The sequence below is a fragment of the Mycolicibacterium insubricum genome (genome assembly GCF_010731615.1).
Taxonomy (GTDB): domain Bacteria; phylum Actinomycetota; class Actinomycetes; order Mycobacteriales; family Mycobacteriaceae; genus Mycobacterium; species Mycobacterium insubricum.
In genome coordinates, this window is sequence record NZ_AP022618.1 from 1591582 (window position 1) to 1648172 (window position 56591).

Below are 56591 nucleotides of genomic sequence, written 5' to 3' on the forward strand. Positions count from 1 at the left end.
CGTGGGCCGGTGGTGCGGTGAGCCTGGCCGACAGCGCCGAGAGCTGGCTGGCGCACAACTTCGACGACGTGGTCGCCTGGCGCCGGCATATCCACGCCCACCCCGAACTCGGCCGCGCCGAAACCGCCACCACCGCGTTCGTCGCCGACAAACTCACCGAGGCGGGCCTGACGCCGCAGCTGCTGCCCGGGGGCACCGGTCTGATCTGCGATATCGGGCCGCAATTTCGGACCCGCATCGCGCTGCGCGCCGACATGGACGCGCTGCCGATGGCCGAGGACACCGGTCTGCCCTTCTCCTCGACGGTGCCCGGCGTGGCGCACGCCTGCGGCCACGACGCGCACACCGCGATCCTGCTGGGCACCGGATTGGCCCTGGCCTCGGTGCCCGACCTGCCGGTCGCGGTGCGGTTGATCTTCCAGCCGGCCGAGGAACTCATGCCCGGCGGCGCTCTGGACGTCGTCGCCTCCGGGGCGCTGGCGGGGGTGTCGCGGATCTTCGCGCTGCACTGCGACCCGCGGCTGGCCGCCGGGAAGGTGGCCATCACCGCCGGCCCGATCACCTCGGCCGCCGACTGGCTGACCGTCACCCTGACCTCGCCCGGCGGGCACACCTCCCGCCCGCACCTGACCGGTGACCTGGTCTACGGACTGGGCACCCTGATCACCGGGCTGCCCGGCGTGCTGTCGCGGCGCATCGACCCGCGCGACTCGACGGTCATGGTGTGGGGTGCGGTCAACGCCGGCCAGGCCGCCAACGCGATCCCGCAGACCGGCAGCCTGTCAGGCACGGTCCGCACCGCCAGCCCGACCGCCTGGGCACACATGGAGGAACTGGTCTCCGAGATCGTCGCCGCGCTACTGGCCCCGCTGAACCTGGAGCACCGCCTGCACTACACCCGCGGGGTGCCCCCGGTGGTCAACGACGAGATCAGCACCCGGATCTTCACCCACGCCATCGAGGCCATCGGCCCCGACGCGCTGGCCGAAACCCGGCAGTCCGGCGGTGGTGAGGACTTCTCCTGGTACCTGGAGGAGATTCCCGGCGCGATGGCCCGACTCGGCGTGTGGAGCGGGGTCGGTCCGCAGCTGGACCTGCACCAGCCGAACTTCGACATCGACGAACGGGCGCTGGGCATCGGCGTGCGGGTGCTGGCGAATCTGGTGGAGCAGTCCGCCGGGTTCGACTGAGCAGTGTAGTTCTGCGAAGTCGAGGCCCGGCGGCATCTACCGGAGCCGGGTTCTAGCTGCTCCCGGGGCCGACGTTCTTGGCGGCGCGGGTGCGAATGTCGTGCACGTAGTCCGCGGGTGCGCCGGCGACCTCGGCGGCGTCGGCCATCACCCCCAGATAGCGGGCCGACGGCAGCCCGCCCTCCCACGCGTCGACCACATACAGCCAGGCCAGCACCGGATCGGTGGTGGTGTCCGAGGACTCCCGATGCACCCGGCAGCGGATCTTCTTGTGAATCCCCAGCTCTGAGCCCTCCCAGCGGTCCAGGCTCTTCTCGTCCTCGGCGGTCACGTCGAACAGCACCACGAACACCTGGGAATTGGGATCCTGCACGACGGTGGCCAGCGCGCCCTCCCAGCCGATGTCCTCGCCGCCGAAGGTCAGCCGCCAGCCGCGCAGCCAGCCGGTACCGGCCATCGGCGAATGCGGTGCCCGCTCCCGCATCTGATCGGGGGACATGTTCGACCCGTAGGCGGCATACAGCGGCACGCTGGTGATCTTAAACGCCGGGGGGCATATCGCGTTGCCGGGCCGGGGCGGCCGATGTTGGTTAAGTTAGGCGCGTGCTTACCCGGATTGTCATCATCGGCGGTGGCCCGGCCGGCTACGAGGCCGCCTTGGTCGCCGCGGCCCGCGGGCCCGAACAGGTGCAGGTCACGGTGGTGGATTCCGACGGCATGGGCGGCGCCTGCGTGCTGTGGGACTGCGTGCCGTCCAAGGCGTTCATCGCCTCCACCGGGGTACGCACCGAACTGCGGCGCGCGGCGGGCCTGGGCTACGACATCGGCATCGAGGACGCCCCGATCACCCTGCCGCAGATCAACCGGCGGGCGTTGACCCTGGCGGTGTCGCAGTCGGTGGACATCGGCACCCAGCTGACCAACGCCGGGGTGACGATCGTGCGCGGCCGCGGCGAACTCGTCGACAGCATCCCCGGGATGGCCCATCACCGGGTGAAGGTCACCACCGCCGAGGGGCAGTCCGGGGTGCTCAAGGCCGACGTGGTGCTGATCGCCACCGGCGCAAGCCCCCGCATCCTGCCCGCCGCGTTGCCCGACGGCGACCGGATCCTGACCTGGCGCCAGCTCTACAGCCTGCGGGACCTGCCCGAGCACCTGGTGATCGTCGGGTCCGGGGTCACCGGCGCGGAATTCTGCAACGCCTACACCGAGCTCGGCGTCGACGTGACCGTGGTGGCCAGCCGTGACCTGATCCTGCCGCACGAGGACGCCGACGCCGCCGCGGCGCTCGAGCAGGTCTTCGCCGAACGCGGGGTGACCCTGGTCAAGAACGGCCGGGCCGACTCGGTGGTCCGCACCGAGTCCGGGGTGCGGGTGACGCTGTCCGACGGCCGGGTGGTCGACGGCAGCCACGCGCTGATGAGCATCGGCTCCACCCCCAACACCGCCGGGCTGGGCCTGGACCGGGTCGGCATCGAGCTGGCGGCCAGCGGACACATCCCCGTGGACCGGGTGTCGCGGACCGTCGCCGCCGGCATCTACGCCGCCGGGGACTGCACCGGGCTGCTGCCGCTGGCCTCGGTCGCCGCCATGCAGGGCCGCATCGCCATGTACCACGCGCTGGGCGAGGGGGTCAGCCCGATTCGGTTGCGCACCGTCGCCACCGCCACCTTCACCCGGCCGGAGATCGCCGCGGTCGGGATCCCGCAGCGTTCCATCGACGACGGGTCGGTGCCCGCGCGGACGATCATGCTGCCGCTGACCACCAACGCCCGCGCCAAGATGAGCCTGCTGCGGCACGGCTTCATCAAGATCTTCTGCCGCCCGGCCACCGGTGTGGTGATCGGCGGGGTGGTGGTGGCCCCGATCGCCTCCGAGTTGATCCTGCCGATCGCACTGGCTGTGCAGAACCGGATCTCGGTGGCCGACCTCGCCCAGACGCTGTCGGTGTACCCGTCGCTGTCCGGGTCGATCATCGAAGCGGCTCGGCGCCTGATGGCGCACGACGATCTGGACTAACCTGTTCGTCGTACCAACAAGTAACAAGGGGTGCGACGGTGACTGACCCGCTTCCGAGCTCGGTGCTCGACCCGGCCCAGCGCAAGCAGAACTGGGACCGGCTGACGGGTGAACAGTTCGACGTCATCGTCATCGGCGGTGGTGTGGTCGGCGCCGGTGCCGCCCTGGATGCCGCCACCCGCGGCCTCAAGGTCGCCCTGGTCGAGGCCCGCGACCTGGCCTCGGGCACCTCCAGCCGCTCCTCGAAGATGTTCCACGGCGGTCTGCGCTACCTGGAGCAACTCGAGTTCGGGCTGGTCCGCGAGGCGCTGCACGAACGCGAACTGTCGCTGACCACGCTGGCGCCGCACCTGGTCAAACCGCTGCCGTTCCTGTTCCCGCTGACCCAGCGCTGGTGGGAACGCCCGTACGTGGCCGCCGGGATCTTCCTCTACGACCAGCTCGGCGGCGCGAAGTCGGTGCCCGCACAGAAGCACCTGTTCCGCGCGGGCGCGCTGCGGCTGGCCCCCGGGCTCAAGCGCAGTTCGCTGGTCGGCGGAATCCGGTATTTCGACACCGTTGTCGACGACGCCCGGCACACCATGACGGTGGCCCGCACCGCTGCGCACTACGGAGCCGTCGTCCGCACCTCCACCCAGGTGATCGGGATGCTGCGGGAAGGCGACCGGGTGGTCGGGGTCCGGGTGCGCGACTCGGAGGACGGTGCGGTCACCGAGGCGCGCGGACACGTCGTCATCAACGCCACCGGGGTGTGGACCGACGAGATTCAGGCCCTGTCGCACCAGCGCGGGCGGTTCCGGGTGCGGGCGTCCAAGGGTGTGCACATCGTGGTGCCGCGGGACCGGATCGTCAGCGAGGTGGCGATCATCCTGCGCACCGAGAAATCCGTGCTGTTCGTCATCCCGTGGGGGACGCACTGGATCATCGGCACCACCGACACCGACTGGAATTTGGACCTGGCGCACCCGGCGGCCACCAAGGCCGATATCGACTACATCCTGGGCCACGTCAACACCGTGCTGGCCACCCCGCTGACCCACGACGACATCGACGGGGTCTACGCCGGGTTGCGGCCGCTGCTGGCCGGGGAGAGCGACGAGACCTCCAAGCTGTCCCGCGAGCATGCGGTGGCGGTGTCGGCGCCCGGCCTGGTGGCCATCGCCGGCGGCAAGTACACCACCTACCGGGTGATGGCCGCCGACGCGATCGACATGGCCGCGCAGTTCGTGCCGACCCGGGTGGCCCCGTCGATCACCGAGAAGGTGCCGCTGCTGGGCGCCGACGGGTACTTCGCCCTGATCAACCAGACCCAGCATGTGGGCGAACCGTTCGGCCTGCACCCCTACCGAGTCCGGCACCTGCTGGACCGGTACGGCGCGCTGATCTCCGATGTGCTGGAGCTGGCGGCCGGCCGCCCGGAGCTGCTGGAGCCGATCACCGAGGCGCCGGTGTACCTCAAGGTGGAGGCCGCCTACGCCGCCGCCGCCGAGGGCGCTCTGCACCTGGAGGACATCCTGGCCCGCCGGATGCGGATCGCCATCGAGTACCCGCACCGCGGAATCGATTGCGCCCGTGAGGTTGCCGAGATCGTCGCTCCGATCCTCGGCTGGACCGACGCCGACGTCGACCGGGAGGTCGCCACCTACCTGGCGCGGGTGGAGGCCGAAGTGCTGTCCCAGACCCAGCCCGACGACGAGTCGGCCGACGCGCTGCGGGTCGCCGCACCGGAGGCCCGCGCGGAGATCCTCGAGCCGGTGCCGCTGCCGAACTCGTGACGCGACGGCGCCGGGTCGCGCCGCTGCCCGACCGCGACGGGGTGTCCGCGGCGCGGGTCCGGCTGCACGGCGGATGTGTGTACGACGAGCTGACCCGACGGTTCGGCGGCGAGGCGGGCGCGAAAGTCCTTTCCGGAGAGGTGCTTTCTTCCGACGGCACGGTGATTGCGGCCGACACCGTGCTGCCGGAGGGGGAGGTCGTCTACCTGTACCGGGAGCTGCCCGACGAGGTCGAGGTGCCGTTCGACCTCCCGGTACTCCACCGCGACGCGGACATCCTGGTGGTGGACAAGCCGCACTTTCTTGCCACCATGCCGCGCGGATCGCACGTCGTGCAGACGGCTCTGGTGCGCCTGCGGCGGGAGTTGGATCTGCCCGAGCTCTCACCCGCGCACCGGCTGGACCGGTTGACCGCGGGGGTGCTGCTGTTCACCGTGCGCCCCGAGATCCGGGGGGTGTATCAGACGCTGTTCGCCCGCGGCGAGGTGCGCAAGGTGTATCTGGCCCGCGCCGGTGTGGATCCGGCGGTGGACTTTCCGCTGACCCTGCGGTCGCGGATCATCAAGGAGCGCAGCCGGTTACAAGCATTCGAAGTGCCGGGGGAGCCCAACGCCGAGACATTCGCGGAGCACCTCGGCGACGGGCTCTACCGGCTGACCCCGCGTACTGGGCAGACCCACCAGCTGCGGGTGCACATGTCCTCGCTGGGTCTGCCGATCCTCGGGGATCCGTTGTACCCGGAGGTGATCGACGTCGCCCCCGACGACTTCTCCACGCCGCTGCAACTTTTGTCGCGCACACTGGAGTTCGACGACCCGCTGACCGGTGAGCGCCGTCGGTTCGTCAGCGGGCGGGTGTTGGACGGGGCCTCGCCGACGTCCGCATAAGTGGCGCGTTCATCGAGATCGACGCCATGGCTGTCCGTGCTCACTGAGATTCACGCCTTGGTTGTTCCGCAGCGTCCCAGGAGCTCGGGCGTCAATCTCGGCGGCGATCCGGTGGACGTGCGAAGCGCCGGCGAGGTGGGCGCACGATCAAATTGAGCGCGAACTGCGCGACGGGTCTGCGGCCGGGGCTCCCTGGATCCCGAAAATCCGCGCGGCATTGCCACCGAGAAACAGGCTCTGAGTCTCCGCATCGAAGTTCATCTCGTCGAGGCGCTCAAGGCAACGGGCGGGGGCCAGCATGGGCCAGTTCGTGCCGAACAGCACCCGGGTGCGGCCACGTCCGCGCATGTACTCGACCAATGCCGTTGGCAGTCGATGCACCGCATAGGCGGAGGTGTCGACATAGAAGTTCGGATACTTGTCGGCGAGTGAAATCACCTCGTTGATCCACGGATAGCCGACGTGGCCGCCGACCACCACCAGATCGGGAAACTCGAGCAGCACGGTGTCGAGGTACGGGATCGGCCGACCAGGTTCGGAAGGACACAATGGTCCGGTGTGACCGATTTGGGTGCAGAAGGGGAGGCCCAGTTCGACGCATTCGGCGTACAGCGGGTAGTACCGCCGATCGTCAGGCGGCAGGTTCCACAGCCAGGGAACGATTCGCAGAGCAACCACGCCCAAATCGGCCGCTCGACGTAGTTCCCTCAGCGCGGCGACGGGTTGTCGTAGATCCACGGCCGCGACGCCGACAAAGCGGTCTGGATGACGGGGCCACAAGCTCTGCGACGTCGTCGTTGGTAATCAACATGCCGTGCGGGCTCGACCACGCGCACATTAAAGCCCGCTCGATGGCGGCGTCATCCATCGCCTTCAACGTGGCGTCTACGGGCAGAGCGCCCAGGCCGTCCTGGCGGGTCCAGCGCAGCAGGGTGGCCAGCCAAGGCTGGTTCATGAACATTTCGTTCGGCTGCTGCGCCCACGCGTCGATAGTCGGTGTCATCTATCGCTCTAGCCGCAGTTCGACCATCGGCAACGGGATGTCGGTGTCGCCGATTGGCTGGCCAAGTGTCTCTTCGACAACATGCCTGAACTGATCCCAGTACCTGGGATGACGTGTCCTGAACGTGTCGAGAGCGCGGTCGGCAGCCGGTTGATCCAGCACCCGGGCAACGGCTGCCGCGGGCCGGTGGCTTTTGACCCACACCCTGGCGTTCGGGTTGGCGCAGATGTTCCGGAACCACTGGGCTTTCGTACCGAATCCCGAAGCTACGACGTAGGTGTCGACGCTCGGGTGGTCGACGACTTCCAGCACCACGTAGCGCAGTTGACCCGTCGTGCGGCCGACGTGCTCGAGCATCAGCATGCGAGAGCCCAGCAGCGCTCCGGCGCGAGCTCGGAAGAGCCAGATCGGGGCGCGGACTAGGCGTCGGTTTCGCAGCAGCCGAGCGCCGAGGTCGCCGATCGCCGTCATGGGTTTCTCCTTTTCCTCTGCGGTTTATCCGCGGACATCCTCTGCGGGTTTATCCGCGGACCCGAGTCCGTCGCTATATATGGTGAATACCTCAGCGGCCCAACGTTTCATACCGTCTGTCGACAACGGGTCGAAGCCCAACACCTCGGTCAGGCGGGGCCGCAGCGTCAGCATCGCCAGGTCGTTGGCCAGCAGGACCGCGGAGCGCACCGCGGTATCCTGGCCGGGGGCGGCCACGCCGGCCTCGACCATCGCGTCCAGTCCGGACCTGCTGATCTCGAAGAGGCGGGCGAACACTGCCGAACCGACCGGGCTGCTGCCGGCCAGCAGTCGGCTCAGGTAGGCGGGCACAGGTGAATCAGACGGCAGGTGGGCGCCCAGGGCCTCAAGCAGGGCGGGCACGGCGGCCGGGCTGACGCCGTCTGGTTGCCGGGTAATCGCTGCGATCACCACTTCCAGAACCGTCACGACGTGATCGTCGACTGCCGCGACCAGGCCGTCTTTTGACCCGTAGTGCCGCACCAGCAGAGCCGGTGACACGGTGGCGGCCGCCGCGATATCACGCATCGTGACGGCGTCCGTTCCCCGTTCGGCGAACAGGCGGAGCGCTTCGTCGCGGATGCGGGCCCGTGCCGTCCGGTCGTCCCCGAGAGGTAAACGCATGTTTACCAATGTAAACATTTGTTTAGTCATCTGCAACTGTGCTGATTGGGGACGGCGCGGTGATCGCGGTGGATACCCTGTTGCCGGAGGGGAGCACGTCTTCCTGTACCGCGATCTGCCCGACGAGGTCGAGGTGCCGGGCGACATCCCGATCATCTACCGCGACGAGAAAATCCTGGTGGTGGACAAACCGCACTTTCTAGCCACCGTGCCCCGCGGATCACACGTCGTGCAGACCGCCGTGGTCCGGTTGCGCCGGGAGCTGTACCTGCCCGAGCTGTCGCCCGCGCACCGGCTGAACCGGTTGACCGCCGGGGTGCTGCTGTTCACCGTCCGCCCGGAGGTTCGCGGGGCGTATCAGACGCTGTTCGCCCGCGGCGAGGTGCGCAAGGTGTATCTGGCCCGCGCCGGGGTGGACTCCTCGCTGGTGTTTCCCTTGACGTTGCGTTCCCGGATCATCAAGGACCGCAGCCGGTTACCGGCTTTTGAAGTTTCCGGCGAGCCCAACACCGAGACGTTCGTGGAGCACCTCGGCGACGGGCTCTACCGGCTGACCCCGCGCACCGGGCGGACCCATCAGCTGCGGGTGCACATGGCGTCGCTGGGCCTGCCGATCCACGGGGATCCGTTGTACCCGGCGGTGACCGACGTGACTCCTGACGACTTCTCCACGCCGCTGCAGCTTCTGGCGCGCACACTGGAGTTTGACGATCCGCTCACCGGTAAATGCCGGCGGTTCCTGAGTCGCCGGAGCTCGGGGGAGGGAATGTCGTCAGCAGGAAAAGGTTGGTGGTCCCGGTGACGCTGGAACGCGTTCGACTGCAGCGCGAGCAGGAAACCATGCTCATGACGCTGTACTTGCATGCCCTGGATGCGCGCTCGCCGTACCCCATCCTGGGGGATCCGTACGCTGGCCCGCTGCTGGAGCGTATCGACTACGACTTCAGTCGCCTGGACAAACTGGCTGGCAACCTACCGGTGATCGTCAGCCGCGCCAAGGCCATTGACGATGTGGTGAAGTCATTTCTCGTCGCTCATCCCGACGCGGTTGTTCTGCATCTGGGCTGCGGGCTGGATAGTCGTGTGCTGCGTATCGATCCCGGGCCGGGGGTGAGGTGGTTCGAACTCGATCAGCAGCCGGTCATGGAGCTACGTCGCAGACTCGTCCCCGAGCGCGACGGCGTGAGCCTGCTGGCGGCGTCGGTGACCGACCCAGGATGGTGGTCGGCGGTGCCCGCCGGCCGTCCGACGCTGGTGGTGGGGGAAGGGCTGCTGATGTATCTGTCACCCAACGGCCTAAGGATGCTGATTGACGCCGCTCTCACGCACCGCGCCGTCGGTACCCAGATGCTCGTTTTCGATACGGTGGCGCCCTGGGTGCGGCGAATCAGTCAGTGGCAAAACAACTTCCGTGATGCAGGAACCAAATTCACTTCCACCACCAACGACCTCGACCTTGTGATCGGCCGGCATAAGGGCGTGGCGCTGGTGGACGAACAGTCTTTGGTGTCGCTGGCGCGAAACGCAACTGGCGGAGCGCTGGGCGCTGTCATCGGCGCTGTCGATGCGTTCGGCCCAGGCCGTCGTGCGATGGTGCTGCGGACCTACGCGGCACCGACCAGCACGTAGCCGGACGGCTCGGGCGTCGCCACTTTTGTCGTCATGAATGACTGATGGTCACCTGTCGGTCGGCTCGACGAACCGAGGTCGCTGGACGTCAAACTGCCGCGTTTGCACAGCTCAGACAGTTGTCGGACCTCGGTTTTATCATGGGTACATGAGTTCGAATGAAGGGTTGCCGACCCCCGAGGAGCCTCCGGGGAACCCGAAGGACGAGCGGCTGCGTGTGCTGTTCGCCCAGCTCGGCGAGCTGTGTGGGCAGCGCAATGCCCTCGACGGGCAGATTGTGGATATCGTCGCCGAGATCGACCACGACGGACTGTGGGGCTCCACCGGCGCGCGGTCGGTGGCCGGGTTGGTGGCTTGGAAAACCGGCAGCACCACCGCGAATGCCGTCGCGATCACCGCCATCGCGCATCGGGTCGATGAGTTCCCCCAGTGCACTCGGGCGCTGCGCGACGGGCAACTGTCGCTCGATCAGGTCGGGGTCATCGCCGCCCACGCCGGCAAAGGCTCTGATGCCCACTATGCCCAACTTGCCTCGGTCGCCACCGTTGCCCAGTTGCGCACCGCCGTGAGACTGGAGCCCCGTCCCGATACCGGACCCAAACCCGGCCCGGCACCGGGGATCAGCAAGATCGGTGGCGACGATGTCGATACCTGGCGGATCCGACTGCCGCATATCGAGTCCGCGAAGTTCGCCGCCGCCCTCGCCTCGCACCGCGACGCCCTGCTCGCGCAGTGGTCTCATGATCATCCGGGGCATGATCCGCACGACCACGAGGGGCATCGCCACCGCACCCCGGCTCACGGTGAACACGACGGTGATCGGCCGCCGGCCCTGCCCGACAGCCACGCACCGGTGCCGACCACCCTGGATGCGTTCCTGCGGCTGATCCAGAACAGTTGGGACGCCGAATCCACCGCCCGCCCGCATGGCCAGCACACCACCGTCGTCGTCCACCTCGACGCAGACGCCAAGATCGCCAACTTGCACTTGGGTCCGCTGCTTTCGGATGCCGATCGCCAATACCTGACCTGCGAGGCAACCTGTGAGGTGTGGTTTCACCGCGACGGCACCCTCATCGGCGCCGGACACCGCACCCGCACCGTCAACCGCCGGCTGCGCCGCGCCCTGGAACACCGCGACCGCACTTGCGTGGTGCCCGGCTGCGGCGCTACCCGGGGCCTGCACGCACATCATCTGATCCACTGGGAAAGCGGCGGCCCCACCGAACTGTGGAACCTGGTACTCGTGTGCCCCTACCACCACCGGCTGCACCACAAAGGCGTAATCACCATCACCGGCCCCGCCGACCGCCTCAAAGTCACCGACGCCGACGGCGAAGAACTACTCCCGGGATCGCTGGCCCACCCGCCCCAGAACCCGCCCCCGGCCGTCGCACACTACCCCGGGCCGACCGGCGAACGTGCTAACTGGTGGTGGTACAACCCATTCCAACCTCAGCCGCCACCGGCGGCCTGACCGAAGTGGGTTCCAAGCCAGTCCGTATCTCGGAGGTTGGCTCCAGATCTCAGGGATTGGCCCCCGTAGAACCGTCGTCCCGATGCCCCTGCATCCCATCACCATCCGATGTCAGTAAATGGCTTTCGCGGGCCACTTGGTCAGCGCGCCCAATGAAACGGAGAATGGCTTCGTCTACTTCAGGGGCGAACTCTGCGGCCACGGAATGCGACGCAGCCGGCCATATTTCGACCTCGCCGGCCATCAGGTGTTGACGCGCGCGGGTCGCTGCCCCGTGCGCGTCGTGATACCTGCTGCGCCCGCTGAGGATCACAAGTGTCGGGACAGTCACGGATTTGAGCTCGGCGTCACTTGGGCAGCTGGGTGCAGGACTCGAGCCCAGTCCCCGAAATTCGTGAGCGCCGGCCACGATCAGGTCGACGATCGCATGCATGGGGTTATCCTCCGGGGGGGTTCCCGAGTGCCCACGCCATAGCCCGGCGGGCCAGCCTCGTGGGCGTGACCGGGAGCAGCGCGACGAGGGTGAGTTTGAATTTTGTTCTGGGCCGGGCAAGTACATTCGCCGGTTCGATCAGCACACTCGTGGCGATACGTCCGGGTTTGTGAGCGCTCTGATTGAAAGCCAGCCAGCCGCCGTAGGAGCAGCCCGCGAGGTGCACGTGCCGAAGGTCGAGAGCGGTCAGGACATCATCGAGCCAGATTGCGCAGTCGTCCGGTGTCTGCAGGGGGCGTGTCTGCACGCTTGCCCCGGGTTGGCCGATCGTGTCGATGCAGTACACCGAGTGACGTGCCGCCAACTCTGCGACGTTGGGGGCCCACATCGCAGATGTCGCCCAGAATGCCGGCAGCAACACGATGGGCGCCGCGCGTTCGTGCCCGTGTTCATACACCCTGGTTGTTCCGAAACGCGTCGCTACGTCGTGGCTTCGGCGGGGAGTGGGACTCGCCGCCATCGCGGCCCGATACGCAGCGAAGTACGCCTCTTTGGATCCGGTATCGGGAAACGCGGCGATCCGCCCACGGTGCGCCACGGTATTCCCCGGCCTCGATGGGCTGCGCTACAACAGCCGGTTCGCCGGCGGCATGTGCCAAGGTGGAAGGATGAAACGGTCGTCTCGGGTCGCGTTCCTGGTTGCCGTGCTGCTTGCCGCAGTGCTGTGGCCTGCCAATATCGAATCGGCGCATGCGGCCGAGGCGGAGCCGGTCGGGGACGTCATCTCCATCGGCAGTCCGGACGCGCCGCAGCACGTCGAGCTGTATCTCGATCCGTTGTGCCCGTACAGCGGGCAGATGGTTCGCGGGCAGGGGGCGGCCATCGGTCAGCGCATTGAATCCGGCCGACTCCGGGTCGACCTACGCCTTGTCGCCTTCCTCGACAAGTACTCGGCCAGTACCGACTACGACCGGCGCGCGATCGACGCGGCCTTCACAGTCGCCGACCAATCACGCACCAGCGCCACCATCTGGGGGTTCATCGAGCAGATCTATGCCGCCGATCAGCAGCCCAAAGAGGGTGGCGCAACGGATCTGACCAATGACCAGCTCGCCACACTGGCCGATCGCGTCGGCGCACCACAGTCCGCACAGGACATGATCAGGGATGGGTCGCCGTCGTCATTCGACCCCGGCGCGATCGCCGCGCACAATCTCGATTTGCTCAAGCAGTTTCCGGAACCCGGTGTGCCGCTGGTGGTTATCGCCGGCAAGCCGCTCGACGGCAACTCCGATTGGCTGACCGGACTCGGGTGATTCAGCGCTTCAGCGCTGACAGGATCCGCACCAGAAGGCGATTCGCCGGCCGACGGTGGCGGTCAGGATCGCGGTGCCGCAGCGGCGGCACGGCAGCCCGGCGCGGCCGTACACCCACAGTTCCCGGCCGCGGTGAGTATCGCCGGTGGTGACCCGGATCGAGCGGGACAGGTTGGCCGACAACATCTGCCGGGCCCGGGCTACCAACCGTGCAAGATCGGGCACGGCCGAGACCGGGGAATCCGGGGCGATGCCGGTGACGAAACACAGCTCGTTGGCGTACACGTTGCCGATCCCGGCGAGATTGCGTTGATCGAGCAGCGCGACGGCCAGTGGCCGGTCCGGGTCGGTGAGCAGGTTGGTGACGGCGAGCTCGGCGTCCCAGTCCGCACCGAGCAGGTCCGGGCCCAGATGCGCGACGGACTCCATGTCCTGCCCGCGATCCAGCACCTCCAGCAGTCCCAGGTCGATACCGGTGGCGCGGGTGTCGGCGGTGGCCAGCACCGCCCGGATCCGGTGCGGCGCCACCCGCGCGGCGCCCAGGCGCCACGCGCCCTCCATCGACAGGTGTGAGTGGATGCTCGCGCCGCCGACCCGGATGAACAGGTGCTTGCCGCGGGCGATCACCTCCTCGACGGTGCCGCCGGTCAGGTCCACGGTCGCGAAACTCGGCACCCGGATATCGCAGCGGGTCAATGTCTTTCCGGCCAGCGCCCGATCCAGGGCGGTGGCGGTGCGCCGCACGGTGTCCCCTTCGGGCACGGTTCAGCCCCGCAGCCGCAGGCCGCGCGGGGTGCGGGCGAATCCGGCGTCGACCAGTGCCGCCGCACTCGCATCGCGGTGGGCGTCCAGCGCCGGGACACCGTCGATGCGCTCCACCAGCAGGGGACTAACCCGGCCGTCGCGCACCGACGCCACCAGTGCCTCCGCGGCGACGGTCAACGCCGCGGGTCCGGCGCCGAAACTCAGCAGCGACTTGCCGCCGCGCTCCAGGAACCACACCAGCTCCCCGTCGACGAGCACCACCAGCGCCCCGGCGCGACGGCCCGGCCGGTGGCCGGATTCCCCGTCGGCACCCGGACGGGACGGCCAGCCCAGCGCCGCGCCGTAGGCATTGGCCGGATCTGCCGCCGCCAGCACCAGCCCCACCGGCGGGTCCGCTCGGGCCTCCAGCGGATCGGCGAAGCTGCGCAGCCGGTCGACGGTGGCCGACGACGAGAACTGCGCGCCGCCGAGAGACTCCACGAAGTAACCGCGCTGGCAGCGGCCGGCCTCCTCCAGGGCCGTCAGCACCTTGTATGCCATGGCGAATCCGCCCGGAATGTCCTCGGCGGCAACCGCTCCGCGGGTCAGCACCCCGTGGCGGGCCAACAGCAGATCGGCCTGCATCGATGCGCGCACGGTGGCGTCGGCCTCCGGCTCGGGCAGCAGGGACCAGCGCCCGGCCACCGTCGGATCGACCGGACGGTTGTGCGGGCCGGCGAGCCCGAATCGGCCGGGCCGCGGCGGGCGGCGGTACCCGGCCGGTTGGCTCGCAGTGGTGCGGGGCTTGCGGCCGGGGCCGGCCAGGTGCGCGCGGACCGGGGCGAAGGTGTCCCCGGTGACCCGGCCCGACCAGATCAGCTGCCAGAGTGCTTCTTTGGTGTCCGCCGCCGTCATACCCGCGTGCAGTTGCCGGAAGAAATAGCCGCCGCCACCGGAGAGCGTCGCCAGGATCTCCCGGTGGGCCGGGCCGAGTTCGATCTCGGCGGGTGCGGCCAGGGTCACCGGCGCGGTGTCGGCCAGATGGAAGACCACCCAGCCGTCGTTGCCGGGCAGCGCACCGGCGCCCGACCACAGCACCTCCCCGGATGCCAGCAACTCGTCGAGCATGCCCGGGGTGTAGTCGGTCACCCGCGAGGCCAGGATCAGCGGCTCGACGGCCGAAGCCGGTAGCGCCACCCCGGATAGCTGCTCGATCACCGACATCAGCCCGTCGACACCCGAGGTCGCCCCCACCTGCTGCCAGGCGGGCAGGAACCGGGCGTAGGCGGCGGTGGAGACCGGTTCGATCTGGGCCCGCAGCGCGGCCAGCGAGCGCCGGCGCAGGACTCGCAGCACCCCGGCGTCGCACCACTGCTCGGCACCCGGGGAATCGGTCGGTGCATCGGTGAACTCGCCGCGCACCAGCTTGCCGTCGACGGCCAGCCGGGACAGCACGTCGGCGGCCACCCGCAGCCCGAGTCCGAACCGGGCGGCGGCCTCGGCGGTGCAGAACGGGCCGCGGGTGCGGGCGAAGCGGCCCAGCAGCTCGCCGAGCGGATCGGCGACCGGGTCGGTGAAACCGGCCGGCACACCGGGCGGGACGGCCACCCCGACGCCGTCGCGCAGCCGGCCGATGTCCTCGATCGCCGTCCACCACCGGGTACCGGCGTAGTTCACCGCCAGAATGCGCCGGGCGCTCTGCAGTTCGTCGAGCCAATCCCTGGGGTCTGTCTCGCAGCGGGCCTCGATCTCGTCGGTGGTGAGCGGGCCGAGTACCCGCAGCAGGTCCGCGACTCCCTCGGCGTCGCGGCCGGCGCGCTCCGGTGTCAGGTGCTGCAGGGCGGCGCCGGTGGCGGCGATGACGTCGGCATCGAGCAGTTCCCGTAGCTCCACCCGGCCGAGCAACTCGGCCAGCAGCGTGGTGTCCAGCGCCAGGGCCGCCGCCCGCCGTTCGGCGAGCGGACTGTCGCCCTCGTACATGAACGCCCCGACATAGCCGAACAGCAGCGCCGCGGCGAACGGCGACGGGCTTTCCGTGCCGACCTCGGCGACCCGAACGCGGCGGGTGGCGATGCCGCGCATCAGTTCGACGAGGGCGGGCACGTCGTAGACGTCCTGCAGACATTCGCGCACGGTCTCCAGCACGATGGGGAAATCCGGGTAGCGCCGTGCCACGTCGAGCAACTGCGCGGCGCGCTGGCGCTGATACCACAGCGGCGACCGCTTGCCCGGACTGCGCCGGGGCAGTAGCAGCGCGCGGGCCGCGCATTCCCGGAACCGGGCGGCGAACAGCGCCGATCCGCCGACCTCAGCGGTCACCAGGGACTCGATCTCGTCGGCATCGAAGAGGAAAAGCTCTGCGCCGGGCGGGTTTTCCTGCGCGGTGTCGGGCAGCCGGACGATGATGCCGTCGTCGGAGGCCGTCGGCTTCTCGTCGATGCCGTACTGCTCGACGATCCGTCGGCCGACGGCCAGGGCGAGCGGACCGTGCACCCCCAGGCCGTAGGGGGAGTGCAGGATGATTCGCCAGTCGCCGAGCTCGTCGCGGAACCGCTCGATTACCAGGGTGCGGTCGCCGGGCACCAGTCCGGTGGCCGCGCGCTGCTCATCGAGCAGCCGACGGAGGTTTTCGGCCGCGTAGGCGTCGAAACCCAGTGCCGCGCACCGGGCGGCGAAATCCTCGTCGTCGAGAGCGGACATCTCGGTGACGAACGCGCCGATCGCGGCACCGAGTTCGGCGGGCCGACCGACGTTGTCGCCCCGCCAGAACGGCAGCCGTGCAGGTTCCCCGGGGGCGGGTACCACCAGCACCCGGTCGTGGGTGATCTCGGTGATCCGCCAGCTGGTGGCGCCCAGCGAGATGACATCGCCGGGCCGGGACTCGTAGACCATCTCCTCATCGAGTTCGCCGACCCGGGAAGGCGTTTCACGTTCGGCCGAGGTGGCCAGGTACACCGTGAACAGGCCGCGATCGGGGATCGCGCCACCGGAGGTGACCGCCAGCCGCTGCGCTCCGGGCCGCCCGGTCAGCCTCCCGGCGTCGCGATCGTAGACGATGCGGGGCCGCAGCTCGGCGAATTCGGTGGACGGGTACTTGCCGCTGAGCAGATTCAGGGTGGCCTCGAAGGCGCTGCGCGGCAACGCCGCAAACGGTGCGCTGCGCCGCACGGTGTCGAACCAGTCGTCGGCGTCGATCGGTTCCAGCGCGCAGGCGGCGACGGTGTGCTGGGCGAGTACGTCCAGCGGGTTGGCCGGTACGTTCAGGGTCTCGATGGCGCCGGCGCGCATCCGCTGCACGGTGACCGCGCAGCCGATCAGGTCGTTGCGGAACTTGGGGAACAGGATGCCGCGGCTGATCTCGCCGACCTGGTGCCCGGCGCGGCCGATGCGTTGCAGGCCGCTGGCCACCGACGGCGGGGACTCCACCTGGATCACCAGATCGACGGTGCCCATGTCGATGCCGAGTTCCAGGCTGGAGGTGGCGACGACGGCGCGCAGGCTGCCGCGCTTGAGTGCCTCCTCGACCTCGGCGCGGGTCTCCTTGGACACCGACCCGTGGTGGGTGCGGGCCAGTACCGGTTCGGCGCCGTAGGTCTGGCCGCTGCCCAGGATCTGGGCCGGCGCGCCGCCGGGGACCGTCGGGTTGTAACCGCCCAACTCCACACCGCCGGTCCGCTCGGCGTGGATCTCGTTGATCCGGGCGGTGAGTCGCTCGGCCAGCCGCCGGGAGTTGGCGAAGACAATGCACGAGTTGTGCGACTCGATCAGGTCGACCATGCGCTGCTCGACGTCGGGCCAGATGGAGCCGCCTTCGAGATCTGTCATGTCGGGCACCGGGACGACGACGTCGAGGTCGAAGGTCTTGGCCGCCGGGGGAGCCACGATGCGGGCGGGCCGGGACCCGGCCAGGAACCGGGCCACCTCCTCGGGCGGTCGCACGGTGGCCGACAGCCCGATCCGTTGCGCCGGGTGCGCCAGCATCGCGTCCAGCCGTTCCAGCGACAGCGCCAGGTGCGAACCGCGCTTGGTGCCGGCGACGGCGTGCACCTCGTCGACGATGACGGTGGTGACCCCGGCGAGGGTGGCCCGGGCCGCCGAGGTCAGCATCAAAAACAGCGACTCCGGCGTGGTGATCAGGATGTCGGGCGGCCGGGTGATCAGTTCTCGTCGCCGCTGCGGCGGGGTATCGCCCGAGCGCACCCCGACGGTGATCTCCGGAGCCGGCAGTCCGTATCGCGCCGCGGTGCGGGCGATGCCGGCCAGCGGCGTGCGCAGGTTGCGCTCGACGTCGACGGCCAGGGCCTTGAGCGGCGAGATGTAGAGCACCCGGGTGCGCGGCTCCCCGGGCGCGGGTATGGGTTGCACCGACAGCGCGTCGATGGCCCACAGGAACGCCGCCAGCGTCTTACCTGAGCCGGTTGGCGCGATGACCAGCGTGTTCTCGCCGTCGGCGATGGACTCCCAGGCCTGTGCCTGCGCCGCGGTCGGCGCCGGGAACGTCCCGGTGAACCATTCTCGGGTCAGCGGGGAGAACCGCGCCAACGGGTCGGGAGAGCCGGTCATCCCAGGATGGCTATTCCTGCGTCGGCGCCTTGGGCGCGGTCTTGGCGGGTGCTTTCTTGGCTGCCGTCTTCTTTGCCGGAGCCTTCTTTGCCGGAGCCTTCTTGGCGGGCGTCGTCGCGGCGGCCTTGGTGGGCGCGGGCTTGGTCCGGGCGGCCTGCACCTGCTCCAGCAGTTCCTCGACCTGCTCCTCGGCGTGCTGGGCCTCGGCCTCGGCGGCCTCGACCCGATTGGCCAGGGTCCGGGTGGTCACCAGGTGCCCGACGCCGACGGCGACCGCCACCGGCCAGTCGATGACCTCGAAAACGGCCAGCGCCCCCAGGGCGCCGTAGAACGCGAGCTGCTTGGGGGAGGGCACCGCCACCCGTCCGACCAGCGGAAGCTGAATGGAGAACCGCTCGGCCTGCTGCACCAGCTTGCTGATGTCGCGATGCTCGTCGACAAACGATCGCGTCGAGTCCAACATGTTTATCTCCGTTCAGTCACGTAGTACTGACTTTTTACCGTCTCTTCGGTTAGGCTGCCCTGATGAGCGAGCTCGCGGGGGCGATGAGCCCGGACACCCTGCTTTCCACCGGCGTGCGACTGCTCACTCCGCCGATCCGTGAGCTGTACGCACTGCTGGTCCGCGCGGGCGTCCTCGTCATCGACGACTGAACCCGACAGTCACACCTGCCGCGCGCCACGGTAGTGCCGGCCCACGCGGCTGCATGCACTACAGATCCTCGATGATGTCCGTCACGATATCCGGGACCGTCTCTTGCACGAAATCCTCGGCCGACTGCTCGGCCGGCGATTCGTCCGCCTCCTCTTCGGCCTGCCGGCGCCGCTCGGCCCGCTCGACATCCTCCGGGTCGTCGTCCCCGCGGTCCTGGCCGGTGGCACCCATCATGGCGTCGCCGGCGGACCCCAATTTGTCGCCGAGCCACTCGCCGACCTGCTCGACCGCGCCCGGAGCCACCTTGGCGAACGCGGTGGCGCCGGCGGCGGCCAGCGCCGCCTGACCCCAGCCGACCGGGCCCAGCGGCGTGCAGCCGAACAGGTTGCTCACGCCCGGGATGGTGATCACCCCGGCCATCACTACGAACGTACCGGCACTGGTGGCCACCACCAGCGGGCCGTGCGACTCGCTCAAGATGGAGAACAGCTGGGTCAACACCAGGCCCGCTAGGCCGACGGTGGCCGCCCGCTCCGGGCGCCCGGTCATCCGGCCCAGCGCCCAGGCGCCGGTCGCGCCGATTGTCGTCGACACCCCGTGCAGATAGATCGACCGCCACAGCGCCGCCTCGTCGAAATCGGCCAGCCCGTTGCCCAGCTGCGGGCTGACCGCCAGGGCGGCGGCCGGTAGCGCGTCGGTGAGCATGTTGATCAGCAGGATCTGCCGCGCCGAGAGCGCCGGATGCCCGGTCAGCATGCTGGTGATCAGCGCGAAGCTGACCTCGCCCAGGTTGTGGCCGACCAGCATCGACACCGCGGCCTGCACCCGGCGCCACAGCTGATGCCCCTCGTCGATGGCATCGACCAGCGCGCCGATCTGACCGTCGAGCAGCAGCACGTCGGCCGCTGTCCGGGCGGTGTCGCTGCCGCTGGCGACCAGGCCGACACCGACGGTCGCGGCCCGGATCGCGGCGGCGTCGTTCGCGCCGTCGCCGACCATCGCGGTGACCAGGTCGGCGGCCTCCAGGGCCTGCACCACCTGCACCTTGTGTTCCGGCGCCATCCGGGCGAACACCTGGGCGCGCTTGACGGCCTCGATCCGGCCGTCGGCGGTCAGCAGCTCCCACTCGGTGCCGGTCATCAGCTCGGCGTCGGACACGGTCAGCCCCAGATCGTTGGCGATGACCTTCGCGGTGACCGGATGGTCACCGGTGATCAGCCGAACACCGATCCCGCGGGCCTGCAGTTCCTCCAGCAGCGGGCGGGCCGACGGCCGCGGGGTGTCGGCGATGCCGATCACGCCGATCGGGATCAGTTCGGCCGTGCACAGCTCGGCCAGCTTGGCCGAATCGGCCGCGGCAGCCTTCACCTGCGCGTCGGTCAGGTAGCGATCGGCCACGGCGATGACACGCAGGCCGGCGGCCGCCATCTCCTCGATCAGCGGCGTCAGCGGGTCGCGGGCGACGCCGAGCGCGCCGATGATGGCCTCCGGTGCCCCCTTGACCGACAGCCGGTTGCCGACGATCGCCGCGGCGAACGGACGGTCGGACTGGAACGGCAGGTGCACGTCGACGTCGGTGATGGTCATGCCAAGCTCGGCGGCCTTGAGCCGGATCGCCTCATCGGTGGCGTGGTCGATGCGCTTGCCGGTGCGCGGCAGCACGGTGTCGGCGGCGGCGGCCAGCACGTCGGCCTGCTCGACGCCGTTGACGCCGCGGATGGCGGTGACCTGCAGCCGGTTCTCGCTCAGCGTGCCGGTCTTGTCGAAGCACACCACGTCCAGACGGGCGAACGCCTCGATCGCCCGTGGATTGCGGATCAGCACCTCGCTCTCGGTGAGCCGGCGGGCCGCGGACAGCTGGGCCAGCGTCACCACCAGCGGCAGGCCTTCGGGTACCGCGGCGACGCCGATCGCCACCCCGGAGGCGGCGGCCTGGCGGATCGGGTTGCCGCGCAGCAGGGACAGCAGCCCGACGGCACCGCCGCCGGCGATGCTCCACGGCAGCGCCTTGTTGGTGATGTGGGTGAGCTGCGCCTGCAGGCCGACCTTGCGGGCCTTGCGGGCCTGCATCGCCGATGCCCGGTTCATCTGGGTGGTGGCGCCGGTGGCGGTGACGATGGCGGTGACCCGGCCGGTGACCAGCGTGGTGCCGGCGAACACCATGCCGGAGCGTTCGGCCAGCGGGGCGCCCGGGGTGGCGTCGACGGACTTGCTGACCGGCAGTGATTCGCCGGTCAGCGTGGACTCGTCGGCCTCGGCGGATTCGGCGGCCACGATCCGGCCGTCGGCGGGGATCACCTCGCCGGAGACCACCAGGAACAGGTCACCGAGCTCGAGGCGGCCGGCCGACAACATCTCGAAGTCGCGTTCGCCGATGGCGCCGAGCAGCCGGCGGGCCTGCGGTTCCTGCACCGCCAGCAGCTCGCCGAGCACGTGCTCGGCGTGCACGGACTGCTGCGCGGAGATGGACGTGTTCAGCAGCAGCACCCCGGCGACCATCGCCGCGTCCAGCGGGGAACCCAGCAGCGCGGTGGCGGCCGCGCCGGTCGCCAGGATCGGGGTGATCGGGTCGTCGAGGTCCTCGCGGATCGCCGCGACCATGTCGCCGGCCCAGCTCCACACGGAGCCGACGGCGTCGGCGACCGGATGCAGCGGGGTGAGCGCGCCGGCCATCCCACCGGCCTGGTCCGCGGCGATGTGCACCGGGTGCTCGGGGCGCGGAAGCAGCCGGGCGACCTCGTCGACGGGTAGCGCATACCAGTCGTGGCCGGACTCCGGGTGCGGCAGCGGAGCGTCGAACACCTTGGCGCCGAGCCGGTACCCGGTCCACAGTGCGGCCAGTGCGGACAGGTTCACCGACCCGGGGCCGCTGCCCGGCACGTCGGGGATCAGCATCAGGGCGCCGAGCACAGACGCCGAGGCCGACGCCTGCACGCCGCGCTGGGCCGCCAGGCTTGCGGCCGGCAGGGCATGGATGAACCGCCAGGCCGCGGCCAGGTCGGGCAGCAGCAGGTCCGCGCCCCACGGCGGCGGGCCGTCGGTGCGCCACAGCCCGACGGTGACCTCGGCGGCCCGGGCCGCCAGGTCGGCGGAGGCGGTCAGCACCGCGACCCGGCGCCCGGCGTCGCGCAGCGCCGTCAGCGCGTCGGCCAGCGACTCGTCAACCGATCCGGTGCGCGCGGTCAGCTCGTCGAACCCCTGGCCCAGTGAGCGCAGGCCGTCGTCGTCGAGGGTGATCACCCGCAGCCCGACCCGGCGGGCCTCGGTGACCAGCGCCGACGCCAATGGGTCGCGCAGCGCACTGACCAGGGCCTGCCCGCCGCGGCCGGCGCCGGGGATCGCGGACAGCTTGTGCCAGCCCGGGGTCAGCGTGCCGTCGGCCAGCGCGGCGCGGGCGGCTTCCCAGGCCTTCGCCCGCCGGGCCGGGGTGACGCCGTCGATCAGCGTGATGGACAGCTCGTCGGTGTAGAGCACCCGCGGGTCGATCAGCAGGGTGTCGATCACGTCGAGTCGGCGCAGCACCGCCGGGCGCAGGATCAGCGCGCCGTGGCGGCCGGTGAGGCGGCGGCCCAGCGAGATGGCGAACGCCTCCCGGGTGGACCGGATCGGCCTGGGGATGGCGGTCAGCGCCGCGGCGCCGGCCAAGTCGCTGTCGCGGGTGTAGGCGCCGAGCCCGAGGGCGGCCCCCAGCCCGACGGCGGCCGCCCGGTCGGCGTAGCGGTCGCCGATGCCGCGGGCCGTCGCGTCGGGGTCGCGCGGTGCGGTCGGCACCGTCGAGGGCGACACGAACGCCTCGGTGGCCAGCCGCTCCTCGGCACGTTCCCAGCTGCGCCGTCCGGTGACCGCCTCGGCCGCCAGCATCCAGCGAGTGACGGCCTCGTTGGCCAGTCCGGCCACCGACAAGGTCAGACTGCCGGTGACGGTGGACGTCAGCGCCATGGCGAGTTCGGTGCCGTCGGGCCCCAGGTGCGCCTGGATCCGGTGGCGTACCGTCGGCGAGGCGCCGGCCAGCGCGAAGGGTGCGGCGACCGCGCGGGTCAGGCCCATGGCGCGCAGCGCCGCGCCGGCGGTGCCGATACCGAGACCGACCGTCGAGACGTAAGCGGCCAGCAGTCGGGCGGCCAGCGCCGCGTCGTCACCGGGCAGGGTGGTCGGCAGTTGCCGCTGCGGGGTGCCGACCGCGAACTCCTCGGCCTCGGCCACGATCCCGGCCAGCGCGCGGGCATCGGGTCCGTCCCCGGCGACGGTGACGACGACGCGGGAGGTGGCCTCGTTGATGACGGCCTCGCGGACCCCGGGTGTCTCCTTGAGGAAGATCAGCACCTCGGCGGCGATCCGCTCGTCGTCCGGCCCGTTCAGGCCGCGGACCTCGACCCAGCGACGGTCGCCGCGGGAACTGGTGCGCCGCACCGGGGGACCGGACAGCGCCTCGACCACCATCCCGGCGGCGTCGGAGGCCAGCGCGGTGATCCCGGGAACCGGGGCCAGCGCGACGTCGACAACGGCGCCGGCGACATTGCGGCCGGTGCGCAGGGCCGCTTCTCCGCCGAGCAGGGCGACGCCGGTTGCGAGCTGGGCCATCCGCAGCGGGGTGGACAGGAGTCCCATGTGATTGTCGTCCTTCTATGCGACCCCGGGCGGCTGGGCGCGCGGTCCCGGTGGAGTCGCCAACATCCTATTCGCTGTGGCGCCGGGGCCACGATTCACGGTCGGCGCCTGCCCAGCGTCAGCCAGGACCGGCGCGGGCTCGCCGCGCGGACCTCCCGGATCTGCGGGAAGTGCGCGGCCACGGCTTCCCGGACCAGGTCGTCGAGGGTCTTGTGGCCCAGCGCGCAGCCGTTGCAGGCGCCGCCCATCGCGACCGTCAGTACACCGTCGCGCACGGATTCGACGGTGATGTCGCCGCCGTGGCTGGCCGCGACCGGGGTGACCTCGCGGCGGATCAGCTCGGCGATGCGTTCGGTGAGCTGATCCGCGGTGAGTTCGGGGCACGCGGGCACCTCGCGCAGCGCCGCGAACAGGGTGGACCGGACCAGCGGTCCGGCGTCGTCCCAGGTGCGCCCCTCGGCCAGCCAGGTGCGGATCTCCCCGGCGCCGATCTCCGCCCGCTCCAGCACGCCGTCGGCGACCAACCCGTCCAGGGCGGGCAGCTCGGCGGGCAGCGCGGTCGCGGTGATCCAACGCAGCATCCGGGGATCCGCCGACGACCTCGGGTGCAGGGCGGTCATCCGGTCAGTGCTAGCGCGATGTGTCGCGCCACGAAGGCGGCCACCCAGGCCAGCACCATCATGTAGCTCCACGCCACGATCGGCCAGCGCCAGGAGTTGGTCTCGCGGCGGATGGTGGCCACCGTCGACATGCACAGCAAGGCGTAGGCGAAGAAGATCAGCAGTGCCACCGTCGTCCCGGCGGTGAACAGATGCTCGCCGCCCGGCCAGGTGGCGGCCTGCAGCGCCGCCGACGGGTCCTCGGCGTCGGCGGCGAAGATCTGGGCCATGGTGGAGACGAACACCTCGCGGGCGGCCATCGCGCCGATCAGGCCGACGACGATGCGCCAGTCGAAACCCAGCGGGTCGAAAATCGGTTGCAACAGTCTGCCCAGGCTCGCGCCGAAGGAGTGGTCCAGCACGTAGGAGGCGGCGTCCTCCTCGCTCATTCCGGCGATCTCGCCGGTACGGGTCGGCAGGTTCAGCAGGAACCACAGCACGATGGAGGTGGCCAGGATGATGGTGCCGGCGCGGCGCAGGAACGCCCGGGTGGAGTCCCACAGGGTGAACAGCACGGATTTCACGGCCGGGAACCGGTACGGCGGCATCTCCATGTAGAACGGCAGCAGCTCACCGCCGAGCACCCGGGATTTGAACACCCACGCCGCCAGCATCGCCGAGACACCGCCGAGCACGTACATGCCGAACATCGCGGTGCCCTGCATGGAGAACGGGCCGACGCGTGACGCCGGGTCCACCAGCAGGCCGATCAGCAGGATGTACACCGGCAGTCGGGCCGAGCAGGTCATCAGCGGCGCGGCCATCGAGGTGGCGATCCGGTCCCGCGACGACGGCATGGTGCGGGTGGCCATGATGCCGGGCACCGCGCACGCCACCGAAGACAGCATGGCGACGAACGCGCGGCCTTCCAGACCGGTCAGCGCCATGATCCGGTCCACCAGGAACGCCGCCCGCGACATGTAGCCGACGTTCTCCATGATGGCGATCAGCAGGAACATCAGCACGATCTGCGGGATGAACACCAGCACCGCGCCGACACCGCCGATGATGCCGTTGGCCACCAGCCCGGACAGCATCGCGTTGTGAGTCACGTTGCTGATCGCGTCGCCGGCCTGGGTGCCGAGCCAACCGATCCCGGTTTCGACGAGGTCCTGCAGCGGTGCGGCGACGGTGAAGATGACCTGGAAGAACAGGAACATCACCACGAAGAAGATCAGCGTGCCGAAGATCGGGTGCAACAGCAGCTTGTCGATCTTCGCGCTGCGGGCGTCGGGTTCGGGCACCCGGTACTTCGCGGCGTCGAGCACCGAGGTGATCCAGGCGTTGAACTCGTCGTCGTCGCGCGGCGGCGCGACGGGCACCGTCGGCCAGTTCTGCGGTGCGGCCATCAGCTCGCGGACCGCGCCGAATCCCCTGCCGCGGCTGGCGACCACCCCGACGGCGGGGACGCCGAGCGCCGCGGAGAAGGCCGCGATGTCGATGTGCCCGCCGCGGGCGGAGAGCTCGTCGGTCATTGTCAGGATGACCATGGTCGGTTTGCCGATGGCCAGCACCTGGGCGACCAGCGACATCGACCGTTCCAGCACGGTGACGTCGACGACGACGGCCAGCGCATCGGGCGGCTCGATGCCGGCGATCTTGCCCTGCAACACATCGGCGACGATCTGCTCGTCGGGGCTGATCGGGTGCAGGCTGTAGGCCCCGGGCAGGTCCTCGATGCTGAACTGGACGGTCGGCGAACCGTCGTCGGGCTTGTAGCGACCGGTGCCGACGCTGCGGGTGACCGTCACCCCGGGGTAGTTGCCGGTCCGGGCGCGCATCCCGGTCAACTGGTTGTAGACGCTGGTCTTGCCGGCGTTGGGGCTGCCGACGAGCGCGATGCGGACCAGGCCGGGTGTCGGCTCGACGGGCGCGCCGGAGCCGTGGCAGGCGGTGGTGGTCATAGTTCGGTCACGGTGATGTGCCGGGCCTCGTGGTTGCGCAGGCACATGTCGTAACCCAGCAGTCGGTACATGATCGGATCGTTGAGCGGGGCGCGGCGCCGTGCTTCCACGATGTTGCCCGCACGGAAACCGAGGTTGCGCAGCCGCAGTGAGACATCCTTCGGAGCGTCCTCGGCATGGCCGAGGATCCGGGCGCGGCCACCCAGGGGGAGCTGTGCCAACGTGATCGGCACGGGCAGCGGGCTGTCTGACATCGTCGGCCTCTCGGAGCGTATCGAAACCACCCGGACAGCAGCCGGGGACGAAATGAGCTTAGCCTCTATAAACCAAGGTTAGCCTGCGCATCGGTCACCTGCGCCGGGGCCGAATGTCACCTCCGCGATGATGCGGCGCAGCCGGGGCAGATCGTCGCCGCCGACCAGGGTGCAGCCGTGGTGTTCGGCGAGCCGGTGGGCCGCCGGGGTGAACTCCTGATTGGACACCACCATGGTGCGGGCGCAGTCCTGCATGCCGGCGCCGGCGACGACTTCCTGCACGGCGGCCGGCCCGATCGGCCGGGAGTAGCGCTTGCACTGCACGGCCACCCGGTGCGGCCGGTCGCCGAGGATCAAATCGACGCCCCAGTCACCGGTCAGCGGCGTCATGATCGCCGGCACCCCGGCGGCGCGGGCCAGCCGCGCGACGTAGTCCTCGAAGTCGGTGCCGGACATCTCGGCGAACCGAGCGGCGGGGTCCTCGCGGGGATGCGGGGTACGCAGTCCCGCCAGGGCACCGGAACAAAACCGCACCACCGCCCCTGTCGTGAGGCTCACCGAGCGCACGACCAGCCGCAGTGCCGTGCGCGGGCGGGTGACGGCGGCCAGTACCGCGATCCCGGCCAGCACCGCGATCCCCGTCTGCGCCACCGTCGTCTGCACCGGGCCAGGCTACGACGGGGCACCGACACCGATTTGAGAGGACAAGATTTGAGAGGACAATGGGGTCATGCCCGACAACCTGGGTCGCGTCGACGACGACGTGCGCACCGCCGTGCGGTACGCGGCGCTGGTCGCGGTGATCGGGATCGGGTTCCTGGCGGCGGCGGCGCTGCTGACCGGCGACTGTCCGGCACCGGGGGAGTCCGTCGAGGCGACCGTCCGGTGCGCGGCGCCGGTGCGGCTGACGTTCGCCGCCGTCGGGCCGGTCATTCTCTTCGGCGGTGCGGTGGGTGCGTTCGTCCGCACCTACCGGCTGTGGCGTGCGGAGCGGACCTGGTGGGGCTGGCAGGGCGCAGGATGGTTCCTGCTGACCGTCACGCTGCTGGTGGCGACCATCGGGCTGCCGCTGCTGGCCGGCACCGGTTAGCCGCCGCAGTCCTCGTTCTTGCGCACCACGCCGACGGCGACGTAGGTCTTCGCGGTGACGGGTTTGCCGGCCTTGGGCAGCTGCGAGCACACCTTCCACATCTGGGCGGCGTACTGGTGCTGCGGGTAACCGGAGATGTTGATCGAATCCACCGAGATGGCGAAATCGCTGGTGAGCCCTTCGATCTCCTCGCGGGCCTGGTACAGCGTCTTGCCGGTCACGTCGGGCATCTCCACGGAGGCACCCGAGTCGGAGTCGGCAGCGGGGTCGGCGTGCACCGTGGCGACGAACGCCGCCGGCAGGCCGGTCAGCGCGATCAGCGCCGTCGCGGCCAGCGCCGCCGCCCGGATGGTTGCCCCCGTCATGGTGGGTCAATCTACCCGAGACCGGCTTTTGTTACAGCGGCCCGAGTTACAGCAGCCCGAGTGCGGCGACGGCGCTGCGCTCGCTCTGCAACTCGGCCACCGAGGCGTCGATGCGGCGCCGGGAGAACTCGTTGATCTCCAGGCCGTCCACCACCTGCCACGCGCCGTCGACCGACCGGCAGGGGAACGAGCTGACCAGTCCCTCCTCGACCCCGTACACCCCGGGGGACGGGAGGGCGACGGAGGTCCAGTTGCCGTCGGCGGTGCCGTGCACCCAGTCGTCGATGTGGTCGATGGCGCCGTTGGCCGCCGAGGCGGCCGAGCTGGCGCCGCGGGCCTCGATGATCGCGGTCCCGCGCTTGGCGACGGTCGGGATGAAATCCTGCGTCAGCCAATCGGTGTCCGCGGCGTAGTCGGCGCCGGAGCGGCCACCGACCTGGGCGTGGAAGATGTCCGGGTACTGGGTCGGGGAGTGGTTGCCCCAGATCGTCATCCGGGTGATGTCGGCGACGGCGACCCCGCTGTGCCGCGACATGGCCGCCACCGCGCGGTTGTGGTCCAGGCGGGTCAGCGCGGTGAAACGCTGCGGCGGGATGTCGCGCGCGTGGTGGGCGGTGACCATGGCGTTGGTATTGGCCGGGTTGCCGACCACCAGCACCCGGACATCGGGCCCGGCGCCCTCGTTGAGCGCGCGGCCGGCGGCGGCGAAGATCTCCGCGTTGGCGCCCAACAGGTCGGCGCGCTCCATGCCCTTGGTGCGCGGCTTGGCCCCGACCAGCAGTGCCACGTCGACGCCGTCGAACGCGCGCACCGGGTCGTCGTAGATGTCCAGACCGGCCAACAGCGGGAATGAGCAGTCGTCGAGCTCCATCACCACGCCCTCGGCGGCGCGCACGGCAGCGGGCAGCTCCAGCAGCCGCAACGCCACCGGGGTGTGGTGGCCGAGCATGGCGCCGGCGGCGATGCGGAACAGGGCCGCGTAGCCGATCTGGCCGGCGGCGCCGCTGACGGTGACGATCTGGGGTCGGGTCATGGTTTCCCTTGTGTGCTGATGGCCTGGGCGAATCTTCGGACGGCTGCTCGGGCGGCGGCTGCGGCGTCGTCGTGCCCGAGCCGGGCCCGCGTGCCGACGGCGCCGCTGGCCGGGTCGAGCGTGACCTCGGCCAGCATCTCGCCGGTCGTCGGCTCGCAGACCGCCCAGCTGTACCGTACGTCGGATTCCCAGTCGGCCGCGGCGCGAGCGACGTAGTCACCTACCAACGGCCCCGAATCGTCAACTCCCGTTAACTCGGCGAGCACCGGCCGGTCGTCCATCCGCTCGTCGGCGCGCAGCGCGCGCAGATACCACGCGCCCGCGTTGATCTCGACGGGTTCCAAGGCTGTTGGAGCTAGTCCTTGATCTCGGCGATGACGGTGCCCTGGGTGATGGCCGCGCCGGCCTCCACCGCGAGCCCGGTGATGGTGCCGTCCTTGTGCGCGGTGACCGGGTTCTCCATCTTCATGGCCTCCAGCACCACTACCAGGTCACCGGCGGAGACCTGCTGGCCCTCCTCGACGGCGACCTTGACGACGGTGCCCTGCATCGGTGCGGTCACCGAATCGCCGGACGCCTTCGCGCCACCGCCGGCGGCGCGCTTGCGGGCCTTGGGCTTGCGGCGCACCGCGCCGTGCGGCGCACCGCCACCGTTGGCGGCGACCAGATCGGCCGGCAACGACACTTCGAGGCGACGGCCGCCGACCTCGACGACGACGGTCTGCCGCGGCTCCGGCTCCTCCTCGTCGTTGGCGCCACCGCCGGTGAACGGCTCGATGGTGTTGTCCCACTCGGTTTCGATCCACCGGGTGTGTACGTCGAACTTCTCGCCGTCACCGATGAAGGCGGGGTCGGCGACCGCGGCGCGGTGGAACGGGATGACGGTCGCCAGGCCCTCGATGTTGAATTCGGCCAGCGCGCGCCGAGACCGGGCCAGCGCCTCGTCGCGGGTGGCGCCGGTGACGATCAGCTTGGCCAGCATGGAGTCGAACTGGCCGCCGACCACCGAACCGGACTCGACACCGGAATCCAGCCGGACGCCGGGACCCGACGGGGCGTCGAAGCGGGTGACCGGGCCGGGGGCGGGCAGGAAGCCGCGGCCGGCGTCCTCGCCGTTGATCCGGAACTCGAACGAGTGCCCGCGCGGGGTCGGGTCCTCGGTGATGTCCAGGGCCTCGCCGTTGGCGATCTTGAACTGCTGGCGCACCAGGTCGATGCCCGAGGTCTCCTCGGTCACCGGGTGTTCCACCTGCAGTCGGGTGTTGACCTCCAGGAAGCTGATCAGGCCGTCCTGGCCGACCAAGTACTCCACCGTGCCCGCGCCGTAGTAGCCGGCCTCCTTGCAGATCCGCTTGGCGGACTCGTGGATCTCCTTGCGCTGCGCCTCGGTCAGGAACGGTGCCGGGGCCTCCTCGACCAGCTTCTGGAAGCGGCGCTGCAGTGAGCAGTCGCGGGTACCGGCGACGACGACGTTGCCGTGCGTGTCGGCGATGACCTGCGCCTCGACGTGGCGCGGCTTGTCCAGGTAGCGCTCGACGAAGCACTCGCCGCGGCCGAAGGCGGCGACGGCCTCGCGGGTGGCCGACTCGAAGAGCTCGGGGATCTCCTCGATGGTGCGGGCGACCTTCATGCCGCGGCCACCGCCGCCGAACGCGGCCTTGATTGCGATCGGCACGCCGTACTCCTTGGCGAACGCGACGACCTCGTCGGCGTCCTTGACCGGGTCGGGGGTGCCGGGGACCAGCGGGGCCTGGGCGCGGGCGGCGATGTGCCGGGCGGTCACCTTGTCGCCGAGGTCGCGGATGGACTGCGGGCTCGGTCCGATCCAGATCAGCCCGGCGTCCAGGACCGCCTGGGCGAAGTCGGCATTCTCCGAGAGGAAGCCGTAACCGGGGTGGATGGCGTTGGCGCCGGACTTGGCGGCAGCGTCCAGCAGCTTGCCGAAGTCCAGATAGGACTCCGCCGAGGTCTGCCCGCCCAGGGCGAACGCCTCGTCGGCCAGTCGCACGTGCGGCGCGTCGGCGTCGGGTTCGGCGTAGACCGCAACGCTGGCCAGACCGGCGTCCTTGGCGGCGCGGATGACCCGCACGGCGATCTCTCCGCGGTTGGCTACCAGGACCTTGGAAATGGTCGCGTTGCCGGGCTTGGCCACTTGTGCCTCCTGATTGGCAGTTCTCTAAGAATCGTCTTTAGGAATCTATCGCGGGGAGTCTATTCGGCGCGACTTTTCGCCCGGCGAGCCGGTCGGGTTACCGGCGGGTCAGTTCTTAATTTCGGAGGCGACGTTTGATTCTGGTGAGCATCGCGGACATCCCGCGCAGGCGCAGGGGGCTGATCAGCGCCGCCAAGCCCAGGGCCGAGTAGAAGTCGTCGGGCACGGCCAGGATGGCGTCGGCGGACTGGCCGTCGAGACCGGTCGCCAGGATCGACGCGAACCCGCGGGTGGTGGGCGCCTCCGGCGGGGCGCTGAAGTACAACCGGACCCGCTGGCGGTCGTCGGCGTCGACGTGCAGGAACAGCGGCGACTGGCATTCGGGAACCGGCTCCATCGCCGCTTCCTCCAGCTCCTCGGGCAGCGGGGGCAGGTCGTTGGCGAACTCCAGCAGCAGGGCCAGCTTGTCCTGGCCGGTGACGTCGGCGAAATCGGCGACGACCTCGGCCAGCGGTGCGGGCATGGTCATCGGCTCAGGCGACGGTTCCGGGCGCCTCGCCCGAGACGATCGGCACCCGGACCACGTTGCCCCATTCGGTCCACGAGCCGTCGTAGTTGCGCACGCCGTCGACGCCGAGCAGATGCGTCAGCACGAACCAGGTGTGGCTGGACCGCTCACCGATGCGGCAGTAGGCGATGACCGGCTCGTCCGGATTGGCCAGCACGAAGTCGTAGACCTGCTCGAGGTCGGCCCGGGACCGGAACTTGCCGTTGTCGGCCGCGGCGCGCGACCACGGCACCGAGACCGCGGTCGGGATGTGGCCGCCGCGCAGCGCGCCTTCCTCCGGGTAGTCGGGCATGTGGGTGCGTTCGCCGGTGTACTCCTGCGGTGAGCGCACGTCGATGAGGGTGGTGTTGCCGAGTGCGGCCAGCACGTCGTCGCGGTAGGCGCGGATCGCGGCGTCGTTGCGGGTGACGACGGGGTAGCCGGTGGTGGTGCGCGACGGCACGTCCAGGGCGGTTTCCCGGCCGTCGGAGATCCACAGGTCGCGGCCGCCGTCGAGCAGCCGGACGTCGGGGTGACCGAACAGGGTGAACACCCACAGGGCGTACGCCGCCCACCAGTTGGACTTGTCGCCGTAGATGACGACGGTGTCGTCGCGGGAGATGCCCTTGCGGTCCATCAGGGCGGCGAACTGGGCGCCGTCGAGGTAGTCGCGCACCAGCGGGTCGTTGAGGTCGGTGTGCCAGTCGATCTTCACCGCGCCCGGGATGTGTCCGATGTCGTAGAGCAGGGTGTCCTCGTCGGATTCGACGATCACCAGGCCCGACGAACCCAGGTGCGCCGACAACCAGTCGGGGGTCACCAGGCGTTCCGGGTGGGCGTAGGCGGCGAGCTCAGGACTGGGATCTGCGGGCAGCGGCACGGGTCCGAGCGTACTCACCCCGGCGCGGCTGCGGAGGATGCATCCGGGGAGTCTCGAACCGATAACGGCCGATTCGCCGCGCCGGGTGTCGGCGGCCGATATCCTGTGCTCCGCGGTCGGGGGTCCGTACACGAACATGGGGGACGTTATGAAGGCTCGAGTTCTGCTGGCCTGTGCTGCGATGAGCGTCGCAGCGATCGGATTCGCCGGGACTGCGGTGGCCGATCCGGCCAACGGCGCCTACCGCGGCACGGTCACCGATGTGACCGACCCCGGGCACGGGCTTACCGTCGGTACCCAGCTGAGTTTCTTCCTCAACTCCTGTGGCCCGGACTGCACCAAGATGACGGCGAAGAACATCGATTCCGACCTGCAGCGGTCCGGCGATGTCTGGAGCGGTTCGAACACCACGCCCGACGGGTCGACCTGCGGGCTGTCCCTCAGCAACGACGCGAGGACCCTGACCCTGGACTGCCCGGGCGCCATGGTGGCGCACTACTCGGTGACGAAGGTCGGCTGACCGTTCGGTGGCTACGGCCACACATCGGCGATGGAAACCCCGAGGCCGGCCAGCAGGCGCCGTACCAGGGGCAGGCTGAGCCCGATGACGTTTGACGGGTCACCGTCGATCCGGTCGATGAACCAGCCGCCCAGGCCGTCCAGGGTGAACCCGCCGGCCACTCCCAGCGGTTCGCCGGAGGCCAGGTAGGCCTCCAGTTCGGAGTCCGAGGGCTGGCCGAAATGCACTGTGGTGCAGGCGGTCTCGCATGTGGAATTGTCGATGACGCCGTCGCGCAGGCGGATCAGCGCGTGCCCGGTGAGCAGGTCGGCGTGCTGCCCGGCCATCGCCCGCCACTGGGCGCGGGCACGCTCCGGGGTGCCGGGCTTGCCGCACAGCCGGCCGTCGAGCAGCAGCATCGAATCGCAGCCGATGACAACACAATCGGCGGCGAGAAAGGCGGGCACCTGCGCGGCCACCGCGTCGGCCTTCGCCCGGGCCAGGGCGGCGACGGCGACCTCGGGCGCCGCGCCCGCGACGGCCGCCAGCACGGCGTCCTCGTCGACGTCGGAGACGATCACCGTCGGTTCGACACCGGCCTTGCGCAACACCGAAAGCCGGCCGGCCGAGGCCGATCCCAGCACCAGGTGGGTCACCGCCGCATGTGGGTGCGCTCCAGCAGGGTGATCCGCTGCCAGCTGGTCACGGCCATCCGCAGCCGGTCCACCGGATGGCCCCACGGGTTGAACTCCTGGGGGCCCGGATCGCCGGCACCGGCGGTGACCGAGGACAGCACGGCCGTCAGCGCGCCCAGCTCGGCGTCGCTCGGATTGCCCTTGAGCACCCGGATCTCGGGTGCGGAGGGCTTGGGATCATCGATGGTGATATCACGGTGATCGCTGATCTCGGTGATGTCTGCGTCGTGATTCATTGCGGAAACCCTTTGCTAGGCAGGATCTTCGGTACGGCGCGGCCGATTACAGCGGGATGTTCCCGTGCTTCTTCGGGGGCAGCTGGACGATCTTGCGCTCCAGCAGCCGCAGCGCGGTGGAGATGTAGCCGCGGGTGTGCGACGGCGGGATGACCGCGTCGATGTAGCCGCGTTCGGCCGCCACGTATGGGTTGACCAGGGTGTCCTCGTACTCGTCCTGCAACTGCAGGCGCAGCGCGTCGACGTCCTCACCGCCGGCCGCCGCTTCCTTGAGCTGGTTGCGGTAGACGAAGCCCACCGCACCGGAGGCGCCCATCACCGCGATCTGCGCGGTCGGCCAGGCGACGTTCACGTCGCAGCCCATGTCCTTGGACCCCATCACGCAGTACGCGCCGCCGTAGGCCTTGCGGGTGATGACGGTGATCTTGGCGACGGTGGCCTCGCCGTAGGCGTACAGCAGCTTTGCGCCGCGGCGGATGATGCCGTTGTACTCCTGGTCGGTGCCCGGCAGGAAGCCCGGGACGTCGACCAGCATGATGATCGGGATGTTGAAGGCGTCGCAGGTCCGGACGAACCGGGCGGCCTTCTCCGAGGCGTTGATGTCCAGGCAGCCGGCGAACTGGGTGGGCTGGTTGGCGACCAGGCCCACCGCCCGGCCGTCGACCCGGCCGAAGCCGCAGATCACGTTGCCCGCGTAGCCGGCCTGGACCTCCAGGAACTCCGCGTCGTCGAGGATCCGGTTGATCACCTCGTGCATGTCGTACGGCTGGTTCGGCGAATCCGGGATCAGCGTGTCCAGCTCGAGGTCGTCGGCGGTCAGGTTGTCCTCGATCGCACCCTGGGGTTGCGGAGCCGGGTAGCGCGGCGGCTCGGCGTAGTTGTTCGGCGGCAGGTAGCTCAGCAGGTCGCGCACGTAGTCCAGGGCGTCCTGCTCGCCGGAGGCGACGTAGTGCACGGTGCCGGACTTGGCCATGTGGGTGTGGGCGCCGCCCAGCTCCTCCATGGTGACCTCTTCGCCGGTGACCGTCTTGATGACGTCGGGCCCGGTGATGAACATCTGCGAGGTCTGATCGACCATGACGACGAAGTCGGTCAGTGCGGGGGAGTAGACGTGCCCACCGGCCGCCGCACCGAGGATCAGCGAGATCTGCGGGATGACGCCCGAGGCCAGGATGTTGTTGCGGAAGATCCGGCTGTACAGGCCGAGGGAGACCACGCCCTCCTGGATGCGCGCGCCGGCGCCGTCGTTGATGCCGATCAGTGGACGCCCGGTCTTGATCGCCAGCTCCTGCACCTTGACGATCTTCTCGCCGTAGACCTCGCCGAGGCTGCCGCCGAAGACGGTGGCGTCCTGGCTGAAGAGGCAGACCTCGCGGCCGTCGATGGTGCCGTAGCCGGTGATGACGCCGTCGCCCAGCGGCCGGTTGGCCTCCATGCCGAAGTTGTTGCTGCGGTGCCGGGCCAGCGCGTCGAGCTCGACGAACGAACCCTCGTCGAGCAGCGCCAGGATGCGTTCCCGAGCGGTCAGCTTGCCCTTGGCGTGCACCCGCTCGATCGCCGCCTCACCGACCGGGTGCAGCGCCTCGGCGGCGCGCTTGCGCAGCTCGGCGAGCTTGCCCGCGGTGGTGTGGATGTCGATCTCGTGCTCGGCGGCCGGTTCGGCGGTGTGCTCGGAAACGCTGGTCATGGGTTGAGATGCTATCCGAGGGCACGCGCGCCGCCGGGCCCGGCCTTACTTTTTCCTTAATGTGTCGCGGCGGCGGTCGCGGGCCCACCGCAGCGCGCCTGGATAGGGTGCCCGCATGGGGTATCCCGACAGCGTTCTGGCCGACGGCGAGCACGTCATCCTGCATCGGCATCCGCACTGGAAACGGATGGTCGTCCCGGTCGTGCTGCTGCTGGTGCTCACCCTGGTGGCCTCGTTCCTGGCGGGCTGGGTGAGCACGCTGGGCTGGGCCGACAACGCCGCGCGGGTGGTCTCCGCGGTGATCGGCGTCATCTGGCTGCTCGGGGTCTGCTGGCTGGCGCTGTGGCCGTTCCTGAACTGGTGGACCACCCACTTCGTCATCACCGACCGGCGGGTGATGTTCCGCCACGGGCTGGCCACCCGCTCGGGCATCGACATTCCGCTGGGCCGGATCAACAGCGTCGAGTTCCGCCACGGGTTGCTGGACCGGGTTGTGCGCACCGGCACCCTGATCATCGAGTCGGCCAGCCAGGATCCGCTGGAGTTCTACGACATCCCGCGGGTGGAACGCGTCCACTCACTGCTCTACCACGAAGTCTTCGAGCCCGGCGACGACCGGGACGACGGCTAACCCGCGGGGTCAGGACGACTTGGGCACCCGGGAATCGTCGGCCGGCGCACGGTTGGCGCGGCGCCGGTACCGGCGCAGCGGGGTGACGTTGCCCAGCGCGTGCAGATCGCCGTCGATCACGTCGTCGCCGAGGTGCCGCGCCTCGTAGCCGTCCTCCAGGGCCTCGGTGATGCCGCCCATGGTGAGCGCGGATTCGATCGCGTGCTCGGTGCTACCGGCCACCTCGGGGAACACGAACCGGCGGAACGCCCAGAACCGGAACGCCATCTGCAGCAGGTTGCCGATGATGTACGCGGCGATGAAGTCGGCGATGTTCTCCACCGGCAGTGTGACGTTGGGCACCCGCAGGTTCAGCACGTAGCTGGAGAACCACAGCGGAGCCATCGACAGCACCACGCCCACGCCGCTGACCGCGAAGAACAGCAACGCCTCGTGGTGGCGTTCCCGGCCGCCGCGGTCCCGGAAGGACCACTCCCGGTTCAGGATGTAGGACGCGATGACGGCCACGATGCCGGCGATGATCTTGGCGGTCACCGGCTTGGGTTCCAGGATCGTCAGCTTGAGCGTGTAGAAGATCGCCGAGTCGATGACGAACGTCGTGGCACCGACGATCGCAAACTTGATGAGCTCATGGTGCCGCTCGGCGAACGGACGGATCGGCCGCGGCAGGCGGGCGATCGTGGCATCGGCGAAGGACACGATTAGCCAGTGTACGGAAATTGTCGCCGCTGTACTCAAAACCCGAGGTCGCAGCGCCTGAGGCGGGCCCCCGGCGCCATGACACCATAGGCGGGTGCCTCAGCTTGCCCACCGGCCCGCCCGCCAATCGTCGAACACCCCGGTCGTCGCGATGATCGGGGGTGGACAGCTGGCCCGGATGACCCATCAGGCCGCGATCGCCCTGGGCCAGACCCTGCGGGTGCTGGCCGTCGACGCGGGCGACCCGGCCGCCCAGGTCAGCCCGGATGTGGTGCTCGGGTCGCACACCGACCTCGACGCGCTGCGCCGGGTCGCCGACGGTGCAACCGTCGTGACCTTCGACCACGAACACGTCCCGCCCGCGCACCTGGAGGCCCTGGTCGCCGACGGGATCACCGTCGCCCCGCCGCCGTCGGCGCTGGTACACGCCCAGGACAAGCTGGTGATGCGCCGCAAACTCGCTGCCCTCGGGGCACCGGTACCGCAGTTCGAACCCGTCGAATCCGCCGACGGCGCCGCCGACTTCGCCCGCGCCCACGGCGGCGGCGCGGTGCTCAAGACCGTGCGCGGCGGGTACGACGGCCGCGGCGTGGTGATCTGCGACACTCCCGAGCAGGTGCGCGCCGCCGCCGCCGGGTTTCTCGCCGATGGCGTGCCGGTGCTGATCGAGCAGAAGGTCGCCATGCGCCGAGAACTGTCGGCGCTGGTCGCGCGCTCGGCCTTCGGCCAGGGCGCGGCGTGGCCGGTGGTGCAGACCGTCCAGCGCGACGGCATCTGCGTGGAGACCATCGCGCCGGCGCCGGACCTGCCGACGACTACCGCGGCCGACGCCCAGCGGCTCGGCCTGCGCCTGGCCTCCGAACTCGGTGTGGTGGGGGTGCTGGCCGTGGAACTGTTCGAGACCGAAACCGGAGCGGTGCTGGTCAACGAGCTGGCCATGCGCCCCCACAACTCCGGGCACTGGACCATGGACGGCGCGGTGACCGGCCAGTTCGAGCAGCACCTGCGGGCGGTGCTGGACTACCCGCTCGGCGACACCGCCGCCCGCGCCGAGGTGACCGTGATGGCCAACGTGCTCGGCGCCCCGCGCACCCCGGAGATGAGCGTCGACGAGCGGCTGCACCACCTGTTCGCCCGGATGCCCGAGGCCAAGGTGCACCTGTACGGCAAGGATGAGCGGCCCGGCCGCAAGCTCGGACACGTCAATATGGTGGGGCGCGCGGGCGAGGACGTCGAATCGGTGCGTGAGAGGGCGAACCGGGCCGCACACTGGCTGGCGGCGGCCGAGTGGACCGACGGCTGGGATCCGCACGCCGGTGACGCCGCAGACGAACCGCGAACGAACAGGAGTGACGCGCGATGACCAAGCCCAGGGTCGGCCTGATCATGGGGTCGGACAGCGACTGGTCGGTGATGGCCGAGGCCGCCGAGGCGCTGGCCGATTTCGAGGTGCCGTTCGAGGTCGGGGTGGTGTCCGCGCACCGCACCCCGGTCAAGATGCTCGACTACGCGCGCGGCGCCGCCGACCGCGGGATCGAGGTGATCATCGCCGGCGCCGGTGGGGCCGCGCACCTGCCCGGCATGGTGGCCTCGGCCACCGTGCTGCCAGTGATCGGGGTGCCGGTGCCGCTGGCCCGGCTCGACGGCCTGGATTCGCTACTGTCGATCGTGCAGATGCCTTCGGGGGTCCCGGTGGCGACGGTGTCGATCGGCGGGGCCCGCAACGCCGGGCTGCTGGCGGTGCGGATCCTCGGCTGTCACGACGGAGGTCTGCGCGCCAAAATGGCGGAATTTCAGGATGATCTGGCAGCCATGGTCGCCGAGAAGGACGAGGCGCTGCGCCGCCGGCTTCTCGGAGGCGACGACTCCCAGTAAAGTTACCAACGAGTAGCGAGGAGAATTGTGATGGCTGCATGGGGTGGAGACCCTTCGTTCGATTTGTTCCAGTTGCCCGAGGAGCATCAGGAGTTGCGGGCGGCGATCCGTGCGCTGGCGGAAAAGGAGATCGCTCCGTACGCCGCCGACGTCGACGCCAATGCCCGGTTCCCGCAGGAGGCCCTCGATGCGTTGGTGGCCAACGGGTTCAACGCGGTACACGTGCCTGAGGAGTACGGCGGCCAGGGCGCGGACTCGGTGGCGGCGTGCATCGTCATCGAAGAGGTCGCTCGGGTGGACTGTTCGGCGTCGCTGATCCCGGCGGTCAACAAGCTGGGCACCATGGGCCTGATCCTGCGGGGTTCGGACGAGCTCAAGAGCCAGGTGCTGCCCGGCATCGCTGCCGGGGACACCATGGCCTCCTACGCGCTTTCCGAGCGCGAGGCCGGTTCGGATGCCGCCGCGATGCGCACCCGCGCCAAGGCCGACGGGGACGGCTGGATCATCAACGGTTCCAAGTGCTGGATCACCAACGGCGGCAAGTCCGACTGGTACACGGTGATGGCGGTGACCGACCCGGATAAGGGCGCCAACGGCATCTCGGCGTTCATGGTGCACAAGGACGACGAGGGCTTCTCGGTCACCGGGTACGAGCACAAACTCGGCATCAAGGGCTCCCCGACCGCGGAGTTGGCGTTCGAGAACTGCAAGGTTCCCGGGGACCGGATGATCGGTGATCCGGGCACCGGGTTCAAGACCGCGCTGGCCACCCTGGATCACACGCGTCCGACCATCGGGGCGCAGGCCGTCGGGATCGCCCAGGGTGCCCTCGATGCGGCGATCGCCTACACCAAGGACCGCAAGCAGTTCGGCACTTCGGTGTCGACGTTTCAGGGTGTGCAGTTCATGCTCGCCGACATGGCGATGAAGCTCGAAGCCGCCCGGCTGATGGTCTACCACGCCGCCGCCCGCGCCGAGCGTGGCGAAACCAATCTGGGATTCATCTCCGCCGCGTCGAAATGCTTTGCCTCCGACGTGGCCATGGAGGTCACCGTCGACGCCGTGCAGCTCTTCGGTGGGGCCGGCTACACCGTCGACTTCCCCGTCGAACGGATGATGCGCGACGCCAAGATCACCCAGATCTACGAAGGCACCAACCAGATCCAGCGCGTCGTCATGAGCCGCGCACTGCTGCGCTAGACACGGTCTAGGACGGTGGCCGCAGGTGCACGATGTCGCCTGCGGCCACCGTCTGTCGGGACGTGCCGTCGTCGATGACCAACCCGCCGGTGGCGTCGATATCGATTGCCATACCGGTGATTTCCCGATCCCCGGGCAGCTGCACGCGCACCTGACGGCCGAGGGTGACGCTGAGCCGTCGGTAGTCGGCCGACACCGCCTCGCCGGCACCGACGCGCCAGGCCTCGATGCCCTCGGCCAGCCGGCCCAGAATGTCGGCGGCCAGCAGGTTGCGGTCGATGTCGGGGTAACCGAGCATGGCCAGCGACGTGGCGGTGGGCACCGGTGCCTCGTCGGCGGTGAGCGCGACGTTGAGCCCGATCCCGACGACGATCACCGGGCCGGCCACCTCCGCCAGGATCCCGGCCAGTTTCTGCTCGCCGACCATGACGTCGTTGGGCCATTTCAGCCGGGCCGCCACTCCGGTCAGCTCGCGTACCGCCTCGGCGACGGCGACCCCGGTCAACAGCGGCAACCAGCCCCACTGATCGGCGGACACCGAGTCGGTGGGCACCCCGACCGACATGGCCAGCTGCGACCCCTTGGGCGTCGCCCAGCTGCGCCCGTGCCGGCCGCGCCCGGCGGTCTGGTGTTCGGCGGCCAGGACCGTCCGCGCGATGTCCTCACCGGCCGCCGCGCGGGCGGCCAGATCTGCGTTGGTGGAGCCGGTTTCATCGACGACGTCGATCCGGTGCCAGAAGGCGGGTCGGACGTCGGCCAGCAGTTCGGGGCGCAGCGGAGGGGTCGGACGCTCGGTCATACGCCCAGCCTATGGGAGGACCCGGGTGACCTTTTCCGTTTCGGTGATCCGGCGCAGTTGCGCCGGATCCGGATTCGCGACCTGCACCAGTGAACCGCCGACGGCCCACACCGCAAGCAGGTCGGCAATCACCGCGTCCGCGGTGTCCCAGGACGCCGTCGAGAGCACCCGTTCGCCGGGCCGCAGGCCCCGCTCGTCGGCCACCCGGTGCGCCGCGGCGAGCGCCTCGGCCGCCGTCAGCCCGAGCAGCGCCGGACCGGGATCGGGTTCGGGCACGATCTGGTCACCGTGCACCCGGACGGTGGTGGCGTAGTCGTTCACCCCGACCGGCAGATCCGGCACCGGCTTACCGAACGGGTCCAGCGACAGCACCGCCACCTCGCCCATCGCGTCGGCGACCAGATCGTCGGCCTCCTCCAGTCGGTCGGCGTCGCACAGCGCCACCTCGGCCGGCGACTGCCCGGACACGTCGACCGTTGCGCCGATCCACCAGGCGCCCAGCAGCACCGCCGCGGTCTGCCAGTGCGCCGGCAGCAGCACCGCCACCGTCGAACCCGGACCGGCGCCGTACTCGTCGCGCAGCAGGTTGGCGGTCTTGGCCGCCCAGTTCGCCAGCGTCACCGCCGACAACTCGATCCGCTCACCGGTGGCGTTGTCGTAGAAGGTGATTCGCGGCCCGACCGGATCGGCGGCGAGCAACGGATCCAGCAGCGCGCCGGCGAGTGTCAGTTCACGCATTTGGGATCGTCATTGCCCGCGGTGAACACCGGTGCCGGGGGTGGCGCGGGGTCCTCGGTGGTCGACGGCGCCGCCCCGGTGTTGAACGACGTGTAGGAGCCGTCCAGCCCGGATCCCGGGCCGGTGTAGTCATTGGCCAGCACCACCTGCACCCGGCCGGCGGGGACCTTCGAGTCCGCGGCCACCGGCAGCCCGCCGAGTTCCTTGGCGACGGCCTCGGCGCCGAGATCGTCGGTGGCCTGGGCCAGCACCTGCGAATGCTCGGCGCGGCCGCCCTCATGGTTGCCGACCGGCCCCTCGGTGAAACCCTTGCCGCTCAACACCGTCGACACCGCGCCGGCCAGCCCGTTGATGTCGGTGTCGTTGTACACCTCGACGGTGGTCTGCTCCGGCGAGTAGGCCACCTGCTCGGCCTTGCCGTCGGCCTGGTTGTGCAGCAGGCCGGTCACCCAGTCCTTGACCGCACTCGGGTCGACCCGGACCACGCTGTGCTCGCCGTCGTCGCTCCAGCCGGACTCGTCGAGCACCGGGATGGTGGCGAACACGACGTTGCCGCCCGCCAGGTTCTGCAGCTGGGTGATGAAGCTCATGATGTCCCAGCCCTCGGAAATCACCACCGACTTCTGCACGGCGTCCTGCAGCTTGCCCAGCGTCGTCGGGCTGGTCAGCGTCTTCCCGGAGATCACCTTGTGCGCCAGCGACGCCATCACCACCTGCTGGCGGACCACCCGGTCGAGGTCGCCGCGCGGCAGGTCGTGGCGCTGCCGGACAAAACTCAGCGCCTCCGGTCCGTTCAGCGTCTGCCAGCCGGCCGGGAAATCCGCGCCGGAAAACTCTTCGTACACCGCGTTTTTCAGGCAGACGTCGACGCCGCCGAGCGCGTCGGTGATCATCGCGAACCCGAGCAGGCCGATCTCTGCATAGTGGTCGACGGTCACCCCGGTCAGGTCGGCGACGGTCTTGATCAGCGCCTCGCGGCCGGCCTGCACGGCCCGTCGTTCGCCCTCCTCGGGGTCCATGTGCTGAACCTCGATGAGTTGCTTTGCGGTGTCCAGCTTCACGGTGCCGAACACGCCGTTGATCTTCATCTTGCCCAGGCCGGGCGCGGCCACGTAGGTGTCGCGCGGGATGGAGATCGCCGTCGCCGACTGCCCGTTGTTCGGAATGCGGACCAAGATGATGGTGTCGGTGTTGGTGGACACGTCGTCACCGGCGCGCAGCATCGCCAGTTCGTCCTCGGACAGCGGGTTGCCGTGCGCATCGGTGCGGCTGTCCATCCCGACCATCAGGATGTCGATGGCACCGTCGTCACCGCCACCGCCGAGCACCGCCGCGTTGAAATGCTTGATCCCGCTCTCGAACGAGCGGATATTGCTCCAGGCGATGCCGGTACCGGCGACGATGCTGACGGCCAGCAGCGCCACGAAGGCATGGAGAATCCGGTTCGGCACTCTGCACAGGTTACTGGTGGGGAACCCGGATCCCGGGTAGGCGGGCACCGGCGTGCCAGACTCGACGCCATGTCACGGATTCTGGTCACCGGTGCCGCCGGTCAGGTCGGACGGGCGCTGCTGGCCGCCGCCGGCCCGGCCCGCGACGTGACCGGTTTCACCTCCGCGCAGTGGGACATCACCGACCCCGGCGCCGCGTCCGGGCGGCTGCGCGACGGGGACGTGCTGGTCAACTGCGCGGCCTACACCAACGTCGACGCCGCCGAGACCGACCCGGACACCGCCTTCGCGGTGAACGCCGCCGGGCCCGGGCATCTGGCCGGTGCCTGCGCGCTGGCCGGTGCCCGGCTGATCCACATCTCCACCGACTACGTGTTCGGCGGGGGGCCGCGGCCCCCCGCGCCCCATGAGCCCACCGACGCCACCGCGCCGATGCAGGTGTACGGCGCCGGCAAGCTGGCCGGGGAGACCGCCGTGCAGGCGGCGCTGCCGACGGTGACCGTGGTGCGCACCGCGTGGGTGTACACCGGTCACCGCGGCGGCACGGACTTCGTCTCGGTGATGCGGGCCCGCGCCGAAGCCGGCGCGAAAGTGCAGGTCGTCGACGACCAGATCGGGTCGCCGACCTACGTGGCGGACCTGGTGGACGCGCTGTTGCACATCGTCGACGCCGGCGTCTCCGCCCCGATCGTGCACGCCGCCAACGCCGGTGCGGTCAGCCGCTGGGAGCAGGCCCGGGCGGTGTACACCGCATGCGGAGCCGACCCCGATCTCGTCGAGCCGGTGCCCGGCGCCGACTACCGGCGACCGGCGCCCCGCCCGTCGTATTCGGCGCTGGGCGCGCGCGAATCGACCGCTGCCGGCCTACCGCCGCTGCGGGATTGGCGCGCCGGGTTGGCGGCTGCGCTGCGGTGACCGATTACCCTCTAGCGGTGGCCGATGAACTGCCCGTGGTGACGGTGACGTACTCACCCGGTGAACACCTGGAGCGGTTCCTGTCGTCGTTGACGGTCGCCACCGACCTGCCCACCTCCGTGGTCATCGCCGACAATGGGTCCACCGACGGTGCCCCGGAACGCGCCGTGGAGCGCTACCCCAACACCCGGCTGCTGTCCACCGGCGGCAACCTCGGCTACGGCACCGCCGTCAACCGCGGCGTCGCGGAGTTCGGCGGGTCGGCCTCGGAGTTCATCGTGATCGCCAACCCGGATGTGGTGTGGAGCCCGGGCAGTATCGATGCCCTGTTGGAGGTCGCCCGGCGCTGGCCGCGCGCCGGTGCCGTCGGACCGCTGATCCGCGACCCCGACGGGTCGGTCTACCCGTCGGCGCGGCAGTTGCCGTCGGTGATTCGCGGCGGCATGCACGCCGTGGTCGGGCCGTTCTGGAAGACCAACCCGTGGACGGCGTCCTACCGCCAGGACCACCAGGAACCCAGCGAACGCGCGGTGGGCTGGCTGTCCGGGTCGTGTCTGCTGGTGCGCCGCACCGCGTTCGCCGAGATCGGCGGCTTCGACGAGCGCTACTTCATGTACATGGAGGACGTCGATCTCGGTGACCGGCTGGGCCGCGCCGGCTGGCAGAACGTGTACGCGCCGTCGGCGGAGATCCTGCACGCCAAGGGACACTCCACCGGCCGGGACCCGGCCCGCAACCTCGCCGCGCACCATCGGAGCACGTGGACGTATCTGTCGGATCGGCACACCGGAGCGGCGCGAGCACCGTTACGTTGGGCCATGCGCGGTGCATTGGCGGTGCGATCGGGTCTGGTCGTGGCGAAGTCCCGGCGCGAGCAGAAGCGGGAAATGCGGAGGGGATCGCGGTGACCGAATTCGACCCGAAGAACGTCGACGCCGTCGTACTGGTCGGCGGCAAGGGCACCCGTCTGCGGCCGCTGACCCTGTCGGCGCCCAAGCCGATGCTCCCGACGGCCGGGCTGCCGTTCCTCACGCATCTGCTGTCGCGGATCGCCGCCGCCGGTATCGAGCATGTGGTCCTGGGCACCTCGTTCAAGTCCGAGGTGTTCGAGGAGGAGTTCGGCGACGGCTCGAAGCTGGGCCTGCAGATCGACTACGTCTTCGAACCCGAACCGCTGGGCACCGGCGGCGGCATCGCCAACGTGGCACCGAAGCTGCGCCACGACACCGTCGCGGTGTTCAACGGTGATGTGCTGTCCGGCGCCGACCTGGGTGAGCTGCTGACCTCGCACCACGACCGCGGCGCCGACGTCACCCTGCACCTGGTGCGGGTCGCCGATCCGCGGGCGTTCGGCTGCGTGCCCACCGACGCCGACGGCCGGGTGACCGCGTTCCTGGAGAAGACCCAGGATCCGCCGACCGACCAGATCAACGCCGGCTGCTACGTGTTCAGCCGCTCGGTCATCGACTCCATTCCGCGCGGCCGCGAAGTGTCGGTGGAGCGCGAGGTGTTTCCGCGGCTACTGACCGAGGGCGTCTCGGTGTACGGCTACGTCGACACCAGCTACTGGCGCGATATGGGCACCCCGGAGGACTTCGTGCGCGGTTCCTCGGATCTGGTCCGCGGCATCGCCCCGTCGCCCGCGCTCGGTGGTGCCCGCGGGGAATCCCTGGTACACGACGGGGCCTCGGTCGCCCCGGGTGCGCTGCTCTACGGCGGCACCGTCGTCGGCCGGGGCGCCGAGATCGGCCCCGGTGTGCGGCTGGACGGTGCGGTCATCTTCGACGGCGCCAAGATCGACGCCGGTGCGGTGGTGGAGCGGTCCATCATCGGCTACGGCGCCCGCATCGGCCCCCGCGCGCTGATCCGCGACGGCGTCATCGGTGACGGCGCCGATATCGGTGCGCGCTGCGAGCTGCTGCGCGGCGCGCGGGTCTGGCCGGGGGTCACCCTGCCCGACTGCGGCATCCGCTACTCCTCGGACGTGTAGCCCCACCCGCCCCTTTTGCCCCACCGGTGATCAGCGGACCCTGCTGACCGCCCGGTCCACCAGGGCGGCCAACGCTTGATCGGTGCCCGACGGCAGCGCGTCGACGGGCCACCACCGCAGGTCCAGCGATTCGTCGCTGATCGCTATCTCGGCCCCGGCCCCGGCCGGCGCGTACGCGACGAACTGCAGGTCCAGATGCCGCGTCGGCACGCCCAGCGAACAGGTCAGCGCGTGCACGTGGATGGCCGCGAGCTCCGGTTCGATGCGCAGCCCTGCGATACCGGACTCCTCGACGCCCTCGCGCAGCGCGGCGGCGACGATATCGGTGTCCTCGGGTTCGCAGTGCCCGCCGAGCTGCACCCAGCGTCCGATCCGCGGGTGCAGGGTCAGCAGCGTGGCGGCCCCCGCGGGATCGAGCACGGCCACCGAGGCGGTGATGTGCCCCGGTTCGCAGGCCCGCCGGCAGGCATCCTCGCGGGCCAGCACGAATCCGAGCACCGCCTGGCGCAGTGTGTCCTGGTGGTGGTCGGGTGCGTCCCATTCGGCCAGCACCGAGATCACCGAATCGCGCAGGCTCATCGCGTCACCAGCAGGCCTTCGGTGACGACGGGATTCCGCGGCCCGGGCGGGTCCGCGTCGTCCGGGTGGTGTCCGATTGCTATGGCGCCCAAAGGTTCCCAATCCTGCGGCAGGTCCAGCACCTGGCGAACCAGGTCGGCGGCGAAGATGGTGGAGCCGATCCAGCAGCTGCCCACCCCGCGCACCGCCAGGCTCACCAGCAGTCCCTGCACGGCGGCGCCCACCGCGACGGTGAACATGGTGTGTTCGGCCGCGGTCCGCTGCGCGTCGGGGTAGCTGTGCGCGCCGTCGGGCACCATCACGGGGATGACGACTTCGGGTGCGTCGTAGAGGATCTGGCCCTTGGCCAGGCGTCCTGAGACGGCGTCGGCCGCCAGCCCGTCGCCCGTCAGGTCGTCGCGCCAGGCGTCTTTCATCCGGTCCAGCAGGGCGATTCGGCGCTGCGCGTCGCGCAGCCAGACGAACCGCACCGGCCGGGTGTGGTGCGGAGCCGGCGCGGTGAGCGCCTCGGCCACCGACTCCTCGATGAGCGCGGGATCCACCGGCCGGTCGGCGAACCGGCGCACCGAGCGGCGCAGCAGCTGGGCCTGGCGGCGGCCGAGGTCGATCGCCTCGGCGGCTCCCAGCCAGAACAGGTCGTCGGTGCCGGCGCGCAGCAGGTCGGCGCCGGTGGACCCGTCGTCGGGCAGCCGCAGACCGCGCACCACCGCAACCGGCACGCCGGTCAGCTTGCCCTTGACCAGATCGGCGGCCGCGGCGAGTTCGTCGGCGACGGCGACCTCGGTGACCACCAGGTCGTTGCCGTGCTCGTCGACCGCTCCGGCGTAGTGGTGCAGCACGGTCAGCCCGGCGGCGCCGATGGCGGCGTCGGTCTGGCCGGTGCGCCAGGCCCGGCCCATGGTGTCGGTAATGATGACGGCGACGTCGACGCCGAGCGCCTCTCGCAGCCGGGTCCGCAGCTCGGCCGCACTGGCATCGGGATTCGTCGGCAGCAGGGCCAGTTCGCCGCGGCTGACATTCGAGCCGTCCACCCCGGCGGCGGCCTGGATCAGGCCGAAGGAGTTCTCGGTGATCAGCGTGCGACCCTTGCGCGCCAGGACGCGCACCGCCTCCTGTTCGATCAGCTTGCGCCGCAGTTCATCCCGCTCCTCGGGATCGACGGGCGCGGCGACGATGCGGCCCTCGCACTTGGACACCACCTTGCTGGTGACGACCACGATGTCGCCGTCCTGCAGCCACGGTGCCGCGGCGGCGATCGCCGCGCCCAGATCGTCGCCGGGGCGGAACTCGGGCAGGCCGGGCACCGGCAGCAGGCGGATCTGCGCCGCCGCGCCGTGCTCGGTTCCCGGCTCGCTCACGGTGCGCGACCGGCGAGTTCGAGTCCGGCGGCGACCATCGCGGCGGTGGCCTCGGGATCGTGCATGAGCAACGGGATCTCGCGCACCGTCGCGCCCGGAATCTGGGCGGTATCGCCCGGTGCGATCAGCCAGCCGTCGAGGATCCCGGTGCCGGACCGGGCGCCGTAGTGGTTGCCGACGGCGTCGCTGGTGGACTCCACCCCGATCACGCTCAGGCATTCATCGGCCATGCCGCGCAACGGTTTCCCGCCGATGATGGGGGAGTAGCCGATCACCGGGGCCGGTGTGGACCGCAACGCCGCCCGGAGGCCGGGGACGGCGAGGATCGCCCCGATACTGACGACGGGATTAGACGGCGCGATGAAGACGACGTCGGCGCCGGCGATGGCATCGGCCACCCCGGGTCCCGCCTTCGCCGCTTCGGCGCCGACGAAGGCGAAGCTGTGGGTGGGCACCTGGGCCCGGTAGCGCACCCACCACTCCTGGAAATGGATGGCGCGCCGGTCGCCGGTCTGCGGGTCGGTGATCACCACGTGGGTCTCGCTGCGGTCGTCGCTGGCCGGCAGCAGCTCCGCGCCGGGATTCCACCGGTCGCACAGCGCCTTGGTGACCGCCGACAGCGGATAGCCGGCGCGCAGCATCTGGCTGCGCACCAGATGGGTGGCCAGGTCCCGGTCGCCGAGTCCGAACCAGTCCGGTTGCACGCCGTAGGCGGCGAGCTCCTCCTTGGCGTGCCAGGTCTCGTTGCGGTGTCCCCAACCCCGCTCGGAGTCGATGCCACCGCCGAGGGTGTACATGCAGGTGTCCAGATCCGGGCAGATCCGCACGCCGTGCATCCAGGCGTCGTCGCCGATGTTGACCACGGCGGTCAACTCGTGATCGCCGGACGGCGCCGCGCCGGGCGCGAACTGTCCGAGGCCCAGCAACCTCTGCACGCCCAGCAGGAACCGGGCGCCGCCGACGCCGCCGACCAAAACGGTGACCTTCACGTCCAAATACCCTAGGGCGTCGCCGTGTTTCGGCACTGACCGGCGTCGCAATACGGTCACGACGGCGACACGCCGAGGTCTCGACGCGCCGAAATGTCGTAACGAAATGCTATGTGTCCTGCCCGAACCGCTTGACCTAGCCAGCTAACCCGTGTCTAATCACACCAGTGTCATTTCCCGGTGGGTGGACCGGTTCCGGTGTCGCAGACCGAGATTCGATCACTTGTTCGAACGGTATGGCCACAGCAATATAGCGGGCGGCATCGTATTCACGACTAAGACGACAATGGTGAGGAGGCGGGTAGATGTCCATTGAGCAGTTTCTCGGCGCAATTGCACGGACCAACCGCGTCGACATCGCACCGACTCCGCTTGGACTGCCGGGCCTTCCGCCCCGGCCGCACCTGAGCCTTGTCCCCGATGCGATCGACGCCGGCCCCGAAGAGTTCGACAACCAGTGGCAGGAACGCGCCCTGTGCGCGCAGACCGACCCCGAGGCCTTCTTCCCGGAGAAGGGCGGCTCGACGCGAGAGGCCAAGCGAATCTGCCTGGGCTGCGAAGTCAAGGACTCCTGCCTGGAATATGCGCTCGCCAACGACGAGCGATTCGGCATCTGGGGTGGACTCTCCGAGCGGGAACGCCGCCGGCTCAAGCGCGGCATCATCTAGCGGAACAGTCGACGCAACGCGACGCCGGTCGTCGCTCAGTCGTCCATCGTGGGGTCGATAACGGAGGGTTCGACTCCCAGGTGGGTGGCAACCTGGGCGACCAGGATCTCATGCAGTAGATCACCCAGTTCCATGGTGTCCTTGGCGCGGCGTTCGATTGGTTTGCGGAACAGCACGATCCGGGCGCGAGTGGCCTGCCCCCGCACGTCGACACCGGCCGGGATCAGCCGGGCCAGGGCGATCGGGCCGTCGGCGATGACCTCGGGTGGAAAATTCACATTCTCCGGATCCCGCGCCGATATCCGCGGAATCTCGTCGACGGCGACATCCAGCCCGGTCAACCGGGTGTGCCAGCGGCGCTCGATCGGTTCGTAAGCCTCCAGCACCGCCATGTCGAACCGCTCCGCGCGGCTGCGCCAGCCCGGCACCGTCGGCGGCAGCAGCGGACCCCGCAGCTCCCGTCCGTGCCGCGCGGCGGCCCGGGCGTCGCGCGGACCGCGGGGAGTCTTCACGGCGGAAATCGTAACGGTTATACATCGGCGCGGCTGCGGTGCAGCGTGTCCCGTACCGTGCACGGCGTTCGGCAGGATAGCCTCACGGGCGTGAATGTTCCCCGTCGCTGCTGCCGGCCCGGGTGCCCCCATTACGCGGTGGCGACGCTGACGTTCGTCTATTCGGATTCCACCGCCGTCGTCGGACCGCTGGCCACCGTGTCCGAGCCGCATTCCTGGGATTTGTGCGTCAACCACGCCGGACGCATCACGGCGCCCCGTGGCTGGGATCTGGTCCGTCACGCCGGACCGCTGCCCGCCAGCCCCGACGAGGACGACCTGGTGGCCCTGGCCGAGGCCGTCCGCGAGGGCGGCCAGGTCCGTTCCGCCGCGCCGCGCGCGGGTTTCGTCGAGCCCACCGGCGGATTCGGCTCGGCTCCCGGGGCGGTGCTCGCCGCACCCGCCGAACGGCCCACCACCGCCGGGCGCCGCCGGGGTCATCTGCGGGTGCTGCCCGATCCCGAAACCGACTGAGGACCGCCAAACCGCCGGACCGCAGCGACTAGGCTGGCAGGAATTGTTCGGCCGTCAGGAAGAGTGTCGTCATGTCCCGTTCCGCTGCGGCGGTCAACAGTGTCATCAAGGCCTACGACGTCCGCGGCGTCGTGGGCGAGCAGATCGACGAGGCATTCGTGGCCGAGGTCGGCGCGGCGTTCGCCCGGCTGGTGCGCCCGATCAGCACCCGTGTGGTGATCGGCCACGACATGCGGGCCAGCTCCCCGGACCTGGCCGAGGCTTTCGGCAACGGCGTGCGCGCCCAGGGACTCGACGTCGTGCGGATCGGCTTGGCTTCGACCGACCAGCTGTACTTCGCGTCCGGTCTGCTCGACTGCGCCGGCGCGATGTTCACCGCCAGCCACAACCCGGCCGCCTATAACGGCATCAAACTGTGCCGGCCGGGCGCCAAGCCCGTCGGTCAGGACACCGGGCTGGCGACCATCCGCGAGGAGATCATCGCCGGTGTGCCGGCACATCACGGTCCGCCGGGAACCGTTACCGACCGTGACGTGCTCGCCGACTACGGCGCCCACCTGCGCGGCCTGGTCGACCTCACCGGCTGCCGTCCGCTGCGGGTGGCCGTCGACGCCGGCAACGGCATGGCCGGCCACACCGCGCCGGCCGTGTTCGGCCCGATCGACGCTCTGACCGTGCTGCCGCTGTACTTCGAGCTCGACGGCAGCTTCCCCAACCACGAGGCCAACCCGCTGGACCCGGCCAACCTGGTCGACCTGCAGCGTTTCGTCGTCGACAGCGGCGCCGACATCGGGCTGGCCTTCGATGGCGACGCCGACCGCTGCTTCGTCGTCGACGAGCGCGGCCAGGCCGTGTCGCCGTCGGCGGTGACCGCGCTGGTGGCCACCCGGGAGCTGGCGCGCGAGCCCGGCGCGACGATCATCCACAATCTGATCACCTCCCGCGCCGTGCCGGAGATGGTCACCGAAGGCGGCGGCAAGCCGGTGCGCTCGCGGGTCGGGCACTCCTACATCAAGGCGCTGATGGCCGACTCCGGCGCGATCTTCGGCGGTGAGCATTCCGCGCACTACTACTTCCGCGACTTCTGGGGTGCCGACTCGGGCATGCTGGCCGCGCTGCACGTGCTGGCCGCCCTGGGCGGGCAGGACCGGGCGCTCTCCGAGCTCGCCGCCGGCTACGAGCGCTACGCGGCGTCCGGCGAGATCAACTTCACCGTCGCCGACGCCCCGGCGGCCGTCGCCGCGGTGCTGGCCGCTTTCGCACCGGACATCGTGAGCACCGACGAACTCGATGGGGTGACCGTCGACCTCGGCGCGGGCCGCTGGTTCAACCTGCGCAGCTCCAACACCGAACCTCTGCTGCGGCTCAACGCCGAGGCGCCCGACGCCGACGCCGTCGCCGCGATCGTCGAACGAGTGTCCTCGGTGATCGCCGGGCTCCGGGAGACCGCAGCGCCATGAACCTGCAAGCGGGCATCGACGTCGACGACACCGAGGCGCTGATCGCCGCCGACCGCGACGGTCTGTTGCGCGGCGCGTCGATGTCCGGCGCCCAGGTGCGCGCGGTGGCCACCGCCGTCGCCGAGGGCGCGCTGGCGGGCCTGGGTGACGAACGCCCGCGGGCCGTCGTCTGGGTCACCGGCCGCGGACCCGCGTCTGCCGCCGGTGCGATCCTGGCCGCCACGCTGGCCCCGGTCACCTCGGTTCCGGTGCTGGTCGTCGGCGCGGTGCCGCCGTGGATCGGCGCGCTGGACCTGCTGATCGTCGCCGGTGACGACCCGGGCGACCCGGCGCTGGTCGGCGCCACCGCGACCGGCGTCTACCGGGGCGCACGGGTGGTGGTGGCCGCGCCGTTCGAGGGGCCGCTGCGCGACGCGGGTGCCGGCCGTGTCGCACTGCTCGATCCGCGGCTGTGGGTGCCCGACGGCTTCGGACTGAGCCACTACCTGGCGGCGGGACTGGCCGCGGTCGGTGCCGTCGACCCGGCGGCGAGCCTGGACCTGAACACCCTGGCCGACGACCTGGACGCCGAGACGCTGCGCAACAGTGCGGCCCGCGAAATGTTCACCAACGCGGCAAAGGTGCTGGCGCACCGCATTTCCACGCACCGGACAGTGCTCGCCGGGGACACCCCGGCGACGACGGCGCTGGCCCGGCACGGCGCCGAGATCCTGCTGCGGGTCGGCCACGCGGTGGTCGGCGCCGCCGGGCTGACCGATGCGCTGGTCGCGCTGCGCACCGGGCTGGCGGCCGGTGACGACCACGACGGCGTGGACGCGCTGTTCCGCGACGACGAGATCGACGGCCCCGCACCGCTGCGGCCGCTGGTACTGGTCCCAGCGCTGGCCGACGAACGCGGCACGCTCGGCGCCCGCATCGCCGGTTACGACGACATCGAACCGATCGGGGTGACCGACATCCCGTCGTCGCCGGATCCCGCGCCGCAGCCGGGCCGGCCCGAACAGCAACTCGCCGTGCTCGCGGTGCGCCTGGAGATGGCAGCGGTGTACCTGCGATTGGTCGCGGGCAGCCGATGAACCTGCTCACCGGCATCGTGCGGACCTACGCTTGGGGATCGCGCACCGCGATCGCCGACTTCACCGGGCGCCCGGTGCCCGCGGCGCACCCGGAGGCCGAACTGTGGCTGGGCGCGCACCCCGGCGACCCGGCCGTCGTCGACACCCCCGACGGGCCCCGGTCCCTGCTGGATCTGCTGCGCGCCGACCCGCAGGGCCAGCTCGGCCCCGCCGTACGGGACCGGTTCGGCGACAGCCTGCCGTTCCTGGTCAAGGTGCTCGCCGCCGACGAACCGCTGTCCCTGCAGGCCCACCCGTCCAGCACGCAGGCCCGCGAGGGCTTCGAGCGGGAGAACCGGCTGGGCATCCCGCTGAACTCCCCGGAGCGCAACTACCGCGACTGCAGTCACAAACCGGAGATCCTGATCGCGCTCGGCCCGTTCGAGGCGCTGGCCGGGTTCCGGCCGGTGCCGCGCACCGTCGCACTGATGGAGGCGCTCGCCGTCGCCGACCTCGACCCCTATCTGGAACTGCTCATCGGCCAGCCCGAGGCCGGCGGCCTGCGGGCGCTGTTCACCACCTGGATCACCGCGCCGCAACCGGTGCTCGACGTGCTGGTGCCCGCCGTGCTCGATGGTGCCATCCAGTATGTCCGTTCTGGCGCAACCGAGTTCGTCGACGAGGCGCGGACCCTGCTGGAGCTTGGCGAACGCTATCCCGGCGACGCCGGCGTGCTGGCCGCGTTGCTGCTCAACCGCGTGCACCTGGAGCCCGGCGAGACCATCGCGCTGCCGGCGGGCAACCTGCACAGCTATCTGTCCGGGGTGGGGCTGGAGGTGATGGCCAACTCCGACAACGTGCTGCGCGGCGGCCTGACGCCCAAGCACGTCGACGTACCCGAGCTACTGCGGATCCTCGATTTCCATCCCGTCACCGCGGCCGAGTTGTCGCCGGAAACCATCCGCGAGGGCACCGAGCTGCGCTACGCCACCCCCGCGCCGGAGTTCGCCGTCTCGGTGTTCGATATCGACGGCGCGGCACTCGGCGGCGAGATCGATGCGCCCTGCCGGCACGACGGCCCGCAGATCCTGGTGTGCACCGCGGGCGCGGTGACGGTGCGGTCGAGGACCCAGACGCTGGAGCTGGCCCGGGGCGCGGCGGCCTGGGTGCCGGCCGACGACGGGCCGCTGCGGCTGCGGGCCGACGAACCCGCCCAGTTGTTCCGGGCGACCGTCGGCATCTGAGGCGGCCGCGTTCGACTGGCGCGACCGCATCCAGCCGGTACATTTCCGGAATGGCCGTGAACTGGCGCATCAAAACCGTCGAGCAGTCCATCGCCGAAACCGACGAGCCCGGCACCCGGCTGCGCAAGGACCTGACCTGGGTCGACCTGGCGGTCTTCGGCGTCTCGGTGGTGGTCGGTGCGGGTATTTTCACCGTGACCGCCTCCACCGCCGGCAACATCACCGGCCCGGCGATCATCGTTTCGTTCCTGATCGCCGCCGTCACCTGCGGGCTGGCCGCGCTGTGTTACGCCGAGTTCGCCTCCACGCTGCCGGTCGCCGGCAGCGCCTACACCTTCTCCTATGCGACCTTCGGTGAGTTCGTCGCGTGGATCATCGGCTGGGACCTGATCCTGGAGTTCGCGGTGGCCGCCGCGGTCGTCGCCGACGGCTGGTCGTCGTACCTGAACACCGTGCTCGGGCACCTGTGCCGGTGGGCCGAATGGCCGCCGATCGGATCGCTGACCAGCACGTTCGGGCTGGTGCGGATCAACTGGAGCACCCTGGGCATCATCGCGGTGGTCTGCGTACTGCTCATCCTGGGCACCCGACTGTCGTCGATGGTGTCCGCGGTGATCACCGCGATCAAGGTCACCGTGGTGCTGATCGTCGTCATCGTCGGCGCCTTCTACATCACCCCGGACAACTACCGCCCGTTCATCCCGCCGTCGGAGACCGGTGAGGCGGCCGGCTCCGGGATGGACCAGTCGCTGTTTTCCATGCTGACCGGCGCGGCGGGCAGTCACTACGGCCTCTACGGCGTGCTGGCCGGCGCCTCGATCGTGTTCTTCGCCTTCATCGGCTTCGACGTCGTGGCCACCACCGCCGAGGAGACCAAGAACCCGCAGCGCGACGTGGCCAAGGGCATCCTGACGACGCTGGGCATCGTCACCGTGCTCTACATCGCGGTATCGGTGGTGCTGACCGGCATGGTGTCCTACACCGCGCTGCGTACCGGGCCCAACGGCGAGCGGGCCAACCTGGCGACCGCGTTCGGTTACCACGGCGTCAAGTGGGCGGAGGTGGTGATCTCCATCGGCGCACTGGCCGGCCTGACCACGGTGGTCATGGTGATGGTGCTCGGCCAGACCCGGGTGTTGTTCGCCATGGCGCGCGACGGACTGCTGCCCCGGTGGTTGGCGCGCACCGGCCGCCGCGGCACACCGGTGCGGATCACCGTGGTGATCGGTCTGCTGATCGGTGCGCTGATCATCGTGGCCGACAGCCTGCGCAAGATGGACCGCCTCGAGGAGATGGTCAACGTCGGCACGCTGTTTGCCTTCGTGCTGGTCTCGGCCGGGGTGCTGGTGCTGCGCCGTACCCGTCCCGAACTGCCGCGGGGTTTCCGGGCGCCGTGGGTGCCCTGGCTGCCGATCACCTCGATCCTGGCCTGCGGCTGGCTGATGCTCAATCTGACCGGCTACACCTGGGAGCGCTTCGGCTACTGGATGGCGATCGGCCTGGTCATCTACTTCTGCTACGGCCGCTGGAATTCCCGGCTGGCCACCGCCGAGCGCGCCGCTCTGTAGCCGTCGCTCACCTCCGGCCGTCGCCGGGGTCTCTCTCGTCGATCCAGAACTCACGCTGCCGACACGCCGACGGCGACCAACAACGATTCTGCCTCGACGTGGAGGGCCGACCGTCAAGGTTTACATCAGATATTGATTTGTCTAGACAGTCGACAATCGATGGTTTATAGTCAAGTCATCAACGTGATGCCGTTCACATGGAGGAGGTAGACAGATGACTTCGCTGGAAACCCAGGAACCGACCACGCAGTGGCGGGACAAAAAGCGTCACCTATGGCTGATGGGCCTGATCCCGGCGGTGGCGCTGTTCGTCATGCTGCCGGTGATCTACGGGCTCAACCAGCTCGGCTGGCATGCCGCAGCCCAGGTGCCGTTCTGGATCGGGCCGATCCTGCTGTTTGTGCTGCTGCCGCTGCTGGACCTGCGTTTCGGTCCTGACGGCCAGAATCCGCCCGACGAGGTGATGGAGGCGCTGGAGGCCGACAAGCACTACCGCCGCTGCATCTATCTGTACCTGCCGTTCCAGTACGCCAGCGTCATCCTCGGCGCCTACCTGTTCACCGCATCTGACCTGAGCTGGCTCGGCTTCGACGGGGCTCTGGGCTGGCCGGCCAAGATCGGCCTGGCGTTCTCGGTGGGAACCCTCGGTGGTGTCGCCATCAACACCGCTCACGAACTGGGCCACAAGAGGGAAGAGGTGGAGCGCTGGTTGTCCAAGATCGCACTCGCCCAGACCGGCTACGGCCACTTCTACATCGAGCACAACCGCGGCCACCACGTTCGGGTGGCTACCCCGGAGGACCCCGCCTCGTCCCGGTTCGGCGAATCGTTTTGGACCTTCCTGCCGCGCAGCGTGTGGGGCGGGCTGAAGTCGGGCTGGGAACTGGAAGCCGGACGGCTGCGCCGGACCGGC

At 70.1% G+C, this 56591-nt stretch carries 54 protein-coding genes and 2 pseudogenes (1 of these 56 running past the window's edge); 25 read left to right on the forward strand and 31 right to left on the reverse strand.

What is annotated here, in order from left to right; all coding sequences use genetic code 11:
- Positions 1-17: 17 nt before the first annotated feature.
- On the forward strand, positions 18-1190 hold the full coding sequence (locus G6N16_RS07645) for a M20 family metallopeptidase (protein WP_083031141.1): 1173 nt from the start codon (positions 18-20) through the stop codon (positions 1188-1190).
- A gap of 52 nt (positions 1191-1242) precedes the next feature.
- On the opposite strand, the gene G6N16_RS07650 is transcribed toward G6N16_RS07645, so the two are convergent.
- Positions 1243-1719, reverse strand: a complete 477-nt coding sequence (locus G6N16_RS07650; RefSeq protein WP_083031081.1) for a gamma-glutamylcyclotransferase family protein — start codon at positions 1717-1719, stop codon at positions 1243-1245.
- A gap of 74 nt (positions 1720-1793) precedes the next feature.
- Here G6N16_RS07650 and G6N16_RS07655 point away from each other — a divergent pair, with 74 nt between their 5' ends.
- From G6N16_RS07655 to G6N16_RS07665, 3 genes are read left to right on the forward strand one after another with little or no spacing between them, the layout of a single operon-like run.
- On the forward strand, positions 1794-3209 hold the full coding sequence (locus tag G6N16_RS07655) for an NAD(P)H-quinone dehydrogenase (protein ID WP_083031080.1): 1416 nt from the start codon (positions 1794-1796) through the stop codon (positions 3207-3209).
- Between the two features lie 38 nt (positions 3210-3247).
- Positions 3248-4984 carry a glycerol-3-phosphate dehydrogenase/oxidase gene (locus tag G6N16_RS07660; RefSeq protein ID WP_083031078.1) on the forward strand — a complete coding sequence of 579 codons (1737 nt, stop codon included), beginning with the start codon at positions 3248-3250 and terminating at the stop codon, positions 4982-4984.
- A complete protein-coding gene (locus G6N16_RS07665) occupies positions 4981-5871 on the forward strand; it encodes a pseudouridine synthase (RefSeq protein WP_083031077.1) in 891 nt (296 codons plus the stop codon). Before G6N16_RS07660 ends, G6N16_RS07665 begins: the two co-directional genes overlap by 4 nt.
- Positions 5872-6018: 147 nt before the next feature.
- Here the strand turns inward: G6N16_RS07665 and G6N16_RS07670 are convergent.
- The 3 genes and pseudogenes from G6N16_RS07670 to G6N16_RS07680 all read right to left on the reverse strand — a co-directional run bounded on the left by G6N16_RS07670 (position 6019) and on the right by G6N16_RS07680 (position 8008).
- Positions 6019-6874, reverse strand: a pseudogene (locus G6N16_RS07670) (amidohydrolase family protein).
- The gene (locus G6N16_RS07675) at positions 6875-7345 is read right to left on the reverse strand and encodes a nitroreductase family deazaflavin-dependent oxidoreductase (RefSeq protein ID WP_083031075.1); all 471 of its coding nucleotides are present in this window, start codon (positions 7343-7345) and stop codon (positions 6875-6877) included.
- A gap of 24 nt (positions 7346-7369) precedes the next feature.
- On the reverse strand, positions 7370-8008 hold the full coding sequence (locus G6N16_RS07680) for a TetR/AcrR family transcriptional regulator (RefSeq protein ID WP_083031074.1): 639 nt from the start codon (positions 8006-8008) through the stop codon (positions 7370-7372).
- Between the two features lie 38 nt (positions 8009-8046).
- On the opposite strand from G6N16_RS07680, the pseudogene G6N16_RS07685 reads away from it, so the two are divergent.
- From G6N16_RS07685 to G6N16_RS07695, 3 genes and pseudogenes are all read left to right on the forward strand, one after another.
- Positions 8047-8810 (forward strand): annotated as a pseudogene (locus G6N16_RS07685) (pseudouridine synthase); the annotation flags it as partial.
- A complete protein-coding gene (locus tag G6N16_RS07690; RefSeq protein WP_163787819.1) occupies positions 8807-9637 on the forward strand; it encodes a class I SAM-dependent methyltransferase in 831 nt (276 codons plus the stop codon). The pseudogene G6N16_RS07685 and the gene G6N16_RS07690, both read left to right, overlap by 4 nt.
- A gap of 148 nt (positions 9638-9785) precedes the next feature.
- Positions 9786-11114, forward strand: a complete 1329-nt coding sequence (locus G6N16_RS07695; RefSeq protein ID WP_163787820.1) for an HNH endonuclease signature motif containing protein — start codon at positions 9786-9788, stop codon at positions 11112-11114.
- Between the two features lie 49 nt (positions 11115-11163).
- Here G6N16_RS07695 and G6N16_RS07700 read toward each other — a convergent pair whose 3' ends face one another.
- Both G6N16_RS07700 and G6N16_RS22100 read right to left on the reverse strand, forming a co-directional pair.
- Positions 11164-11547 carry an alpha/beta fold hydrolase gene (locus tag G6N16_RS07700; protein ID WP_133052983.1) on the reverse strand — a complete coding sequence of 128 codons (384 nt, stop codon included), beginning with the start codon at positions 11545-11547 and terminating at the stop codon, positions 11164-11166.
- A 4-nt stretch (positions 11548-11551) separates the two neighbouring features.
- Positions 11552-12067 (reverse strand): alpha/beta fold hydrolase, encoded by a 516-nt coding sequence (locus G6N16_RS22100; protein WP_133052984.1) that lies wholly within the window; start codon positions 12065-12067, stop codon positions 11552-11554.
- 130 nt (positions 12068-12197) lie between these two features.
- On the opposite strand from G6N16_RS22100, the gene G6N16_RS07710 reads away from it, so the two are divergent.
- Complete coding sequence (locus G6N16_RS07710; protein WP_407663683.1) at positions 12198-12863, forward strand: DsbA family protein; 666 nt, start codon at positions 12198-12200, stop codon at positions 12861-12863.
- Positions 12864-12872: 9 nt separating this feature from the next.
- Here G6N16_RS07710 and nei2 read toward each other — a convergent pair whose 3' ends face one another.
- Genes nei2 through G6N16_RS07725 form a run of 3 tightly spaced genes read right to left on the reverse strand, consistent with a single transcriptional unit; the run spans position 12873 to position 18633 of the window.
- On the reverse strand, positions 12873-13625 hold the full coding sequence (gene nei2 / locus G6N16_RS07715) for an endonuclease VIII Nei2 (RefSeq protein ID WP_083032854.1): 753 nt from the start codon (positions 13623-13625) through the stop codon (positions 12873-12875).
- A gap of 3 nt (positions 13626-13628) precedes the next feature.
- Positions 13629-18170: an ATP-dependent helicase gene (locus tag G6N16_RS07720; protein ID WP_083032855.1), complete on the reverse strand. Its 4542-nt coding sequence runs from the start codon at positions 18168-18170 to the stop codon at positions 13629-13631.
- Between the two features lie 10 nt (positions 18171-18180).
- Positions 18181-18633 (reverse strand): hypothetical protein, encoded by a 453-nt coding sequence (locus G6N16_RS07725; protein ID WP_083032857.1) that lies wholly within the window; start codon positions 18631-18633, stop codon positions 18181-18183.
- 62 nt (positions 18634-18695) lie between these two features.
- On the opposite strand from G6N16_RS07725, the gene G6N16_RS21945 reads away from it, so the two are divergent.
- Positions 18696-18824 carry an Rv1535 domain-containing protein gene (locus G6N16_RS21945; protein WP_237671819.1) on the forward strand — a complete coding sequence of 43 codons (129 nt, stop codon included), beginning with the start codon at positions 18696-18698 and terminating at the stop codon, positions 18822-18824.
- 58 nt (positions 18825-18882) lie between these two features.
- On the opposite strand, the gene G6N16_RS07730 is transcribed toward G6N16_RS21945, so the two are convergent.
- From G6N16_RS07730 to G6N16_RS07750, 5 genes are all read right to left on the reverse strand, one after another.
- Positions 18883-23433, reverse strand: coding sequence for a cation-translocating P-type ATPase (locus tag G6N16_RS07730; protein WP_083032858.1), 4551 nt, complete (start codon positions 23431-23433; stop codon positions 18883-18885).
- 95 nt (positions 23434-23528) lie between these two features.
- Positions 23529-24053, reverse strand: a complete 525-nt coding sequence (locus G6N16_RS07735) for a NifU family protein (RefSeq protein WP_083032860.1) — start codon at positions 24051-24053, stop codon at positions 23529-23531.
- Positions 24050-25996: a ferrous iron transporter B gene (gene feoB, locus G6N16_RS07740; protein WP_083032861.1), complete on the reverse strand. Its 1947-nt coding sequence runs from the start codon at positions 25994-25996 to the stop codon at positions 24050-24052. The genes G6N16_RS07735 and feoB overlap by 4 nt, the downstream gene beginning before the upstream one ends.
- Positions 25993-26250 carry a FeoA family protein gene (locus G6N16_RS07745; protein ID WP_083032863.1) on the reverse strand — a complete coding sequence of 86 codons (258 nt, stop codon included), beginning with the start codon at positions 26248-26250 and terminating at the stop codon, positions 25993-25995. The genes feoB and G6N16_RS07745 overlap by 4 nt, the downstream gene beginning before the upstream one ends.
- Positions 26251-26328: 78 nt before the next feature.
- Positions 26329-26913: a restriction endonuclease gene (locus G6N16_RS07750; protein WP_407663621.1), complete on the reverse strand. Its 585-nt coding sequence runs from the start codon at positions 26911-26913 to the stop codon at positions 26329-26331.
- Between the two features lie 67 nt (positions 26914-26980).
- Between G6N16_RS07750 and G6N16_RS07755 the strand changes: the two genes are divergently transcribed.
- The gene (locus G6N16_RS07755; RefSeq protein ID WP_083032864.1) at positions 26981-27340 is read left to right on the forward strand and encodes a hypothetical protein; all 360 of its coding nucleotides are present in this window, start codon (positions 26981-26983) and stop codon (positions 27338-27340) included.
- Here G6N16_RS07755 and G6N16_RS07760 read toward each other — a convergent pair.
- From G6N16_RS07760 to G6N16_RS07785, 6 genes are all read right to left on the reverse strand, one after another.
- Positions 27337-27705 carry a PASTA domain-containing protein gene (locus G6N16_RS07760; RefSeq protein WP_083032866.1) on the reverse strand — a complete coding sequence of 123 codons (369 nt, stop codon included), beginning with the start codon at positions 27703-27705 and terminating at the stop codon, positions 27337-27339. The two genes, G6N16_RS07755 and G6N16_RS07760, sit on opposite strands and share 4 nt — an antisense overlap.
- A gap of 46 nt (positions 27706-27751) precedes the next feature.
- Complete coding sequence (locus G6N16_RS07765) at positions 27752-28738, reverse strand: malate dehydrogenase (protein ID WP_083032867.1); 987 nt, start codon at positions 28736-28738, stop codon at positions 27752-27754.
- The gene (locus G6N16_RS07770; protein ID WP_083032869.1) at positions 28735-29082 is read right to left on the reverse strand and encodes a hypothetical protein; all 348 of its coding nucleotides are present in this window, start codon (positions 29080-29082) and stop codon (positions 28735-28737) included. The genes G6N16_RS07765 and G6N16_RS07770 overlap by 4 nt, the downstream gene beginning before the upstream one ends.
- Before the next feature lie 11 nt (positions 29083-29093).
- Positions 29094-30890 (reverse strand): acetyl-CoA carboxylase biotin carboxylase subunit, encoded by a 1797-nt coding sequence (locus G6N16_RS07775; protein WP_083032870.1) that lies wholly within the window; start codon positions 30888-30890, stop codon positions 29094-29096.
- A gap of 115 nt (positions 30891-31005) precedes the next feature.
- On the reverse strand, positions 31006-31419 hold the full coding sequence (locus G6N16_RS07780) for a SufE family protein (protein ID WP_083032872.1): 414 nt from the start codon (positions 31417-31419) through the stop codon (positions 31006-31008).
- A gap of 4 nt (positions 31420-31423) precedes the next feature.
- A complete protein-coding gene (locus G6N16_RS07785) occupies positions 31424-32317 on the reverse strand; it encodes a sulfurtransferase (RefSeq protein WP_083032887.1) in 894 nt (297 codons plus the stop codon).
- 181 nt (positions 32318-32498) lie between these two features.
- Here G6N16_RS07785 and G6N16_RS07790 point away from each other — a divergent pair, with 181 nt between their 5' ends.
- Positions 32499-32837 (forward strand): hypothetical protein, encoded by a 339-nt coding sequence (locus G6N16_RS07790; RefSeq protein ID WP_083032873.1) that lies wholly within the window; start codon positions 32499-32501, stop codon positions 32835-32837.
- Between the two features lie 11 nt (positions 32838-32848).
- On the opposite strand, the gene G6N16_RS07795 is transcribed toward G6N16_RS07790, so the two are convergent.
- Genes G6N16_RS07795 through G6N16_RS07805 form a run of 3 tightly spaced genes read right to left on the reverse strand, consistent with a single transcriptional unit; the run spans position 32849 to position 35434 of the window.
- Complete coding sequence (locus G6N16_RS07795; protein WP_083032875.1) at positions 32849-33472, reverse strand: Maf family protein; 624 nt, start codon at positions 33470-33472, stop codon at positions 32849-32851.
- A complete protein-coding gene (locus G6N16_RS07800; RefSeq protein WP_083032876.1) occupies positions 33469-33747 on the reverse strand; it encodes an acyl-CoA carboxylase subunit epsilon in 279 nt (92 codons plus the stop codon). Before G6N16_RS07800 ends, G6N16_RS07795 begins: the two co-directional genes overlap by 4 nt.
- Positions 33748-33793: 46 nt before the next feature.
- Positions 33794-35434 carry an acyl-CoA carboxylase subunit beta gene (locus tag G6N16_RS07805; RefSeq protein ID WP_083032878.1) on the reverse strand — a complete coding sequence of 547 codons (1641 nt, stop codon included), beginning with the start codon at positions 35432-35434 and terminating at the stop codon, positions 33794-33796.
- 115 nt (positions 35435-35549) lie between these two features.
- Between G6N16_RS07805 and G6N16_RS07810 the strand changes: the two genes are divergently transcribed.
- Complete coding sequence (locus G6N16_RS07810; RefSeq protein ID WP_083032879.1) at positions 35550-36065, forward strand: PH domain-containing protein; 516 nt, start codon at positions 35550-35552, stop codon at positions 36063-36065.
- 9 nt (positions 36066-36074) lie between these two features.
- Here the strand turns inward: G6N16_RS07810 and G6N16_RS07815 are convergent, their stop codons facing one another.
- Positions 36075-36764, reverse strand: coding sequence for a GtrA family protein (locus G6N16_RS07815; protein WP_083032881.1), 690 nt, complete (start codon positions 36762-36764; stop codon positions 36075-36077).
- A 94-nt stretch (positions 36765-36858) separates the two neighbouring features.
- Between G6N16_RS07815 and G6N16_RS07820 the strand changes: the two genes are divergently transcribed.
- The 3 genes from G6N16_RS07820 to G6N16_RS07830 are packed head-to-tail and all read left to right on the forward strand — an operon-like array spanning position 36859 to position 39839.
- Positions 36859-38127 (forward strand): 5-(carboxyamino)imidazole ribonucleotide synthase, encoded by a 1269-nt coding sequence (locus G6N16_RS07820; RefSeq protein ID WP_268948248.1) that lies wholly within the window; start codon positions 36859-36861, stop codon positions 38125-38127.
- Positions 38124-38639: a 5-(carboxyamino)imidazole ribonucleotide mutase gene (gene purE, locus G6N16_RS07825; protein ID WP_083032884.1), complete on the forward strand. Its 516-nt coding sequence runs from the start codon at positions 38124-38126 to the stop codon at positions 38637-38639. The genes G6N16_RS07820 and purE overlap by 4 nt, the downstream gene beginning before the upstream one ends.
- 30 nt (positions 38640-38669) lie before the next feature.
- Complete coding sequence (locus tag G6N16_RS07830) at positions 38670-39839, forward strand: acyl-CoA dehydrogenase (protein ID WP_163787822.1); 1170 nt, start codon at positions 38670-38672, stop codon at positions 39837-39839.
- 7 nt (positions 39840-39846) lie between these two features.
- Here the strand turns inward: G6N16_RS07830 and G6N16_RS07835 are convergent, their stop codons facing one another.
- From G6N16_RS07835 to G6N16_RS07845, 3 genes are read right to left on the reverse strand one after another with little or no spacing between them, the layout of a single operon-like run.
- Complete coding sequence (locus tag G6N16_RS07835; protein WP_083032705.1) at positions 39847-40638, reverse strand: biotin--[acetyl-CoA-carboxylase] ligase; 792 nt, start codon at positions 40636-40638, stop codon at positions 39847-39849.
- 9 nt (positions 40639-40647) lie between these two features.
- On the reverse strand, positions 40648-41376 hold the full coding sequence (locus G6N16_RS07840; RefSeq protein ID WP_083032713.1) for a TIGR03089 family protein: 729 nt from the start codon (positions 41374-41376) through the stop codon (positions 40648-40650).
- Positions 41364-42827 (reverse strand): LCP family protein, encoded by a 1464-nt coding sequence (locus G6N16_RS07845; protein WP_083032704.1) that lies wholly within the window; start codon positions 42825-42827, stop codon positions 41364-41366. Before G6N16_RS07845 ends, G6N16_RS07840 begins: the two co-directional genes overlap by 13 nt.
- A gap of 69 nt (positions 42828-42896) precedes the next feature.
- Here G6N16_RS07845 and rfbD point away from each other — a divergent pair, with 69 nt between their 5' ends.
- From rfbD to manB, 3 genes are read left to right on the forward strand one after another with little or no spacing between them, the layout of a single operon-like run.
- A complete protein-coding gene (gene rfbD / locus G6N16_RS07850) occupies positions 42897-43742 on the forward strand; it encodes a dTDP-4-dehydrorhamnose reductase (protein WP_110810930.1) in 846 nt (281 codons plus the stop codon).
- 17 nt (positions 43743-43759) lie between these two features.
- Positions 43760-44650 (forward strand): glycosyltransferase family 2 protein, encoded by an 891-nt coding sequence (locus G6N16_RS07855; RefSeq protein ID WP_083032702.1) that lies wholly within the window; start codon positions 43760-43762, stop codon positions 44648-44650.
- Entirely contained in the window at positions 44647-45732 is a 1086-nt protein-coding gene (manB, locus tag G6N16_RS07860) for a mannose-1-phosphate guanylyltransferase ManB (protein WP_083032701.1), read from the forward strand. Before G6N16_RS07855 ends, manB begins: the two co-directional genes overlap by 4 nt.
- 30 nt (positions 45733-45762) lie before the next feature.
- On the opposite strand, the gene G6N16_RS07865 is transcribed toward manB, so the two are convergent.
- Genes G6N16_RS07865 through cofD form a run of 3 tightly spaced genes read right to left on the reverse strand, consistent with a single transcriptional unit; the run spans position 45763 to position 48658 of the window.
- Positions 45763-46311, reverse strand: a complete 549-nt coding sequence (locus tag G6N16_RS07865; RefSeq protein WP_083032699.1) for an NUDIX hydrolase — start codon at positions 46309-46311, stop codon at positions 45763-45765.
- Positions 46308-47669, reverse strand: a complete 1362-nt coding sequence (locus G6N16_RS07870; protein WP_083032697.1) for a coenzyme F420-0:L-glutamate ligase — start codon at positions 47667-47669, stop codon at positions 46308-46310. Before G6N16_RS07870 ends, G6N16_RS07865 begins: the two co-directional genes overlap by 4 nt.
- On the reverse strand, positions 47666-48658 hold the full coding sequence (cofD, locus tag G6N16_RS07875; RefSeq protein ID WP_083032694.1) for a 2-phospho-L-lactate transferase: 993 nt from the start codon (positions 48656-48658) through the stop codon (positions 47666-47668). The genes G6N16_RS07870 and cofD overlap by 4 nt, the downstream gene beginning before the upstream one ends.
- Positions 48659-49062: 404 nt before the next feature.
- Here cofD and G6N16_RS07880 point away from each other — a divergent pair, with 404 nt between their 5' ends.
- Complete coding sequence (locus G6N16_RS07880; RefSeq protein WP_234805969.1) at positions 49063-49326, forward strand: WhiB family transcriptional regulator; 264 nt, start codon at positions 49063-49065, stop codon at positions 49324-49326.
- 35 nt (positions 49327-49361) lie between these two features.
- Here G6N16_RS07880 and G6N16_RS07885 read toward each other — a convergent pair whose 3' ends face one another.
- Positions 49362-49781: a metallopeptidase family protein gene (locus tag G6N16_RS07885; RefSeq protein WP_083032710.1), complete on the reverse strand. Its 420-nt coding sequence runs from the start codon at positions 49779-49781 to the stop codon at positions 49362-49364.
- Between the two features lie 147 nt (positions 49782-49928).
- Between G6N16_RS07885 and G6N16_RS07890 the strand changes: the two genes are divergently transcribed.
- From G6N16_RS07890 to G6N16_RS22030, 6 genes are all read left to right on the forward strand, one after another.
- A complete protein-coding gene (locus G6N16_RS07890) occupies positions 49929-50351 on the forward strand; it encodes a DUF3499 domain-containing protein (protein ID WP_083032689.1) in 423 nt (140 codons plus the stop codon).
- 71 nt (positions 50352-50422) lie between these two features.
- A complete protein-coding gene (locus tag G6N16_RS07895; RefSeq protein WP_083032687.1) occupies positions 50423-51811 on the forward strand; it encodes a phosphomannomutase/phosphoglucomutase in 1389 nt (462 codons plus the stop codon).
- Positions 51808-52887: a TobH protein gene (locus tag G6N16_RS07900; protein ID WP_083032685.1), complete on the forward strand. Its 1080-nt coding sequence runs from the start codon at positions 51808-51810 to the stop codon at positions 52885-52887. The genes G6N16_RS07895 and G6N16_RS07900 overlap by 4 nt, the downstream gene beginning before the upstream one ends.
- Positions 52884-54110, forward strand: a complete 1227-nt coding sequence (gene manA / locus G6N16_RS07905) for a mannose-6-phosphate isomerase, class I (protein WP_083032683.1) — start codon at positions 52884-52886, stop codon at positions 54108-54110. The genes G6N16_RS07900 and manA overlap by 4 nt, the downstream gene beginning before the upstream one ends.
- A gap of 50 nt (positions 54111-54160) precedes the next feature.
- The gene (locus tag G6N16_RS07910) at positions 54161-55678 is read left to right on the forward strand and encodes an amino acid permease (RefSeq protein ID WP_083032680.1); all 1518 of its coding nucleotides are present in this window, start codon (positions 54161-54163) and stop codon (positions 55676-55678) included.
- A 214-nt stretch (positions 55679-55892) separates the two neighbouring features.
- A protein-coding gene (locus G6N16_RS22030) for a fatty acid desaturase (RefSeq protein WP_083032678.1) crosses the window boundary here: on the forward strand, positions 55893-56591 show its 5' portion. The gene runs 735 nt beyond the window's last position; 699 of the gene's 1434 nt are visible here — the first part of the coding sequence; its start codon is at positions 55893-55895; its stop codon lies beyond the right edge, outside the window.

Bases quoted from the DNA above. Each gene is read 5' to 3' on its own strand.
- G6N16_RS07675 (WP_083031075.1), bottom strand. From the start codon at position 7,345: ATGACGGCGATCGGCGACCTCGGCGCTCGGCTGCTGCGAAACCGACGC.
- G6N16_RS07680 (WP_083031074.1), bottom strand. From the start codon at position 8,008: ATGCGTTTACCTCTCGGGGACGACCGGACGGCACGGGCCCGCATCCGC.
- G6N16_RS07695 (WP_163787820.1), top strand. From the start codon at position 9,786: ATGAGTTCGAATGAAGGGTTGCCGACCCCCGAGGAGCCTCCGGGGAAC.
- G6N16_RS07700 (WP_133052983.1), bottom strand. From the start codon at position 11,547: ATGCATGCGATCGTCGACCTGATCGTGGCCGGCGCTCACGAATTTCGG.
- G6N16_RS22100 (WP_133052984.1), bottom strand. From the start codon at position 12,067: ATGGCGGCGAGTCCCACTCCCCGCCGAAGCCACGACGTAGCGACGCGT.
- G6N16_RS07710 (WP_407663683.1), top strand. From the start codon at position 12,198: ATGTGCCAAGGTGGAAGGATGAAACGGTCGTCTCGGGTCGCGTTCCTG.
- G6N16_RS07720 (WP_083032855.1), bottom strand. From the start codon at position 18,170: ATGACCGGCTCTCCCGACCCGTTGGCGCGGTTCTCCCCGCTGACCCGA.
- G6N16_RS07725 (WP_083032857.1), bottom strand. From the start codon at position 18,633: ATGTTGGACTCGACGCGATCGTTTGTCGACGAGCATCGCGACATCAGC.
- G6N16_RS21945 (WP_237671819.1), top strand. From the start codon at position 18,696: ATGAGCGAGCTCGCGGGGGCGATGAGCCCGGACACCCTGCTTTCCACC.
- G6N16_RS07730 (WP_083032858.1), bottom strand. From the start codon at position 23,433: ATGGGACTCCTGTCCACCCCGCTGCGGATGGCCCAGCTCGCAACCGGC.
- G6N16_RS07735 (WP_083032860.1), bottom strand. From the start codon at position 24,053: ATGACCGCCCTGCACCCGAGGTCGTCGGCGGATCCCCGGATGCTGCGT.
- feoB (WP_083032861.1), bottom strand. From the start codon at position 25,996: ATGACCACCACCGCCTGCCACGGCTCCGGCGCGCCCGTCGAGCCGACA.
- G6N16_RS07745 (WP_083032863.1), bottom strand. From the start codon at position 26,250: ATGTCAGACAGCCCGCTGCCCGTGCCGATCACGTTGGCACAGCTCCCC.
- G6N16_RS07755 (WP_083032864.1), top strand. From the start codon at position 26,981: ATGCCCGACAACCTGGGTCGCGTCGACGACGACGTGCGCACCGCCGTG.
- G6N16_RS07760 (WP_083032866.1), bottom strand. From the start codon at position 27,705: ATGACGGGGGCAACCATCCGGGCGGCGGCGCTGGCCGCGACGGCGCTG.
- G6N16_RS07765 (WP_083032867.1), bottom strand. From the start codon at position 28,738: ATGACCCGACCCCAGATCGTCACCGTCAGCGGCGCCGCCGGCCAGATC.
- G6N16_RS07780 (WP_083032872.1), bottom strand. From the start codon at position 31,419: ATGACCATGCCCGCACCGCTGGCCGAGGTCGTCGCCGATTTCGCCGAC.
- G6N16_RS07790 (WP_083032873.1), top strand. From the start codon at position 32,499: ATGAGCGTCGCAGCGATCGGATTCGCCGGGACTGCGGTGGCCGATCCG.
- G6N16_RS07800 (WP_083032876.1), bottom strand. From the start codon at position 33,747: ATGAATCACGACGCAGACATCACCGAGATCAGCGATCACCGTGATATC.
- G6N16_RS07805 (WP_083032878.1), bottom strand. From the start codon at position 35,434: ATGACCAGCGTTTCCGAGCACACCGCCGAACCGGCCGCCGAGCACGAG.
- G6N16_RS07810 (WP_083032879.1), top strand. From the start codon at position 35,550: ATGGGGTATCCCGACAGCGTTCTGGCCGACGGCGAGCACGTCATCCTG.
- purE (WP_083032884.1), top strand. From the start codon at position 38,124: ATGACCAAGCCCAGGGTCGGCCTGATCATGGGGTCGGACAGCGACTGG.
- G6N16_RS07830 (WP_163787822.1), top strand. From the start codon at position 38,670: ATGGCTGCATGGGGTGGAGACCCTTCGTTCGATTTGTTCCAGTTGCCC.
- G6N16_RS07835 (WP_083032705.1), bottom strand. From the start codon at position 40,638: ATGACCGAGCGTCCGACCCCTCCGCTGCGCCCCGAACTGCTGGCCGAC.
- G6N16_RS07840 (WP_083032713.1), bottom strand. From the start codon at position 41,376: ATGCGTGAACTGACACTCGCCGGCGCGCTGCTGGATCCGTTGCTCGCC.
- rfbD (WP_110810930.1), top strand. From the start codon at position 42,897: ATGTCACGGATTCTGGTCACCGGTGCCGCCGGTCAGGTCGGACGGGCG.
- G6N16_RS07865 (WP_083032699.1), bottom strand. From the start codon at position 46,311: ATGAGCCTGCGCGATTCGGTGATCTCGGTGCTGGCCGAATGGGACGCA.
- G6N16_RS07895 (WP_083032687.1), top strand. From the start codon at position 50,423: ATGTCCCGTTCCGCTGCGGCGGTCAACAGTGTCATCAAGGCCTACGAC.
- G6N16_RS07900 (WP_083032685.1), top strand. From the start codon at position 51,808: ATGAACCTGCAAGCGGGCATCGACGTCGACGACACCGAGGCGCTGATC.
- manA (WP_083032683.1), top strand. From the start codon at position 52,884: ATGAACCTGCTCACCGGCATCGTGCGGACCTACGCTTGGGGATCGCGC.
- G6N16_RS07910 (WP_083032680.1), top strand. From the start codon at position 54,161: ATGGCCGTGAACTGGCGCATCAAAACCGTCGAGCAGTCCATCGCCGAA.